This window comes from Oceanicaulis sp. MMSF_3324 (assembly GCF_030733545.1).
Classification (GTDB): Bacteria; Pseudomonadota; Alphaproteobacteria; order Caulobacterales; family Maricaulaceae; genus Oceanicaulis.
Genome location: NZ_JASHIU010000003.1, coordinates 169,933 through 225,416 on the forward strand (window position 1 = coordinate 169,933; position 55,484 = coordinate 225,416).

Here is a 55,484-nt window from a genome sequence, read left to right on the forward strand (position 1 = left end):
GGAAGATCAGCCCTATGACCCGTTCGTCAGCTGGGATTTCCTCGATGCGCTGGAAACCTCCGGCAGCGCCGTGGATGAGACAGGCTGGGGCCCGCGCCATCTGATCGCCGAAAATGAAGCCGGTCAGATCCTGGGCGTCATGCCGCTCTATGTGAAAGGGCATTCGTATGGCGAATACGTGTTTGACCATGCCTGGGCGGATGCGCTGGAGCGCGCCGGCGTCGCCTATTATCCCAAGCTTCTGACCGCCATTCCCTTCACGCCCGCCACCGGTCGGCGGGTGCTCAGCCCGGATCCGGATATTCGCCAAGCCTTGATCCAGGCCGGCCGGTACGCGGCGCGCGAGCTGGATCTGTCAAGCTGGCACATCCTTTTCCCAGATCCTGCGACGCAGACAGACCTGGTCGAGGCGGGCCTGCTGGCGCGCCAGGACATCCAGTTCATCTGGGACGATGCAGGCTATGGCGATTATGAGGGCTTTCTCGCCGCCCTCTCCTCTCGCAAGCGCAAGGCGCTGCGCAAGGAACGCAAGATCGCCCAGCAAGACGTCACGATCGAACAGCTCACGGGCGACGCGCTGACCGAACACCATTGGGATGTGTTCTTCGCCTGTTACCAGGATACGGGCGAACGCAAATGGGGCACGCCCTATCTCAATCGCGAATTCTTCACCCTCATCCATGAGCGCATGGCCGATAAAGTCCTTCTGGTCATGGCCAAGGATGGCGAGGACTATATCGCCAGCGCCCTGAACTTCATCGGATCGGACACGCTCTATGGTCGGTACTGGGGCGCGCTCCGCTTCGCCGACCAGCTCCATTTCGAGCTTTGCTACCACCAGGCCATCGACTACGCCCTCGCCCACGGCCTCAAACGGGTCGAAGCGGGCGCACAGGGCGCGCACAAGCTGGCGCGCGGCTATCGCCCGCAGCTGGTCTATTCCGCCCATGACGTCGTGCATGAAGGCCTGAGCGGCGCGGTGGAGCGGTTTTTGCGCTCCGAGCGCCATGCGGTGGAAACGGAACGTCTTTCCCTCTTGCGGGAGTCTCCTTACAAGACGCCTTCATGAGCTCTTGGCGTCCTCTCAGGCGATTGCTGACCCGGTCAGAAATGGACATTGAAGCCTCGCTCCTGGAGAGCGCTGGCATTCCCACATTTGCGCCTGATCGTCAGTGGTTCGGTTTCTACGCCAGTCTGGAGTTCGGCAGCGATCATGGCTACCGCCTCTATGTCAGGGAGAACGATTGGCAGGACGCCCGTCAAATACTGGACGAGAGACAACTCGAAATCGCTCCGATCTACCCCTGTCCGGCTTGCGGCGGAGCAACACGCCGGTTGCGTCGCGTCCTCGCAATCATAGCGCTTTGCATTCTGCGAAACACGTTCGCACCGTTTCCGTTTTATCGTCGCAAACGTATCTGCCTGACCTGCAAGACACGCCACATGCCAGAACGGCCTGAACGCTTCACAGCTGCAGAAACAGCACAGCTCTGACCGCCAGATTGTCGCGGAACAGCTTGGACTCACAGCCCATAGCCGTTATCGAAGTCAAAGCCTTTCCAAGCAGGAGACCCGCCATGAGCCTTCACGGGACCTATGACGACCAGAATATCTTCGCCAAGATCCTGCGCGGGGAAGCGCCCTGCGTGAAGGTGTATGAGGACGACCACGTCCTGTCCTTCCTGGACATCTTCCCGCAAAGCAAGGGGCACACGCTGGTCATCCCCAAGGAACCGGCGCGCAACCTTCTGGAAATTTCCGAAGATGGCGCCGCGGAAGCGATCAAGCGCGTCAAGAAGGTCGCCCAAGCGGTCGAGAGCGCGCTCAAACCCGATGGCGTGACCATTGCCCAGTTCAACGGCGCTCCGGCCGGCCAGACCGTCTATCACATCCATTTCCACATCATCCCCCGCTGGGACGGCCAGGACATTGCCGGCCATGGCAGCGCGGGACGGGCGGACATGGATGAGCTCAATGCCCTCAGCGAGACGATCAAGGCGGCGCTTTAAGATTCGCTATCCACACCACATGCCCGGCATCTCGTACGGGCCATGTGTGGTGTGCGCTTCGCCATCGGCATCGCGCTCGATGATCTCGAACTGCGCCGCATCCACCGGCAGGATGGCGTCCGCATCCTCGAGCGGGCCCTCCAGGGCGCCATGAGTGCGCGGCCCCAGCTCGCCGGACGGATCCGCCTCAGCGTGACCGCTGCTCCAGCGCGGATCAAACGGGTGGGTGCGGGCCATCTCATCGCCCTGGCAGTCATAGGCGATCCAGACCAGCCGCGCACGCGGATCGCCTCGATCCTCCTCGACATAAAAACGCCGCCCGCCGAAGGTTTCGACCAGAGCCGGCGTTTGGGTGAAATCCACGGCCACGACACGGCCGGTCACGGGCGTGTCGGGCGTGGGCGTCAATGAGGCTGCAATCGTCAAGGCCAGTATGGAAAGGGTCACGAAAGTCTCCTGTGCGCCGGGCTAGTCATCCTTTTATGACAGCCATGCACGGCGGACGCTTTTGTCTCAAGTCCAATCGACCTAGCGTGGCCACAATCACCAGCCCTTGAGTCTCCTCATGCCCGTCTCCGCCTTATCGCTCGCCGCCAACACCACCGCCGCCCTGTTTCCGCGCACCTACAAGGCGTCGGTCCAGCGTCAGTTCACCCGCCCGCGCGTGAAACAGCAGACAGACAAGGGCCGCGACTGGCTGGAAAGCCTTGAAAAGGCGACTTTCGACGGCCCCCAGGGGCAACAGCGCGTCTATCGGGGCGGCGATGGCCCGCTGGTGTTTTTCCAGCATGGCTGGGAGGCGGACAGCGCGGATTTGTCCACGCTGGGTCAAGCGGTGATGGAGGCGGGCTATTCCGTCGCCCTGATCGACGGTCCCGCCCATGGCCAGAGCGAGGGATACAAGGCCTATATCCTCTTGTTCGCCGAAGGTTTGGGCGCTGCGGCCGCGCAGCTGGGCCAGCCTGACGCCATCATCGCCCATTCCATGGGACTGCCGGCCAGCGTCCTCGCCATGGCGCGGCATGGTCTGACGCCAGGCCGGGTGATCGGGCTGGGCGCGCCGGACGCCCTGCCCCGCAATGTGGCCTTCCAGGGCGAGGCCATGGGTTTGTCAAAGCGCGCCATCGCCCTGATGCTCGAAGCGGTCAGCGAAAGCTTCGGCGAGCCCGCCGCCAATCTCGACATCACCCTGGACGCTCCGAACTTCACCGTCCCGGCGCTCATTCTGCATGGCGAGAATGACCAGATTGCGCCGCCTGTGTGCGCGGAGCGGATCGCCAGCGCCTGGCCGGACGCCCGTTCGGAAATCTTCGAGGGCGTTGGCCATCGCGGCATCCTGCGCGACCCCCGCGTGGTGGAGCGGGTGCTGGCGTTTCTGAGCTAGAGGTGCGGCCCCCACATGATCAAGGTAGCGCCCACCCCGCCCAGCGCGATGACCCCGGCGCCCGCCAGCGTGACCAGCGCGCTTGTCAGTTTCAGCCTGACTGACCGGCTCGCCTGAGCGATCAGATACAGCTCCAGCACCGCCAGCGGCAGCAGATAGGCGCCATAGCTGACCGCATAATCAAACCAGCCATCCATGCTGGCCGTCACGCCGGCCCCGCCCGTGCTCAGAAACCAGGCGCTATAGAAGATGCGGATGAACCAGACCGCGCTCGCGGCGATGAACAGGCGCATGGCCCAGGGGCGGTGACGGTTGATCTGGCGTTTGCGGGCGTAATGCAGCGCCATGCCCGCGAAGAAGACGATCAGCACCGCATCCAGCGTAGTCGCCAGACCGGTGATGTCATTGAGCCGGGCGTCCCGGGTCCAGATCATGATCGCGCCGCCCACGGCCAGATAGACCGCCAGAACCAGAAACACGCGCCCGGACAGCCGGTGCAGTCCGCGCGCCCGATTGCGGATCATCGGCGTCAATTGCATCAGCCCGGCCAGCGTCATCACCGCCGCCAGAAGAACATGGGTGATAAACATCAGATTGCCGATCCCGTCGCCGGGCACATGCCCCGTGATGAGACCGGTTTCGTTCCAGCGCTCGAACTGCCCGCCCCAGCTGCGCGGTATGTAGGCGGCCAGAATGTAATAGACGAACATCAGCTGCCCGGCGGCGGCGCACAGGAACCAGATCTTGCCGGACAGGCTTTGCGCACGGGCCGCGTGCTTCAACCAGGACGGGCTGGACGGCGTGTGTATGAGGGTTTGCGTCATCGAACCAACTCCAGAAAGGACGCCCGGTCTTGTCGCCGAGCCGAACCCCGTCAGTTCAGATGTTCAGCGCCCCATCGTCTGGCCGATTTGCATTTCGGCCAGAAAAAACGGCTAATCTGACGCACATGACGACACCTGATCAGCCTGATGGACCGCAGCCATGCTTGCTTTTGGCCTGAGCCTGAAACTTCTGTGCGCCCTGGCGGCGCTGGCCTGGGCCGTTTGGGTCCTTGTGAAGGCGCCCCGCACCGCGCTCTATCTCAGCTGGGGCGTATTCACACTGAGCCTGAGCGCGCTCTTGCTGGCCGAAGGGCTGGGCGACGCTCTGGGGGATGTGCGGCCCTGGATCCTGATGCTCAGCGGCGGCACCTGTTCGGTGCTGTGGCTGTTCACCCGCGCCCTGTTTCGCAAGAACGCCGAAATAGGCCCGTTCGAGCTGGCGCTGGTGCTGGGCATCATTACGCCGTCCCTGATCAAGCCCATGCTGCTGTCAGTCGGGTTTGTCGCGCCCATTGATTCCCTGGTCCGCGCGCAATCCCTGCTCAGCTCGACCGCGCTGATCCTGTCGGTCTGGGAGGCGGCGCGATGCTGGCCGTCATCCGAACACAGGGGTGAAGTCGCGCTGCGCACCGCCTATCTCGGCGTCTTCGTCACGGGCGTCTTCCTGTGCTCGATCCTGATCGGTTCAGGCGTCAGCATTCCGCCCGCCCCCGCCACAGCGATCGAGGCAGTGTGCGCCGCCGCCATACTCGGCGTGTGCTCTATTGGGCTGCTCTATCGCATGCGGCATCCGGTTCCGAACCATCGCGCCGCGCCCGAGGCGACCGATACCGACGTCGAGCTTGGCCAGCGCCTGCTGCGCTTGATGGAGCGCGAGCAGCTGTATCTCGATCCCGAGCTCAATCTGAATGCCCTCGCCCGCTCGCTGGGTGAACCGCCCAACCGGGTCAGTCGCGCCATTACGGCCGGGCTCAAGGCGCCCAATGTGAACCAGCTGATCAATGCGCGCCGCATTGCCCATGCGCGGGCCATGCTGTCGAACCCCGATCATGACACGCTCAGCATTCTGCAGGTGGCGCTGGAGAGCGGCTTCAACTCCATCGGCCCGTTCAACCGGGCCTTCAAGTCCGCAACAGAGCAGACCCCGCGTGATTATCGCCGGGAGCAGAGAAAAGGGCCGGACGCCCTGCCCGCCGAATAGACGCAAAAAAGCCCGGAGCAAGCTCCGGGCTTTTTCATTGTCGCGGGTAACCGGCTTATTTGACGGCTTCCTTGGTCTTTTTCGACTTCCGCTTGGGCTTCGTATCGTTCAGGCGGTCGCCCGGAATGATCTCGAAGTCGAGGCGTTCGGGATCGGCGGCATCCACATCCACCTTGACCACGCCGCCCTTCTTGAGCTGACCGAACAGAATCTCTTCGGCCAGGGGCTTCTTGATATGGTCCTGGATGACCCGGCCCAGCGGACGGGCGCCGAACTTCTCGTCATAGCCGCGCTCACCCAGCCAGCGTGTCGCCGCCTCGGTCAGCTCGAAGGTCACGCCGCGATCGGCCAGTTGAGCCTCAAGCTGCAGAACGAATTTCTCGACCACCCGGCCGATGACTTCGATCTTCAGGCCCGAGAACGGGATGATCGCATCCAGACGGTTGCGGAATTCCGGCGTGAACAGACGCTCGATCGCCGCCTGGTCCTCGCCGTCGCGCTTGCCGCGGCCAAAGCCAATGGCTTCCTTGGCGGCGTCCGCCGCACCCGCATTGGAGGTCATGATCAGGATGACATTGCGGCAGTCCACGGACTTGCCGTTGGCGTCGGTCAGCTGACCATTGTCCATCACCTGGAGCAGAATGTTGAAGATGTCCGGGTGCGCCTTCTCGATCTCGTCGAGCAGCAGGACCGAGTGCGGATGCTGATCAACCGCATCGGTCAGCTGGCCGCCCTGGTCATAGCCCACATAGCCCGGAGGCGCGCCCAGAAGGCGGCTCACCGTATGGCGTTCCATGTATTCGGACATGTCAAAGCGCAACAGCTCGACACCCAGCGTATCAGCCAGCTGGCGCGCCACCTCGGTCTTGCCCACCCCGGTCGGACCGGAGAACAGGTAGGAGCCGATGGGCTTGTTGGGTTCGCGCAGCCCTGCCCGCGCCAGCTTGATGGCGCTCGCGAGCTTCTCGATGGCGTCGTCCTGGCCGAACACCACGCGCTTGAGCGAGGTTTCGAGATCGCGCAGCACGGATTCGTCGGATTTCGAGACCGATTTCGGAGGAATGCGGGCGATCTTGGCGACCACCGCCTCGATCTCCTTCACGCCGATAGTCTTCTTGCGCTTGGATTGAGGCACCAGACGCATGGAGGCGCCGGCCTCATCGATCACGTCGATGGCCTTGTCCGGCAGTTTGCGGTCGCCGATATAGCGATCGGACAGCTCCACCGCCGATTTCAGCGCGTCCGCCGTGAAGCGAATGTCGTGGAAGTCCTCGAAATACGGCTTCAGGCCATTGAGGATCTTGATGGCGTCGGGCACGGAGGGCTCGCGCACATCGATCTTCTGGAAGCGCCGCGCGAGCGCACGATCCTTCTCGAAATGCTGACGGTATTCCTTGTAGGTGGTCGAGCCCATGCAGCGCAGACCGCCCTGTTGCAGGGCCGGCTTGAGCAGGTTCGACGCATCCATGGCGCCGCCGGACGTGGCGCCGGCGCCGATCACGGTGTGGATCTCGTCAATGAACAGGACCGCATTCGGACGCGCTTCAAGCGCTTTGACGACCTGTTTGACGCGCTCTTCAAAGTCGCCGCGATAGCGGGTGCCCGCCAGCAGCGCGCCCATATCGAGCGAATAGATCGTGGCTTCCGCCAGAACTTCCGGCACTTCGTTTTCCACGATCTTGCGCGCCAGACCTTCAGCGATGGCGGTTTTGCCCACGCCCGGATCACCCACCAGAAGCGGGTTGTTCTTGCGGCGGCGGCACAGCACTTGGATGCAGCGCTCCACTTCGTGCTCGCGCCCGATCAGGGGATCTACGCCACCTTCACGCGCCTTCTCGTTGAGATCGACGCAATAGGCCGACAGTGCGTCGTCCTTGTCCTCGGCACCCTCGCCCGGCTCGATCGCTTCCTCTTCGGCGCCGCGCGGCGGACGGGAATCGGATTCGCCCGGCTTCTTGGAAATGCCGTGGGAGATGTAATTGACCGCGTCATAGCGGGTCATGTCCCGCTCGGCGAGAAAATAGGCGGCATGGCTTTCACGCTCGGCAAAGAGCGCGACGAGCACATTGGCGCCGGTCACTTCATCGCGGCCGGAATTCTGCACATGGATCACGGCGCGCTGGATGACGCGCTGGAAGCCGGCGGTGGGCTTGGCGTCCTCGCCATCGTCGACCATCAGGCTCGCCAGCTCTTCGTCGACATACTCGTTGAGCGTGTCGCGAAGCTCGTCCACATCCACATCGCAGGCGCGCATGACGGCGGACGCATCGATGTCTTCGCACAGCGAGAGCAGAAGGTGCTCGAGCGTGGCGTACTCATGCTTGCGTTCAGTCGCGGCCGTCAGGGCGCGATGCAGAGAGCGTTCGAGAGTGGGTGAGAAAGAGGGCAAGGCCTAATCCTTTTCCATCGTGCACTGTAACGGGTGCTGGGCGCGACGCGCAGCGTCCATGACCTGGGCCACCTTGGTCTCCGCGACCTCGTAGGTGAACACGCCACACACCCCGACTCCATGCTGGTGCACATGAAGCATGATGCGAGTCGCGTCTTCCTGCCCCTTGTGAAATATACGCACCAGAACCTCGATGACGAACTCCATCGGCGTGTAGTCGTCATTGAGCAGTAAAACCTTGTACATGGACGGACGCTTGGTCCGCGCACGCGGTTTCACTGTAACGCCGGTCTCCTGATCGGGCAGGTCTGGCTTTTTCGGCTCACTCATGGGCAGTCAGGCGTTCCATATAACCTTGCCCCAGCTTGATCATGTTTTTCAGCTGCGGCAATCGATCATAGAATTAAATAAGCGCGACAAGGTTACTGAGAACCCCCTCAGCTGATCACAACGCAGCTTTCTCGTGGAAAGCCGTCCCATCCGAACAAAAAAATGGTCCGACGCCGAGCGCCGGACCAGTCAGGGAGGAAAGCGGGCCAGACGGCGCGTCGAGGCGCCGCCCAGCGATCCGGTGCGCCTAGCGCTGGGACTGCATCAGTTCCAGAGCGGCGGAAAAGCGATCATTGATCGGCTTGAAGGTGTCCTTGACCAGATTGGACATCAGGTCGGAATTCTTGTTCATCTCGGACATCAGCGCATCCATTGAGGATTTGGCGTAGTCAGACTGAATTTCGAGAACTTCCTGGACCGACTTGGCGCCAGCCATGGATTTGGCGGCGGCCACGCTGTCTTCCATGGACTTCTTGGCGAAGGCCAGGTTGGCGGCGCTGAAGTCTTCCAAGGATTTGGCGGCCGTGGTGCTCGAAGCGATCACGGCGTCCACAGTGTCCTTGTGAAAGGCGCTGAAGTCATTCACGGCCTTCATGGACTTTTCGAAACCGTCTTTCAGCGCGTCGTTGGACGCGGTGGTCATGGTTTCAATGGTGTCCTTGGCGGTGCTTTTGGCGGCGGTCATCGACGTGTCTCCAGAATATTTGCGAGGGGGCGAGGGTTTTCGGGTTTTGCTTTGGCCCGGCGTCTTTTTGGCGGGTCGCTTGGCCGGCGCTTTCGCGCTGGTTTTGGCGACTTGAGCCGGTTGCTTCGCCGGCTCCACAGCAGCCCTGGTGTTCGCTTCCGATTGATCCGCCTGCTCCGGCTTCGCCGTTTCAGCGGCAGCCGTTTCGGGCGTCTCAGACGCAGTTTCCTTCGGAGTCGCGTTCGCCATGTTGGGCTCCATGCGCTACCTGTGTCGTTCGCAGGTGCAGCATATATGCGCCCGAATCCCCGCCCCGTCAAGCCATTTTTGTGCGCTGCACAATTTGTCGCGCCCTGTCTGGGCAGAAAATTTCGGCACGGTTAACGCTCAGGCAAGAGCTTGTAGCCCATCTTGCCCGCATGTCTCGTTTCATTCTTGTCCTGCTTAGCGTTCTGAGCGTCTTCGCCCTCACCGCCCGCGCCGAGGCGAGAGAGCGCTACGCCGCTTTCGTCGCGGATATGGAAACCGGCGAAGTCCTGCACGCGCGCCGGGCGGACGCCGAGCGCTATCCCGCCTCGCTGACCAAGATGATGACCCTCTACATGCTGTTCGAGGCGCTGGAATCCGGCCAGGTCGCGCTGGATGACACCATCACGGCCTCGGCCGAAGCGGCTAGCCGCCCCGCCTCCAAACTCGGCCTGCGCGCCGGGCAGACCTTGCGGGTCGAAGACGCCATCCGCGCGCTCATCATCCAGAGCGCCAATGACGTCGCTGTGGCCGTGGCCGAGCACCTGCATGAAGACGAAGCGCGGTTCGCCGCCGTCATGACCCTGCGCGCCCGCGAGCTGGGCATGACCAATACGGTGTTCCGCAATGCGTCCGGCCTGCCCGACGCGGCCCAGCACACCACGGCGCGGGATGTCGCCCGCCTCGCCTACGCCCTGCACCAGGACTTTCCCCAGTATTATGGCTATTTCAGCGAAACCCGGTTCCGCTGGAACGGCGTGACGCACCGCAATCACAACTCCCTGGTCGGCCGTCAGCAAGGCGTGGACGGGCTGAAAACCGGCTATATCCGCGCGTCGGGGTTCAATCTCGCCGCCAGCGCCGAGCGGGACGGGCATCGCATTGTCGCCGTGGTGATGGGCGGGGTCTCCGCTTCCGTGCGTGACGCTCATGCCCGCGAACTCATTGAAGCGGCGTTCTCCGCGCTCAACGCCCGGTCCGAAGGCCGGATGCTGGCGGCCATGAACATGCCGCGCCTCAATCCGGTGCGTGAACAGGAAATCCTCACCGCCGAGCTCACCACCCTGCCCGCCCAGACCGCCCAGGGCTCCGCCCCCGGCGCACCGGCGGCCCAGGTCGAGCTGACTGATCTGGATGCTGCGCCGCGTCCACGCCCTTTCACGCCGGCTGCAACACCGGAAGGCTGGTCGGTTCAGGTCGGCGCCTTCACCTCCCAGGCCGCCGCTTCGGCGCGCCTTGAGAGCGTGGCCATGATGGGATTGCGCTCACTGCTAGGTGAGGCCCAGGCGCGCGTTGAACCGCTCGAACGCAATGGCCGCCAGCTCTGGCGCGCCCGCTATGCGGGGCTCAATGGCGACAATGCCCGGTCGATCTGCCAGCGTCTCGAGGCGAGCGGGGAATCCTGCTTCGCCGTGCCGCCCGCGGCCTAATCCTTCAACAGAACGTCGCGCGCTTCCTGCACTTTGGCGGCCAGCGCATCCGATCCGCCCTGATCGGGATGAACCCGCTTCATCATGGTGCGATGCGCCTGACGGATGGTCGCTTCATCCGCATCCGGCCCCACGCCGAGAATGGCGCGCGCCTCCTCCTTGCTCATGCCGGATCGAGAGGATGGGCTCGAAGCCGATTGCTCGCTCCGGCCGCGTGCGGGTTTGCGCCCCATGGCGACGCCCAGAAACCCCAGCGCCGCGCCAATCAGGGGAATGCCGGCCACGGCAAGGCCGCGGATCGTCAACAAGCCGCCCACCAGCAAGCCGCCCAGGCCCAGCACCCAGCGCAACAGGTTCGCCGCCTGTTTCGACGGCAGGCGCGCCATGAGAATGGTGACCACGACAGCCGCCAGGATCAGAGTGACGAGAATGTATAAGATCATGGCCGGCCCGGAACTCGCTTCAGAACGGGAAAGGTTGTCCGCTCAGCCCGGGTAGTTTGAGCACGATCATCAATTCGCGCAATTCCTGTCGTGCGGCCACATGGCTCATCGTGAAGGTCATCGACGAGCCCGCCTCGGTCAGGTCCAGCAGCGTCAGCCCCGCCGGGAACAGCTCGCGGTAGATGACGCGTTCTGAAAAGCCGGGCGCCAGACGAAACCCGACGCGCTCGGACAGCGCCTTCAGGCCACGACCGACGCGGCGCTTGTTGCGAGAATCCAGATTGGAGATCCGGTTGCGCATGACCAGCCAGTCAATGGATTTGCGGTCGCGCATGGCCTTGCGCTTGCGGCATTCCCAGACCATTTCGGAATACACGCTGGGCCGGCCCACTTCGAACGTATCGCCATCGATCTCCGCCAGCAGCGCAAAATCGATAAAGCTGTCATTGATGGGCGTGATCAGCGTATCGGCGCTGGCATGGGCCATTCGGGCGTAATGGGTGTCGCCGCCCGGAGAATCCACGATGATGAAGTCGCAACCGCGGCTCAATTGGCCCAGCGTCTCTTCCCAGGCCGCCTTCTCTTCCGCTTCAACATCGTCGAGCGAACGCGACTGGGAAACGGGCAAGCGCCCCTGCACCGGCATGGGCAGGGAGACGCCCCGGGCATCCGCCCAGCGGCGGCGATTGTCGAGATAGCGACTCAGACTCGCCTGGCGCAAATCCAGATCGACCACGCCCACAGTCTTGCCCATCCGCATCAGCGCCACCGCCAGATGGATGGCGACGGTGGACTTGCCCGCCCCGCCTTTCTCATTTCCGACCACGATGACGTGCGCGCCCTCTGCGGCGCGCTCCGATGACCCAACAGCGTCAGCAGACACGTTGACGACTCCCCAATACCCTGACGCTGCGGCGCTAGCATGCTCCGCACTCAATGGCAAAGTGCTGTTATGGACCTAACCGGGCAGCGCTTCACCGGTAAAATGCGTCGGCTGGCACCACAGCCTGGCCGCCTGGGCCTGCGCGCACAGCGCTTGCGCCTCGCTGCGGGTGTCGAACGGCCCCGCCTTGAGCCGCAGGAACACGCCCTGATCCAGCTGCACGCGTTCGGTCCGCGGCTCGGTCGTGCTCAAGGCCGGCAATTGCACGCCCAACTGTCGCCAACCGATCACGACATTGTTCATCTGACGATAGGACGCCAGATGCGCGGCGTATAACAGGCTTTGCGCGTTCTCCAGATCCGGCGCCGGCGCCAGGGCGCTCATCTGCGTCTCACCGGCGGGTGCGGCCTCCATCGGGGCCTGAGGCCGCTCCAGCAAGGCGGCGCGCAATGCGCCCATCTCGGCGCTGGAGGCTTCGATCCGGTCCGGATGATGCTGGGCGGTCTCTTCAAGCAAACGCGCCAGTTCCAATGCGGGCTGCGCGCGCCCCTCGATGGAAGGCGCTCCCGTACTGACGCAGGCCGTCAGCCCGAGTGTCGCCATCATGACGAAGACCAATCGCATGCCTATCCCCTAAACCGAGTCGCGTGCTTGCGAGTCTGCCACGGCTAAGGCTAGCGTGCAGCCTGTATTTTCGCCCAGGAGGCCGCCGTGTCCAACGGTCCCGAACTTGCCCTGCCCGCCGTGTACAATCTGGCTGATCTGCGCGCGCAGGTCCGGCAATGGCGTGCGGACGGATTGCGCATTGGCTTTGTGCCGACCATGGGCGCGCTCCATGACGGTCATCTGGCCCTGGTCAAACAAGCGCTGGACACCGCAGACCGGGTCATTGTCAGCATTTTCGTGAACCCGACCCAGTTTGCGCCGGGCGAGGATTTTGAGTCCTATCCGCGCACGCTGGAGAGCGACGCCCAAAAGCTCGCCGAGATCGGCGCGCATCTCGTCTATTCTCCCGATGCTGGGGAAATGTACCCTGAGGGGTATGTCACCACCGTCACGCTGACCGGTCCCACGCACGGCCTTGAGAGCATTTCGCGGCCACATTTCTTCAATGGCGTCGCGACCGTGGTCTGCAAGCTGCTCAACCAGGTCCAGCCCGATCTCGCGGTCTTCGGCGAGAAGGACTACCAGCAGCTCATGGTGATCCGGCGCATGGTGCGCGATCTGAACCTGCCGGTCGAAATTGCGGGCGGCGAAACGGTGCGCGAACCGGATGGCCTCGCCCTCTCCTCGCGCAATGTCTATCTCAATGCCAATGAGCGCGAGCGCGCGGCGCGCCTGAATGTCATCCTGCATGACTTCGCCGAGGCCTTGTCCCGCGGCGACAATGTCGCCGACGCCCAGCACCAGGCCCAGCTGAAGGCCCAGACCGCCTTTGATGGCGTCGACTACGTGGTGGCGCGCGATGCCGAAAACCTGGAAGCCCTGCCCGCCGGCCCCATCGAGCGTGATGCGCGGGTTCTGGCGGCGGTGCGGGTCGGCAAGACGCGTCTGATCGACAATCGCGCTGCGCCCAAGACCTAGGTCACCAGGCGCCCAGCTCGATCAGCTTGCGTCGCAATTCATCGGGCAGATCCTCGCCGCCCGAATGCTCGGTCAGATCCGCCGGCGCATCCTCTGCCTTCAGATAACGCCAGCCCTGAAACGGGCGTCGCGGCGACGGCGCGGTGCGCACCAGTTTGTTCTCAAGCCAGATATTGCAGCGCTTGATCCCTTCGGAATCGTTGAACTCCTCAAGGTCGAGAACCGGCTGACGCACCTGAATCACGCGCTTGATCACCCAGTACAGGGATCCGCCGGCCAGGATCTCGTCCTTGCGTTTGGGCGTCATGCGTGTGGTGTGACGGGTCGGCTGACCGTCATGCCGATCCAGCCAGCCTTGCAGCTGCTCGATCGAATCCACACCCACGCACAATTTGACCAGATTTAGCGCCATGGCGCCGAATTAGTGCGACTCCGCCGCGTCAACAACCGCGCCGCCTGCACTCGGCGTCATCCACTCCACGTCGAGGATGTCGATCACCATGCTCTCATTGAAGGACTGGAAAGCGGCCGAACCGGCGATGCTGAAGCGCAGGCTTTCGAGACGCGGGCCATTCACCACCTCATCGAAGACGTAATTCTGAACAAAGCTGAAATCCTCGATGCGGGCGGCGAAATTGGGCTTCACGCTTTCTTGCAGCTGAAGCTGGAAACGCTCCACATGACCGGTCTGCGCATTCACGCTCACTTCGCCCAGCATGGCCTCAAGCATGCGTCGCTCCGCGCCATCGGGTTCGCCCTCTTCATCGGGAAAGGCCTGGGGTGAGAAGCCGTAGATCAGGCGACCGTCCTGCTCACGCAGCAAGGCAGCCTCCGGACCGATGATGCGGCGCAGATCCTCGGGGTTGAAATCCTCACCGCCGAACCCGTCATCCTCATCGTCCCCGGACTCGTCGTCATCGGAGAACATGTCTTCCCAGAGTTCGCGCTCAGCCTCTGTCAGCCCTGCTTCAGAGGGCGAGAGCAGCATGTACTCGCTCTCCCCGTCCGCGGTTTCAAGAATGCGCACCGTGATCTGGCTCTCGGCATCGCCCACCATCACATCCACGCGCTGAGCGACAGGATCGTTCAGGGTGACCGACAGCGCCCGCTCCAGCGGATCGGGCAATTGCGCAAAGGCGGCGGAGGAGCACAGCGTGGCGCAAGCGCCCAGCATCAGGGTGCGAAACATGAGACAAGCCTCTTCGTCATCAGGAAGCGTCAGTGTCACCTTCCTAATGCGGCGAGACTAGGGCCGACAGCAGACAAAAGGCCTCAGCTCAGGCCGTAGCGCGATCTGTCAGACCGTCCTTGTCGGTGAGATCCACGTCAAACGTGGTTTCGCTTTTCGGCGCGGGCGCAACCTGGCCGCCAAAGGCGCTCTGATAAGCCTTGAAGGCCTTGGACAGGCCCAGCTTGGCATAGGCCTGAACGCCGCGGCTCGATGTGGTGCGCGGGGTCCATCCGGCCTGACGTATGACGCCATTAGCGTGATAGACGCCGTTCTGGAGCGTGGATTGGGGCGTGACTATCTCGACCGTGATCGACACGTTCAGCCCTTCCAGGTTTTCCACCCGGTGCGGCGCATGCAGGGGCCAGGACACGAAAGACCCCGGATCGAGGTCAATCTGGGCGGCGTGTTCATCCCAGGCCGGATCAAAGGGCACATCCTCGGTCTGGGTCTTGTGAAGAATCGCTTCCATGGACTGTTCATCCACGAAAGGCGCGCGCGGCGGATAGATACGGAAGCGCTTCTTGCCCTTGACGTGCAGCAACAGTGTTTCCGAGACATCCGAATGGAAAAAGACCTGCGCCCGCGGGCTGGAAATCAGGATGCCGCCATAGGCGCGCAACGGGCTGAATCCCGGATTGAGACGCTTGAGCTGGGCGATGAGTGATTCAAAGATCGGCTTGTAGACCGGATCGGTATCCATCGCCTGGCGTAGATTGATCCACAGCTTGCCGTCACGGACGGCATTGATCAGCTGGCGCCCTTTCAGGTCCTCGCCCTCGCCCGCGCGCCAGCTTTCGCGATCGGTGGGATCATCGCCCATGGTGCAGATATCCGTCAGCCCCTTGGGGTGACGGTTCAGCAAGGCGGCCAACGCCAGTTCGCTGAACGCCGGATCCATGTGCAAACGGTGCCGGGCGGTTACGACGCCCTCACGGAAATCCTTCCGCTTGTCATCATTCCAGTCGATCAGCACAGGGTCGGTCATCACAGGCGCTCCGTCGCAAACTGGGACGCTCTCGCATCCCCGATCGCCGACGGTGCATCAGACGGGCCAAGCCTTTGATCGGGGGCGGACTACTCGTCCGCCAGCGTCACCAGAACGGCGCCGTCGCCCACCTGGTCGCCCTCTGCAGCCGACACGCTGTCCACCACACCATCGCGCGGCGCGGACAGGGCATGCTCCATTTTCATGGCTTCCAGCACCGCCAGGGTCTGGCCTTTCTTGACGCTGTCGCCCGCCTTCACCGGCACCGAGAGGACCTTGCCCGGCATGGGCGCCTTCACCGCGCCGCCCGCTTCCAGCGCGTCCGCCATCGCCGCCGGGTTATAAAGCCCGATCAGATGGGTCTCGCCCTGACAGGCTACCAGCATGCCGCGCTTGCGCGCTTCAAGCCGGGCCGAGACTTCCCGCCCTTCAAGCCGCGCTTTGACCGATGCAGGGCCGAGTGCGACCTCGCTCAATGTGTATGAGGCTTCGCCAATCCGGGCCTCGATGGCCTCGCCCTGGCGCTCCAGCGACACCGACAGCCGGGCCTCATCAGCCTGGAAGCCCATTTCGATCACGGCCTCTGCATTGGCGCGGAAGCCGTCGGCGACCGACCAGGGGTCTGCGTCACCGGCAAACAGACCTGCGCCTTCGGTCAGGCCCAGTGCCGCAGCCACATAACTGAAAGCCGGCGGAGATTTCGGCGCCAGGTCTTCAAGCCGGGCGTCAATGAAACGCGTATCCACATTGCCGGCACGGAAATCGGCATGGGTCAGCGCCCGGCGCAGGAAGCCGGCATTGGTCTTGACGGGGAACACCCGCACATCATGGTCCAGCACCGCCACGAGGCGGTCAATGGCGTCTTCACGCGTATCGCCAAAGGTGATCAGCTTGGCGATCATCGGGTCATAGTGCAGCGACACCTCGCCGCCCTGGCGCACGCCGGAATCCGTACGCACGCCCTGCGCCAGATCCGTTTCCGGCAGGTCCAGGAAATCGAGCTGGCCGATGGAGGGCAGGAAGCCGGTGGCCGGATCTTCGGCGTAGAGCCGGGCTTCCATGGCCCAGCCCTTGAGATGGATATGGTCCTGCTCGGGCACCGAACCGCCAGACGCCACACGCAGCTGAAGCTCGACAAGGTCCATGCCGGTGACCTGTTCGGTGACCGGGTGCTCCACCTGCAGGCGGGTATTCATCTCCATAAAGTAGAAGCCGTCCTCGCGCAGCGGGCCGGAACCGTCCACGATGAACTCAATGGTGCCTGCACCCACATAATCCACGGCCTGAGCGGCGCGAACGGCGGCCGAGCACATGGCGGCGCGCACATTCGGCGTCATGCCCGGCGCGGGCGCTTCCTCGATGACCTTCTGGTGGCGGCGCTGAAGCGAACAGTCGCGCTCGAAGAAATGCACCACCCGGCCCCGGCTGTCGCCAAAGACCTGGACCTCGATATGGCGTGGGCTGGCGATGAATTTCTCGATCAGCACACGCTCATCGCCAAAGCTCGACGCGGCTTCGCGCTTGCAGCTTTCCAGCGCTTCCAGGAAGGCGTCGGACGCCTCGACCTTGCGCATGCCTTTGCCGCCGCCGCCAGCGACCGCTTTGATCAGCACCGGATATCCGATCTCGTCGGCCCGGGCCTTGAGATAGTCCGGCTCCTGATTCTCGCCGTGATAGCCCGGCGTGACGGGCACGCCCGCCTCTTCCATCAGCTTCTTGGCGCGGTCCTTCAGGCCCATCGCCTCGATCGCTTCGGCTGACGGCCCCACAAAGGTCACCCCCGCCTTGGCGCAGGCGCGGGCGAAGTCCGCATTCTCGGACAGGAAGCCATAGCCGGGATGGATCGCATCCGCGCCCGTCTCCTTCGCCGCCTTCAGGATGAGGTCCGCTTTGAGATAGCTTTCACGCGCCGGCGGCGGGCCCAGCAGCACAGCTTCATCGGCCATGCGCACATGGGGCGCGTTCGCATCCGCTTCGGAATAGACCGCAACGGTCGCAATGCCCAGACGGTGAGCCGAGCGCATGACGCGGCAGGCGATTTCACCCCGGTTGGCGATCAGAAGCTTTTTCATCATGGGCTGGCATCCATTGCGTTGAAAGCTGATGGCGCCGGTTTTGGGCCAAGCCGGGCCCGTGTGCAAGCTTAGCTCTGTTTATCAGGACGTTCGGCGCCTCGGGTCAGCACCACGAGCACGAAACTGATCTGCATCAGGAGAAACCAGCTGCCCAGCTTAGCGAGTGACACCATGCGCCATTGATGCTCCTGGCCGGGATAGCTCCAGGCGCGGGCGAACGTGCCGATATTCTCGGCGAACCAGATAAACAGCGCGACCAGAACGAGCCCCAGAAGCAAGGGCATGAAGCGATGGGCGCGGTCGGGCCTGAACCAGATCACGCAAGGGCCGTAGATCAGGGCGCTGGCGGCGAACAGCGCCCAGCGGATATCGGTCACATAATGATGGCTGAAAAAGTTGATATAGACGGCGACCGCCAGAAGCGCTTGCGCCCAGATGGGCGGAAAGCGGTCAAAGCGGAAATCGAAGATGCGCCAGACCCGCGCCATATAGCTGCCGACGCTGGCGTACATGAACCCCGAAAACAAAGGTACGCCCCAGATCGCGAACAGCGCTGCGTCCGCGTCGGGATAGACCCAGGAGCCCGCCTGGACCTTGAATATCTCCATGGCCGTGCCGACCACGTGGAAGACGGCGATCACCCGCACTTCGGCCCAGCTTTCCAGCCGGAAGGCGATCATGCCCAGCTGGATCGCAATCGCGCCCAGAGTGATGACATCAAACCGGTGAAGCGGCGCATCAACGGGATAGACCAGATACACGCCCAGAATGAGCGCCAGCATCAGCCCGCCGAACAGGCAGGCCCAGCCCTGCTTGATCCCGAAAGCGAGAAACTCGAAGGCGGCGAGCGAAACCGGCCCCCTCACCCAGCGGGCGCGCAGGGCCTCCCGCTCGCGATGGAACCAGGCTTCAAGATCGCGCAGGCCCAAACGGTCTAGTCCGCCCAATAGGGTTTGCGTTTTTCCAGGAAGGCGGCGAGGCCTTCGCGGCCCTCATCGCTGACCCGGCGATCGGCGATCTGGTGAGCGGTCTTGCGCAAGAGGTCGTCATTGATCTCACGACCGGCGACCATATCCACCAGCGCCTTGGCGTCGCGCACCGCGCCCGGCGCGGTCTGGAAGGCGAGCTTGCCCAGATATTCCATCATGTCATCAAGCTCATCCGCGCTCTCGACCACATATTGCGCCAGGCCGATCTTGTGGGCGAACTCGCCGTCAAAGCCCTCGCCCGTGGCGAACAGGGCGCGGGCATAGCGCGGGCCGATGGCGCGCACCACAAAGGGCGAGATAGTGGCCGGGGTCAGGCCCAGGCGCACTTCGGAAAAGCGGATCTTCGCGTCCTTGACCGCAACCGCCACATCACACGCCGCCATCAGGCCGGCGCCGCCGCCCATGGCCGCGCCCTGCACCAGGGCGATGGTGGTCTGGGGCAGATCGTGCAGACGCTTGAGCATGCGCGCGAGATTGAGCGCATCGACCTGGTTGTCGTCATGGGTCCAGTCGGCTGCCGCCTTCATCCATTCCAGATCCGCGCCGGCGGAAAAGCTGCGGCCCGCGCCGCGCAGGAATACCACCCGCGCCTCGTCGGCATTCGCGCGCAGCGTCTCGAAGATGTCGGACAGGCGCGCAATGATGTCGGCGTTGAAGGCGTTGTGCTTGTCAGGCCGGTTGAGCGTGACGATGGCGGCGCCGCCAGGAGTTACATCGAGCAGGACTTCGTTTTCAGCAGCCATCAGACATCGCCTTTTCGCTAGCAGTCAGTATCCCCTCCTGATTACGGCGCCACGCGCGTGCGGCCAAGCCGTGACGGTGCGTCCAAATGACGAAGGCCCGCCGCCCTTAACGGACGGCGGGCCTGTCTGACCCCGAAAGACGGCGTCCTAGCGCGGCAGCACGATCGCCTTGATGATGTACAGCACGGTCAGGCCGACCAGATAGGCCACGCCCAGAAACGCGATGTACTGCCAGTAGAGCATGTCGGTCACCGGCGGAATCGCGAAGCTTGCGCCGTCGCGCACCATGGGCAGCACCACATCCACGATCACGTGCACGATGGCCGCCAGAACGGTGAAGATCAGAATGGCGGCGTATTCCTGCATCAGCAGCGCCATCACAAGGCCGATCACGCCCATCTGCACGCCCAGGAAGATCCAGTTGATGGAGCCGCCATCGCCATGCATGGAGTATTGAAGTCCGGCCATGAGCCAGGACCAGACGGGCTCGATATAAGCCCAGATTTGATCGATATATTCCATAGTCATCCCCTCGCCAGCCAGCCTGTCAGAAGGCCGCCACTGCCCGGAGCGTGCCAAGAAGTTAACAAAAATCAAGCAAAACTCTTGTTGCACCGCCAAAAAAACGACAATGAAGACAAGGCTCGATCCGCCTTTCGCAGGCGTGTTTCAGGCTTGATGTTAACGCTTGAAGAGCAAGCGCTTGATGATCGCAAAGATCGAGATCACCACCAGATAGCCGACCAGCACCACGGCGGCGTAACGCCAGTAATCGCCTTCCAGAATCGGTGGCAGACGCAAGGCAGCGCCATTGGCGATCACCGGGATCAGGATGTCGACCGCCAGATGTATGACCGTTGCGGCCAGCACGATCACCGGCAGGCGCTTGAGATCGGGCAGCACAATCGCCGCGACCAGCGCGATCAGCAGCCCCTGCACGGCGTTGATCTCGTTAAAGCCCGCCCGCATGAAGTCGAGCACGTCGTTGAGCACTTCCATGATGTCCCCCATTAACCGTATGGGGGTGTTCTACCCTTATCGCGCCGCCTGTCCTAGGGCCTGCGTTCTCTCCAGCATGCGCGCGCGGGCTTTCTCGCTGACCTGGACACCGCCGAACACGGTATGACGCACCGGCTTGAAGCCGGAGATTTTCAACAGCCCCGCTACCAGCGCCTTCACCGAGTGCGCCCCGAACAACAGCCTGTAGGCGAAACCGGGCATGCCCATGGTCAGGATCAGGCGCGCAGACTTGCCCTTCATGCGCTGCGCCGGCCAGCCGGCGCCATTCGCGCTTGTGGCCAGGAAGAATTCCCCACTGGCCGCATGCTCGAAGAACGCCTTGGTCTTGGCCGGAATTTCGCCCAGCCAGAGCGGGTAGATCAGTACCAGATGATCGGCTTCCGCCATGGCGGTGCGCACGGGTTCGAACGCTGCCGGCGGCGGCGTCTCGAAGTCCTGAGGCGATGAGAGAAACCCGAACTCGATCGCGCCCACATCAAACCGGTCCACGATATGCCCCGCCTCCTGCGCGCCGGTCTGATAGGCGTCAGTCAGCGCATGACAGAACCGCTCCGGCGAGGGATCGGGATGGCCGTTGATCAGGCAGATACGCTTGGGCATGGGCTGTGCTCCGATAGCCCTTCACCCTACCACACCCTATGCTAGGCAGAATGTGACGCAGTGTAATACCGAGCCCGCTAAGGCGCCGGACCCTTCCAGTCCTCACGAACATGACGAACCCTAAGGATGAAAACCTGCTCATCCTCTTCGACCAGATAAATGATGATGTGACGACCGTGTGGATGACACCGGACAGGAGGTGATATCTCAAGCCGTTCCCGTGCCGAGAACGGGTGGTCCGCGAGAAACTCAAGGGCCCCTGTAAGAGTCTGAAAGTAGCGCTCCGCTTGCTCATCACCGAACAGGCTCAAGCCTCGCGCATAGATATCGATCAGATCGTTTTCCGCAGCCTGGCTCAGTCTATATCCCACGCCGCCTACTCGGCAGAGGCAAGCCGGGCGCGTGCGGCCTCGCGGATGTCGGTCAGGGAGAGTGTTCCTGTCCCGCTCTCCAGCGCTTCTGTGACCAGTCCTTGCATGTGGGCGATCTTCGCCTGACGGTCCTGATCTCGACGGATCAGGTCCCGAACATAATCGCTGGCATTGCTATACCGGCCATTGCCGGACTGGTCTTCGACCCAAGCCTTCATCGCATCGGGGAGTGAGACATTCATTGTCGCCATGGCGTGCTCCTTGAAACACCACCATGGCACAAATTGGCAAATTTTGCCATCCTACATCCGGAAGACGCCGAACTTGGTGTCCTCGATCGGGGCGTTCAGTGCGGCTGACAGGGCCAGGCTTACCGCGCGGCGGGTGTCTTCGGGCGCGATCACACCGTCATCCCAGATACGGGCGGTGGAGTAATAGGGCGAGCCCTCTTCCTCGTATTTCTCACGGATCGGCTGCTTGAAGCTTTCCTCGGCCTCCGCGCTCCAGTCTTCGCCACGCGCTTCCATGCCGTCGCGCTTGACGGTGGCGAGCACGCTGGCGGCCTGTTCACCGCCCATCACCGAGATGCGGGCGTTCGGCCACATGAACAGGAAGCGCGGACCAAAGGCGCGGCCGCACATGCCGTAATTGCCGGCGCCGTAGGAGCCGCCGATCACGACAGTGATCTTGGGCACCTTGGCGGTGGACACCGCGGTCACGAGCTTGGCGCCGTCCTTGGCAATGCCACCAGACTCGTATTTCGAACCCACCATGAATCCGGTGATATTCTGCAGGAACAGAAGCGGGATCTTGCGCTGGCAGCACAGCTCGATGAAATGCGCGCCTTTCAGGGCGCTTTCCGAGAACAGCACGCCATTATTGGCGATGATGCCCACGGGCATGCCATGCAGACGGGCAAAGCCGGTCACCAGCGTTTCGCCATAGAGCTTCTTGAACTCGTCAAATTCAGAGCCATCCACCAGACGCGCGATAACCTCGCGCACATCAAAGGGCTGACGCGTATCGACGGGGATCACGCCGCCCAGCTCCTTGGGGTCGAGACGCGGTTCGCGCGGCTCTTCCAGGAAAACCTGCTTGGGTTTGACGGTGTTGAGCCCGGCCACAATGCGGCGGGCGATCTGCAGCGCGTGATCATCATCAGCGGCGTAATGGTCCACCACGCCGGATTCGCGGGCGTGAACGTCCGCGCCGCCCAGATCCTCGGCCGAGATCACTTCGCCCGTCGCCGCCTTCACCAGCGGCGGCCCGCCCAGAAAGATCGTGCCCTGCTTGCGCACGATCACGGTTTCATCGGACATGGCCGGCACATAGGCGCCGCCCGCGGTGCAGCTGCCCATCACGACCGCAATCTGGGGGATGCCTTCAGAGGACAGATTGGCCTGATTGAAGAAGATGCGCCCGAAATGCTCCTTGTCGGGAAACACTTCTGCCTGGTGGGGCAGGTTCGCACCGCCGGAGTCCACGAGATAGATGCAAGGCAGGCAATTCTCGCGCGCCACTTCCTGGGCACGCAGATGCTTCTTCACCGTCATCGGATAATAGGTGCCGCCCTTCACCGTGGCGTCATTGCAGACGATGACGCATTCGCGGCCCGACACCCGTCCAATGCCGGTGATCATGCCGGCGCCATGCACATCGCCGTCATACATCTCGTTCGCGGCGAGCGCGCTCAACTCCAGAAACGGCGAGCCCGGATCAAGCAGGCGCTGCACCCGGTCGCGCGACAGAAGCTTGCCGCGCTTGAGATGCTTTTCCCGCGCCCGCTCATTGCCGCCCTTGGCGGCTTCAGCAGTCTTCTCCCGCAACTCGGCGACCAGCTTGGCCATCGCCTCGGCATTGGCCTTGAAGCTGTCCGAGGACGCATCGAGTTGGGTATGAAGTTCGGTCATGGCGCGAAATATCCGTCTGGTGAACAAGACTGATGCGCTGCTTAGCGCGCCGAGCCCCCATCGCGCAACGCTTTGCATCCGATCTGCTCTCAGCGCGCATCATCCGGACATAACACTCAAAACACGTCTGGGAGGTCACCTTGCTTACTGCACTCACACTCGCCACAGCACTCCTCACCACGCCGGTTCAGACCGAATGGATCGAGACCGACGCCACACCCATCGAGGTGATGGTGCTGGGCAGCTACCATTTCACCGGCGGCGGTCAGGATCTGCACAATGCGGAAGTGGACGACCACCTGTCGCCGGAACGGCAAGCCGAGATTGCTGACGTTCTTGACGCGCTTGCGGATTTTGCGCCCTCGAAAGTCATGGTCGAGCTGACGCCAGAGCATGAAGCCGAATTCAATGCCGCCTATCAGGCCTATCTGGCTGGCGAGCGCGCCCTCACCGTTAATGAACGCCAGCAATTGGGCATGCGTCTGGCAGCCCGTCTGGGCCATGAACGGCTTTATGCCATCGATCAGGCCTCTGACATGGACTTTGAAGGCATGATGACGGCGGCGGCCGAGGCTGGGCAAAACCGTCTTCAGGGCGAATTCGCCAATTTCAACGCCGCGGTCCCGACTTTGATGGCCGACATGGAAAGCGGCACGGTGATGGAGCGCCTCCGCGCTTCCAATTCCCAATTCGCCCATGACGCCCATGGCCTGTATCTGACGCTGGCGCAGATGGGCACTATCGAGGAGCCCATCGGCGTTTCAGAGATGGGCGAATGGTGGACCCGCAACCTGGCGATCTTCGCCAATGCCGCCCGCCATGCTGAACCGGGCGACCGTCTGCTTTTGATCTATGGCGCCGGCCACAAACATCTTCTGGAGCAATTCTTTGAAGATGCGCCCGGTTTCCGGATCGTCGATCCGCTCGACACGCTCGAGGAATAATCACAAACACGCAGCCAGACTGCTTGTTCACGCCTTAAGGGCTCGGCATGGTGTCTCCCACGGAGGAGACACCATGACGGAATACACCAGCTTCAAGGTCAGCCAGGACGGCCCCATCGCCCGGATCACCCTGAACCGGCCCGACAAGCGCAACACCATGACCCCGGCCTTCTGGGCGGAGCTGCCGCAAGCGGTGAACGCCCTGTCCGACGCCGGCGAAACCCGCGTTCTGATTCTCGATGCGGAAGGCCCGGTCTACACCGCCGGCATGGACATTTCGGTCTTTACGGACGCCAATGCGCTGAAGACCGACACCGCCTCCCTGCGCGAAGCCTTCATGACGGCGGCGACGGCGTTGCAAGACAGCTTCACCGCGTTTGAAAAGGCCCGCTTCCCGGTCATCGCCGCGATCCAGGGGCCGTGCGTGGGCGGCGGCGTCGACATGATCTGCGCCGCGGACATGCGCTACGGGACCGATGACGCCTGGCTCAGGATCGAGGAAACCAATATCGGCATGTTCGCCGATGTGGGCACGCTGCAGCGCCTGCCCGGCCTGATCCCCGAAGGCGTGGCCCGTGAGCTGGCCTATACCGGCGAAACCCTGAGCGCGGATCGCGCCGAACGGCTGGGTCTCTACAACGCCGTACTGCCTGATGGTGAAGCGCTCAAAGCGCATGTGGATCGGATCGCCCACTCCATCGCCCAAAAGGCGCCCTTGACGATCTCGGGCATCAAGCGCTCCTTCCTCTATGCACGCGACCACACGGTGTCCGACAGTCTGGAGCACGCCATGACGCTTCAGGCCTCCTTGTGGAGCCCCGAAGACATCATGGAGGCCATGACGGCGCGCGGCGAAAAGCGCGAGGGTGAGTTCAAGGCGTTGACCCCGGTCAAGCGCATGGGACAATCCTAGAAGAGAGGTGCTGCATCCAAAGGACAGGTCATGAACCTGGGACTGAGCATTCTGCCGTTTTTCAATCGGGTCGAAAAAGCCGCGCTCCGTGCTGTGGAGGCGGAAGTGGAATGGTTCTGTCTGCCTGCGGGCCAGACCCTGTTCGAAGAGGGCGAGGTCGCCGATTCCTTCTATCTCGTCCGCTCGGGCGCCCTGGCCGCGTTCCGGCGCGGGGCCGATGCGCGCCCCGAACTGGTCGGCCATATCCGTGCGGGCGAACCCATCGGTGAAATGGCGCTGGTCGAGGACCGGCCCCATTCCGCCAGCGTTTACGCCCTGCGTGATTCAGAGCTTGTCAGACTGCCCAAGGCGGCGTTCGACAAGCTGACCAACAAGCATGCCTCGCTGATGCGCGAGCTGAGCAAGATGATGCTGTCGCGGATCCGGGCGGGGGAATCCTATCGCCGGTCCGAACCGCGGGTCTTCGCGCTCATCTCCACCTCCCCGACCATTGATCTGGAATACCGCAGCGGCAAGCTCAGAAGCGCGCTCAAGGAGATGGGAGTCTCCTCGATCGCCTGCGGGGAGGAATGCTCGGACTGGCCGGGCCCGCGCCTGGACAAGCTCGAGGCCGAGCATGACATCGTCATCCTGCAGGCCCGGCTGGGCGATTCCAACTGGGCGCGGCGCGCCATGGCCCGCGCGGACCGCATCTGGATGATGGCCCGCGCTGATGCGCGCCCCTCCATTCCGCTCATGCCCGAAGACCCTTCGCCCGCCGCCCGGCTGAAGCTGATCGACATGGTGATGGTTCACAATGAAGGCGTCCGCCAGGCGGCAAACCCGTCTGAATGGATCGCCGCGGCCGATGCGGCGCGCTGTTTTCACTGGCGTCAGCACAATGCCAGCGATGTGCGCCACATGGCGCGGACCATGTCCGGCAAATCGGTCGGGCTGGTGCTGTCCGGCGGCGGCTCGCGCGCCTATGCGCATGTGGGTGCGATCCGCGCTTTCCGGGAAGCCGGTGTGGAATTTGATTTCTATGGCGGCGCGTCCATGGGCGGCATCATCGCCGCAGGCGCGGCCATGGGCTGGGACATGGACGAGCTTGAGGACCGCATGCGCCGGGCGTTTGTGGCGTCCAACCCGTTGAGCGACTGGGTGATGCCGGTGGTCAGCCTGACCAAGGGCAAGCGCGTGGACCGGCGGCTGAACGAGCATTTCGGCGAGGTGGACATTTCCGAGCTGCCCCGCCCCTTCTTCTGCGTCTCCTCCAACCTGTCCACGGGCGCGACCCGCATTCACCGCACGGGACAGCTGTCACGGGCCTTGCGCGCCTCGATCTCCATTCCCGGGCTGTTGCCGCCCATTGTGGACGGGGATGACGTGCTGGTGGATGGCGCCGTGTTCAACAATTTCCCGATCCAGGAACTCAAGGCCTATCACCGCGGGGTGAATGTGGGCTGTGACGTGACGCGCAATAATGCGATCAATCCGGACGATTTCCGCGATGTGCCCAGCTTCACCGGCTGGGTGGCGCGCCATGGCCTGTCCGACCCGCCGCCCATCGCCAGCCTGCTGATGCGAGCCGCGACGGTGGGCACGCTCGAACAGCATTCGATCACCCGCCGGGCGGCGGACATCCTGGTCCTGCCCGAGCTCGATCTCGACATGCGCGAATGGAAGCGCTTCGACGAAGCGGTGGAGGCCGGCTACACCAGCGCCAAGCGCCTGATGGAGGAGATGCCGAACGCCCTGGCGCGCCGGTTCGGCTAACCGTCTTGCGTGCTGCAGCGCAATGAAACCGGATCGCCCCTTGCCGCGTTCCAGTGTCAGGTTTCAAGCAAGCAACAGGAGCGCGCAATGACCGAGCGGACCCAAGCCAATGGCGCTGATATCCCGAAATTGGGCTTCGGCACCTGGAAACTCGAGGGTGAAGACGCAACGCGCGGCGTGACCACGGCGCTCAAGACCGGCTATCGCCATATCGATACGGCTCAGGCCTATGACAACGAGGCCGAAGTGGGCGACGGCCTGAAGCAATCAGGCCTCAAGCGCGACGAGATTTTCCTGACCACGAAGGTCTGGCGGGACAATTTCCGCGATGGAGACCTTCAGAAATCCGTCGCTGAAAGCCTCGACAAGCTTAAGACCGACTATGTCGACCTCTTGCTGCTGCACTGGCCGGTGCCGGAAGTGCCGATTCAGGAGACGATGAAAGCGCTCAACGAGCTCAAGGATGAGGGACGCGTCAAACATATCGGCGTTTCCAACTTCACTGTGGACCTGGTTGATGAGGCGCGCGCCCACTCCAACGCGCCACTGGCGGTCAACCAGGTCGAATACCATCCCTATCTCGATCAGAACGCCGTTCTGAGCGCCTGCCGAGCGGCCGGCATGGCCATGACGGCCTACTCGCCGATCGCCCAGGGCAAGGTGTTTGACGATGAGGTCATCACCGACATCGCCAAAAAGCACGATGTGTCCCCGGCCCAGGTCGTCCTGCGCTGGCTGGTTGATCAGGAGAGCGTGGTCGCCATTCCGCGCAGCTCCAGCGATGATCACATCAAATCCAATTTCGAGATCGCCGGAATCACGTTGAGCGAAGAGGATACCGGCCGCATCAACGCCCTCAGGAGTTCTGAAGGTCGTCTGATCGATCCCGACTGGGCGCCCGACTGGGACAAGTAGGCTCAGCCGAGCCGTATGCAAAAAACCCCGCGCCAATGGCGCGGGGTTTTTCTTAGAGCGAGGCGTTCATCAGCTGGTCTTCAAGCTGCAGCGCGCGCACCGCCGTGATCTGATTGATGCAATAGGCGTGGGAAATGCCGCTCATGGAGCCGCCCGCATAGGCCATCGCACGCTGGTCGCATTCCGCATCCCGAAACTGGATCCACACACGCTGAACCTGCTGGGTGGCGTCTCGCTGCTGTTGCAGGCCATTGGCTTGCATGGTTGCGCGCAAGTCGCCGTAAGCCGCATTCAATCGAGCGTCCCAGATGGCGGCTTCGCGCCGCGCGCAAGCGATCATGCCCTGGGTCGTGTACCCGTCCTCGCTTTCGTCTTCGCACATCCTGCTGATTTCATTGATGCAAGAAGCCGGCGTTTCCGTTGAATCGATGCAGTTCTGCAAGATCGCAACGTCGTTATTGACCGGCGCCGTCGGCTTGGCCGCCTGGCTGACAAGCGCGAGCGAGAACAGTTCGATGAGCATTTACACCCCCATTGCAATGGCCCTTTGTGCATGGGCTTTGCGCCAGCCTACGCACCGAAAACGCATTGAACCCCAAAAGGGTTAAAAGGTTCGCACAACTCACGGGCGAAGCGCCCCAACAGCGCCCGCGCTCGCTGCGTAATGTGAATCCCGCCACAGCGGTCTCGCCCGCTCCCAGGGCACGGAGCATGGCCGGAAAGGCATATCCCGATCAGGCGAATAGCGCTCCGGAGACTGTCAGCCTTCAGGCGACCAGAAAGGATGGCCCAGTGTCTGATTGCGCATGGTGTGATCATCCTGATTGCCATAGGCGGGAAACCCGCCCGCATCCTTGAGCAGGCGGGCCGCATGCATCAGGTTCCAGCTCAGAATGGTCGCGTTCTTCTGGGTGAAGGCGTTCTGCCGGCCCGCTTGCGTGCCGTCTTCCCCCGCATCGCCATAGCTCAATCCCGGACCGATCTCGCCGATCCAGCCGGCATCGGCCTGGGGCGGAATGGTGTAGCCGATATGGGAGAGCGCGTATTGCAGCGTCATGGCGGTATGCTTGACCCCATCCTCATTGCCGGTGATCACGCAGCCGCCCGTCTTGCCGTAATAGACAAACTGGCCGTTCTCCTGTCGCTGGCCGGATTGGGCGTAAAGCCGTTCGATCAGAACCCGTGCGACCGAGCTTTCCTCGCCCAGCCAGAGCGGCGTGCCGATCACCAGAATATCCGCCGCCTTCACCTGCCTCCAGATTTTCGGCCAGTCATCGCGGTCCCAGCCCTGTTCAGTCATATCCGGCTGGACGCCGAAGGCGATCTGGTGATCCACAAGACGAACCGTCTCAACGCTGACGCCCTGCCCTGTCATGATCGTACGACACACATCCATCAGATCATCGGTGTGTGACGCTTCGGGGGACCGTTTGAGCGTGCAGTTGATAAAGAGCGCCTTGAGATCGTCATACCGGGCGGGCGGGGAGCTTTGGGTGTCGGCCATCAGGTTTCTCTCATTGCAAAGAAAAAAGGCCCGCGCCGGAGCGCGGGCCTTTCAAGTCCGGGGGAACGTCGTTGCTTCGACACCCTAACAACGCATCGCCGACCGTTTCGTTGCATCATGGACTCAAAACGCCTCACAGCGTCTGGCAGGCTTCAACAGCCGCCCCTATGCCCCAAAACAGGAACGGCCCGCCTGAGGGATCAGACGGGCCGCTCTGACTAAAGTGCCGGGTCGCTTAGCGCGTCGCGTTGAACAGCTCGCGGCCAATCAGCATGCGGCGAACCTCGCTGGTGCCGGCGCCGATCTCGTAGAGCTTGGCGTCACGGAGCAGGCGGCCCGTCGGGTACTCATTGATATAGCCATTGCCGCCCAGGATCTGGATGGCGTCCAGCGCACACTGGGTAGCCGCCTCGGCGGCGAACAGGATCACGCCGGCTGCGTCCTGGCGCGTGGTCTTGCCCGCATCACAGGCTTGCGCCACGGCGTATACATAGGCGCGAGACGCGTTCATGCGGGTGTACATGTCGGCGATCTTGCCCTGGATCAGTTGGAACTCGCCGATCGGCTGGCCGAACTGCTTGCGCTCGTGCACGTACGGCATCACCACATCCATGGCGGCCTGCATGATGCCGACCGGACCGGACGCCAGCACGGCGCGCTCATAATCGAGCCCGCTCATCAGCACACGAACGCCGCCGCCGACCTGGCCGAGCACATTCTCTTCGGGCACTTCACAGTCTTCAAAGACCAGCTCGCCGGTTTCAGAACCGCGCATGCCCAGCTTGTCGAGCTTCTGGGCGATGGAGAAGCCCTTCATCCCCTTCTCGATCAGGAAGGCGGTGATGCCTTTGGAACCCGCTTCGGGATCGGTCTTGGCGTAGACCACCAGGGTGTCCGCGCTCGGACCATTGGTGATCCACATCTTGTTGCCGTTGAGGACGTAGTGATCGCCCTTTTTCACGGCTTTCAGACGCATGGACACGACATCGGAACCCGCGCCGGGTTCGGACATGGCCAGCGCGCCCACATGCTCGCCGGAGATCAGCTTGGGCAGGTATTTGCGCTTCTGCTCTTCGGTCCCGTTCAGACGGATCTGGTTGACGCACAGATTGGAGTGCGCGCCATAGCTCAGGCCTACCGAGGCGCTGGCGCGGGAGATCTCTTCCATGGCGATGCAGTGTTCCACATAGCCCAGCCCGGAACCGCCATACTCTTCCTCGACGGTCAGGCCCAGAAGGCCCAGTTCACCCATCTTGGTCCAGAGATCTGCAGGGAACTCGTCCTTCGCGTCGATCTCGGCGGCGCGCGGAGCGATATGATCGGACGCGAACGACTGCACGGTATCGCGCAGCATGTCCGCGGTGTCGCCGAGCGGGAACTCGAGCGAGGGATACTGGTTCGAAATCATAGACGGCCAGATACCACGCGCGTCGGGCGCGTCAAGTTCGCACAAATCTCGCCAAAAACAGTCCTGCCCGCTACTTCTCGTTGCGGCGACCAATGATGAACCAGGCCGAAGCCGCGCTCAGGAGCACGCCGGCGCCGAACACCGTGGGCCCAAGCGGCGAGTAGGCCAGCCCCAGCTCCATATAGGCGTCCATGTTCGCCGCGATATCCCAGCCGCCCAGGCCGACCATGACGCCGCCCAGAGCCAGCGAGGAAATGAACATGATATCCCCGCCCCGGCGTTGTGACGGCTCGGGATCGTCCAGACCCGCGGTTTCACCGCCCGTCACCACAGCCGGGTCGAGCACCTCGATATCCTCATGAATATCCGAATGCGGCTCGTCCACATCCTTGTCCGGATGATCCGGGCCCTCGATATCCCCGGACAGGCCCGGCGCGGACGCCGGCGCCAGCGCCGGATGCGGCGGCGCGGAGAACACCTGAAGGCCTGAAGGCTTGGCGTCTTCGGTGATGGCCGCGTCCGTACCCTCTTCGGCGTCCTCGGACACCTCGACGGAAAGCGCATTGTCCTTGTCAGCGAGCTCGGCCGGACGCCCGCTCACTTCGGTATCAGCCGAAGCGGCCTGCGGCAGAGATTCAGGCGCAATCGGCGTCACCTTGATGCTCGACACCTGAAGAGCGCTCTGCAGCGGGCTCAACGGCACTGACGGCGCGCTGAACAGGCTTGATGAAGCCGGGTTCGGACGAACTTGAGGTTCGGGCGCGTCGTCAACCGGATTGGAGGCGCGCGGCGATTCCAGGCCCACATGAGCGGTCGACAGGAAGCTGTAGCCCAGCTGGGTCGTCTCTTCAGCGGTCTCGACCGGCGCGGCGGCGATGCTGGCGGACACCTGCTTGGCCATGCGGGCCATGACTTCGGTAATCGCCGCGTCCTGGGCCGCCTTGACCGCTTCGGATTTGGTGTCGTCTTCCTCGTCCGTCGCAGCCAGGGCCGTCGGTTCTTCAGGCGTCACTTCGACCTGGGCCGACTCTGCACTCGGCTCTGCGGCGTCTTCGTCATCGGCTTCCGTCGCCGCTTCAACAGCGTCTTCAGGGCCCTCAGCAGCGTCGTCAGCCTCTGCAACAGTGTCGGCACCACCCTCTGCATCCGTGGAGATAGCGTCCGCGCTCGGCTCGGGCGCCTCAACCGGCTCGGCGGCAGGCTCGATTTCCTCCAGAGCCAGCCGCTCGACCGGAAGCGCAGCGTCGTCCTCGTCAGGCAGCTCGAAGGCGATATCAAGCTCGACCAGTGCGGGCGTATCAGCCTCCGGTTCCGAAGGGCCCTCGTCAGCCGCGACCGGCTCACCCTCGGCTTCGGCCTGGGGCTCCTCAACAACAGCCGTCTCGACCTCCGCCTCAACGGCGACAGGCGCAGGCTCGCTTGCCGTTTCAGGCTCAGTAACGGGTTCAGGCGCGGCCTTCACCGGTGTTGCCGGCGTATCAATGACGGCGGCGCTGTCTTCAAGCCCAATCAGATAGAGCGCTTTTTCAGCCGCCCGGCGCGACACCAGACGATCAGACACCACCAGGCGTCCGTCCTGTTCAGCGCGAACCCAGGTCTCGATGGCGGCGGCCGCTTCGCGGTGACGACCATCGCGCGCCAGACGCGCCACGTCAGACACCTTGAACGCTCGCAGGCCAACCGACAGGGCGAACGAGACCAGGGCGTCGCGCATGGGCGCGGCCATCTCGGCGCCGACGCTGGCGTCCAGCGTCTGCTCGGCCCGCATCACGTCGTAGATCAGCAGGAGTTCTGCGTCTTCGGGCTTGAGCGCCACGCCTTCCTTCGCAGCAGCGGTGTGGCCATAGCCCACCACCCAGCGTTTGCCACGCCGTTCGGCCGTTGCCAGGAAAGGCTCGTGAGCCTTGATCAGGTCGCGCGCGGCGCGGGTCGATTTCAAACGCGGTGTCATCGCTGTCCCGTTTCGAAACGGTTGGGTCTTAGGTTAAGAACCGCGATGCAAACTCAGGACCGTCCGGGCTATGACGGCGAGAAAATGTCCACCGCGTCCAAGGCCGTAAAGGGTGCGAAGAAGCCTGCGCCGGATCCGCCGCCAATTAACCAAATGCCGTCATCAAGCGTCACAACGCCTGATTCTGTGCGGGGCGCGGGCATGTCAGGCAGGCTGCGCCAGACCTCGGCGTCCGCATCCAGAACGACATGAGAGGCGAGCGTGCGCCGCATGTCCGCGCTCCGTCCGCCAAAGACATGGATGTGCCCGTCCAGCACCGCAGCGGCGTGACCCGCACGCGGCTCGGGCAGATCCGGCGCCCGGCGCCAGCTTTGGGACACTGTATGGTAAACATCGACCCGAGGGGTGGCCTGCCCGTTTTGGGCGCCGCCAATCAGCCAGAGCTCTTCTCCCACCGCCACCGCAGCCGCGCCACGGCGATTGATCTCGACGGGCGCTTCCAGAGCGCTCCAGCTTTGCGTATCGGGCGCGTAGACGAACAGGCCCGGCGCGCCGTCCTCCCCGCCCAGAGCGTAAAGCTGATCATTCAGCGCCACGAGCGAAAGGCTCGCCTTCGGCCCCGGCAGTGCGGTCTCGCCGCTCCAGGCATCGGTGAGCGGGTCATAGGACCAGACGCTGTCGATGGGCTCGGCGCCGCCATCCGATGAATAGCCGCCCGCCACCCAGATCCGGTCTTCCAGCACGGCCATGCCGAAGCGCTCCAGCCCGACCGGCAGCGGTTTGAGGACGCGCCAGACCCCCACTTCGGGGTCATAGACTTCCAGGGCGTCGCGCGGATTGGCGAGCCCGGCCCCGCCGGCCGCATAGACCCGGCCATCCAGGACGGTGGCGGACAGGCCCGCGCGCGCCTGATCCAGCCGCGGCCCCAGGCTCCACGGCCCGGACAGGCGCAGGCCGCTGTCAAAGATCGGGCTCTCTGACACGGGCTCTTGCGCGGCCAGAGGCGACAGCCCGGCCAGCGCGATGAGGATCGCCAAAGCGGTCTTTTTCATGTCAGGGCCTCCGTCAGGAACTCAATCGCCTTATACGTTGCGACAGATTAAAGCAGAACAAGGGCGCCCAGGCCCAAAAACACGACAAATCCCACCACATCGGTCACGGTGGTCACGAAAACGGACGAGGCGACAGCCGGGTCAGCGCCGAAATGCTTGAGCCCCAGAGGCACCAGCACCCCGGCCAAACCGGCGATAGCAAGATTGATCACCATGGCGATCGCGATGACGTAGCCCAGCTGCGGTTCCTGGAACCAGACTGCGGCGATCACCCCCATGACGACCGCAAAGATGAGTCCGTTCACGAGCCCCGCCGCGGCTTCACGCCAGACAAAGCGTAACGAGTTCGCGCCGGTCAGGTCGCGCGTGGCGAGCGCGCGCACGGCGACGGCCAGCGATTGGGTGCCGGCGTTACCGCCCATGGATGCGACGATCGGCATCAGCACCGCAAGCGCCACCAATTGGGCGATGGCCTGGTCAAACAGGGCGATGACGAGCGAGGCCAGAACCGCGGTGCCCAGATTGACCAGCAGCCAGGGCGCGCGCGATTTCACCGATTCCCAGACCGTGTCGGCAAGGCCCGCCTCGTTCACCCCGGCGAGCGCCAGCAGGTCTTCCTTGTTCTCTTCCTGGATGACGTCGACGATATCGTCGACGGTCAGCATGCCCTTCAGCCGCCCGGAATCGTCCACGACCGGCGCCGAGATCAGGTGGTATTTCTCAAACAGATAGGCGGCGTCTTCCTGATCATCCTCGGGCCGGATTGTGATCTTCGCCGACTCCATCAACTCCGACAGCGGGGTCTGACGCTGGGACCGCATCAGGCGGCTCACCGGCACGGCGCCAATAGGACGGAAGCCTTCATCCACGATGAAGACCTCGAAGAACAGATCCGGCAGCTCTTCGCCCGCCAGACGCATATGGTCGATCGTGTGCCCCACGGTCCAGAAGGACGGCGCAGCGACGAACTCGCGTTGCATCAGGCGGCCGGCGGTCTCCTCTTCAAAGGAGAGCGAGGCTTCGAGATGTTCGCGGTCTTCCGCGGACACCGCCGCCAGAACCGCTTCACGCACTTCAGGCTCAAGCTCCTCGACGACCATGGTCTTGTCGTCGGAATCCAGTTCCTCGAGCGCTTCGACGATCTGCTGGGGCTCGAGCAGCTCAAAAATCCCCGCTCGGGTGTCATAGCCGATCTCGGCCAGCACCTCGCCGGTGAACACCGACGAATCAAGCTCCGCCAGATGACGCTGCTGATCCCAGCTCAACTGCTCGATCAGGTCGGCGACATCGGCCGGGTGCAAGGGTTCAAGCAGCTGCCGGATGAGTACAGGGTCTTCATCGGCGATCGCGCCGATCAACTCCACAAGCACGCCCTCGGGCAGGTCCATGCCGGCGGTCACTTCATCACGGTGCAGCTCTTCAACCGGTTGCGTCATGGCGCCTCGCGTCTGTCTGAGGGGGAAACAGGGTGCAGACAATACGATAGGCGTGAGGCGCGACGAAATCGAGACAGCGAATGCGGTTGATGCGAAAAAACAAAAAAGCCTGACGCGTTGCGTCAGGCTTGTCTGTCATCGCCCTCGGGGAGCGAGAAATATGGTGCGGCCGAGAAGACTCGAACTTCCACGGGAGTTACCCCACAGCGACCTCAACGCTGCGCGTCTACCAATTCCGCCACGGCCGCGAATTGGGAAGCGGGCATGTACCAACCCCCGACCCGCTTGTGAAGCCCCCATGTGCTGGGCTTATGCAGCAAAATAGTCGTGAACGTCGGCTGCATCAGTGATCGAGACCGCCACGCGATCACCCTGAATGATGATCTCGCCACGCGCGATCGGGTGATTATTGGCCAGAATCCACACTTCATCATGCTCAGCGGCGTCCAGCGGAATCACCGCGCCCCGCCCCATGCGCAGGAACTGGTGAATAGGCAGCTTGGACCGGCCCAGAAGCACGGAAATTTCAACCTGAACGGCGCCGAGTTGGCTCATGGAGTGTGCATCACTGTTGCTGTAGGGCGCATGACCCTTGCCATGCGCGTATTGGCTCACGATGTTCCGCTACGGTTTCTCGACAGTTAAAGGCGTGCAAAACATGACGGACACGATCGGCTGGGCGGTCTCCGAGACCCGCATCCCCTACCCCGACGCCGTGGCGGCCATGGAAGCGCGCGCCGAAGCTATCGCCCGTGGCGAGGCTGGGGAGCTGATCTGGCTGCTCGAGCATGATCCGCTCTACACCGCCGGCACCAGCGCCAAGCCCGAAGACCTGCAGGATCCTGAACGATTCCCGGTTCATGCGACAGGCCGCGGGGGTGAGTACACCTATCACGGCCCCGGGCAACGCGTGGCCTATGTGATGTTGGACCTGCGCGAGCGCGGCCGGGATGCACGCAAATTCGTGCGCGATCTCGAGCAATGGATCATCGATACGCTCGACAGCTTCAATGTCACCGGCGAGCGCCGTTGCGGACGCGTGGGCGTCTGGGTCGATCGCACCCAACCCGGCGGACCCGAGCGCGAGGACAAGATCGCCGCCATCGGCATCCGCCTGCGCCGCTGGGTGTCGTTTCACGGCATTGCGCTGAATGTGGAGCCGGACCTGTCACACTTTGGCGGCATCACGCCCTGCGGCATCTCTGACCCGCGCTATGGCGTGACCAGCCTTGTGGACCTGGGACTGCCCGTGACGCTGGATGATGCCGACCTGGCGCTCAAGCAGGCGTTTGAAGGCGTGTTCGGCGCCACCCATCGCGAAGACCCGCCCGTCTAGCCGCGCCTAGCGACGGGCCGTCCAATAGCCCACTGCGGCCAGCACCAGCCAGAAGCCCCAAACGGAGGGCCAGGCGCCTGATTGCAGGATGGCCATGGCGAATTCAGGGTCCGAGCTGAGACGGTTCTGATAGGCCTGCTGGATGACGGGATCGCTCGCGGCTGCCTGGACCGCCGCCGGGTCATTCATATTCACGCCCTGATCTTCCAGAAACGCGACAAACTGCGGATAGGCGCGGATCGCCATCGCGAACAGCCCCGTGAGCATCTTCACCACCGTGGCCCCTGCCAGCACGCCCAGGGCCAGGAACGCGGGTTTGCCCAACGTTCGGTAGCGGTTGATGAACACCGTGCTGACAAAGAAGGCGATCACCAGCCAGGACAGCAAGCCCGCCGCCGGCGAAAAGCTGATCCGGACCGCATCCAGCGCCGCGATCACGCCCAGGCCGATCCAGAATTCGTCCTCGGTGGAGCGGAAAACCGGCATGAAGGCCGTCTTCAGATCAAAGCTGGGCTGGGTCACGCTGGTTCCTCATAGACAAACGCGCGCCCCGGTATGAAACGGAGCGCGCGTCCATGGCAAGCCCGCCCTGCGCTGCAGGGCGGATTCAATCACTGCTGATCGGGATCTTCCGGCGTCTCGACCGGGGATTCGGCGGGCATGGCCTCCGGCGCGCCCTCGGCGCCCGGAACCGGACCATAGCGGTTCTCTTCCGGGTCCTGCTTGAGCACGGCGTTGGCGCCGAAAATCATGCCGATGGACACAAGCGCGCTCAGAATCGCGCTGGGCAGCGCCGTGGCTTGAGACGAGGCTTCGCTGGCTTGCATGATGGCGTCGGGATTACCCGTCTCCATGGCGGCGGCCATCATCCGGGCGGATTCGCCGCCGAACATCACCGTGACGATCTGGTTGACGATCATCAGCAGGACGAACCAGACCACCAGCGCCACAAGAAAAAGCCAGCCGGACTTACCGGCATCGTGCAGGCGTTTGGACCAGATGCAGACCCATGGATAGATCAACGCCAGGCTGACGATCAGGGACAGGGCCCCTGCGGCAACGACCGGTAGGAACAGCGGCGTCAGTCCGATGACAAAAGCGATCGCAACCAGCACAAGGCCGGCTTTCTGGAAGTCCGCCGGCGCCATCCGGCCGTTTGCAGACATCATGGAGGCTACAAGGCTCATGGGGTCCCCTCAGTATCAGAATGAGTCTGGTGCGTTTCATTATTCCCGCCGGGGCGGGTAACCGATCACCATCCTCTCTTGATCCGCGATCAAGGGCAATGGCGAACCGGGCGAAAACGCCTAGCCTTCCGCAGGGGGCGCGCCTGCGGACCGTGTCGCCGCCTGCGTGTAACGGGCCGATTTCGGCGCCGGGCCATAAGCGTTGTCATCCGGGTCCGCCGACAGAACGCCCACCCAGATCGTATAGACCAGCCAGGTCAGCGCCGAGAGCGACCAGAAGAGCAACAGGCCGCCAGCCGCGATGACGCCGCCGCTCACCAGCTGCGCCGTGGCCTGGGGCGACAGATCTCCCGATTCCAGCGCTTCCCAACCGCCCGGCTTGCCGACGACATCCAGGAAGGGCGCGATGGCGGCCCCACCGGCGGCGACCACGCCAAAGCCGAGCAAGGACAGTGAAATCGCCCAGGGAATCAGATGGATCCAGCCGGTCTTTCCGGCATCGTGCAGACGCTTGGCCGGCACCACCGCCCCCACATACAACAGGCCGAGAAAGACGAGCCCGCCAATGAAGGGCACCGGGGTCAGGAACAGATTGGCCAGCACCACAATAAGCATGCCCAACCAGTATTCGTTCTGGCCGATGCGTCCATGGGGACTGAAGAGGATGTGACCGAGATTCATTCAAGGCTCCCAGAATTGATCTTACAGCCTGCCCTTTTGTGCGGCAGTGCGTCAAATGAAGTCTAGGTAAGCTCAGGCGCAGCTCGATCGTTTAGGTGTTAACTCGCGCTTCATGGCGTCAGGGCGATACCTTGCTTTCACGTCCCAAGCGGGCTTTGCTGGGGACAAGGTTTTTTGATTCCAGTCACGCGCTCAAATGCTTGCAGCGCAGCACACTATGAAGGGGCAGGCCATGAAAGGCGCCATTCTCGAATACAATCCCGCCTCCGGCTCCGGCCTGATCAGCGGCAATGACGGGACCCGCTATACCTTCAAGGGCACCGAATTCCGCGGAGATGTGACGAAAATCAAGATCGGCGTCGAAGTCGATTTCGAAGTCAGCGAAGCGGGCGGCGAAGCGATCAACATCTTCCCGCTCAGCGTTCCCGCTGCGGGCAACAAGAACAAGATCGTCGCCGGCCTTCTGGCGATTTTCCTCGGCGGCCTCGGCATCCACAAGTTCTATCTGGGCTTCGCCGGTCCGGGCATCATCATGCTGCTGGTCTGGCTGTTCGGCTGGATCCTGTTCGGCATCCCGACCCTGATCATCGGCCTCATCGCCCTGATCGAAGGCATCATCTACCTGACCAAGGATGACGACGCCTTCACCGAGACCTATGAGGTCCAGAAAAAGGGCTGGTTCTAGACCCTGCCGCACCGGCCAAAGAAAAAGGCTGCGCTCAGACGAGCGCAGCCTTTTTTGTGTCTGTTGAGCTGTCCGACTATTCGAACTCGATGAGAAGCTCGTCTGCGGCGACCGACGCGCCCGCTTCGCAATTGACGGACTTGATGACGCCATCGAGCTCGGCCCGCAGCACGTTTTCCATCTTCATGGCTTCAACCACCATCAGCGCCTCACCGGCCTTGACCTCCTGGCCGGCCTCGACGGCGATGGAGACCACAAGGCCGGGCATCGGGCTGGTGATCAGCTTGGCGGTGTCCACTGGCTCTTTTTCCGGCAAGCGAGCATGCAGCTCGGCGATGCGCGGGGTGCAAACCAGCGCATCCGCCTGATAACCGCGATGGCGCAGCTTGTAGCCTTCGGTGCGATCCGCCACGAAGAGTGAGAAATCCTGCCCGTCGAGCGTGCCTTCAAACATGTGCTCGCCTGGCTTCCAGCTGGTCGTCAGAACCACAGGCTCGGCGATCAGGCCCGGCGCCCACAGCTCTGCGCCGGCCTCATCCAGATCCATGGCGCCTTCGGGGATGCGCAGCTCCACCGGGAAGCTCTGATTGTCAAAGATCACCACCCATTCATGCGCCTCGCCCTCTTCGGGCAACGGGGCAATGCGACCGGACACGCGCGCGGCGCGCTCGACGAACACCGTGTGCATGAAGGCGGCGGCGGCGGCCATCACCTTGAGCTGGAACTCGGTCGGCGCGGTGCCATGGAAGCCTTCGGGGAAATGCTCGTCGATATAGCCGGTATGGATGCGGCCCGCCTTGAAATCGGGTTCGTCCAGCACCGCCGACAGGAAGGGGGCGTTGGACTGCAGCCCGTCCACATGCAGCCGGTCCAGGGTTTCAGCCAGGGCGTCGATCGCCGCTTCGCGGTTGTCGCCATACCCGATCACCTTGGCGATCATCGGGTCATAGAACATGGAAATCTCGTCGCCTTCGCGCACGCCGGAATCAATGCGCAACGCGCCATTGCCGATCGGGCCTTCCAGCGGCTCGGAATAATGCTTCAGACGGCCAATCGAGGGCAGGAAGCCGCGATACGGGTCTTCGGCATAAAGGCGCGCTTCCACGGCCCAGCCCTTGATGGTCATGTCGGATTGCTTGAAGCCCAGCTCCTGGCCGGACGCCACACGGATCATCTGCTCCACAAGGTCGATATCGTGGGTCAGCTCGGTGACCGGGTGCTCCACCTGCAGGCGGGTATTCATTTCCAGGAAGTAGAAATTGCGATCCGGGTCGACGATGAATTCGACCGTGCCGGCGCTGTCATAATCCACCGCCTTGGCCAGCGCGACGGCCTGCTCGCCCATCTTCTGGCGGGTCGCCTCGTCCAGGAACGGGGACGGCGCCTCTTCCAGCACCTTCTGGTTCCGGCGCTGAACCGAGCATTCGCGCTCGTTGAGATGGACCACATGGCCGTGCTTGTCGCCCAGCACCTGGATTTCGATATGGCGCGGCTTCTCGACGAATTTCTCGATCAGGATGCGATCATCGCCAAAGGAGGATTTGGCTTCGTTGCGCGCCGCCTTGAAGCCCTCGCGGACTTCTTCATCAGAGCGCGCAATGCGCATGCCCTTGCCGCCGCCGCCCGCGGAGGCCTTGATCATCACCGGATACCCGATGTCATTGGCGACCTCGACCGCCTGCTGGTCATCCTCGATCTCGCCCTTGAAGCCCGGAACGGTGCTGACGCCGGCTTCAGCCGCCAGCTTCTTGGATTCCAGCTTGTCGCCCATGGCCGAGATGGCGTGCGGGTTGGGCCCGATCCAGGCGATGTTCTTTTCCGCCAGCGCCTTGGGGAAGGCGGCGTTTTCAGACAGGAAGCCGAAACCGGGGTGAACCGCATCCGCGCCCGTATCCACACAGGCCTGGATGATCTTGTCCATCTGCAGATAGGATTCGCCCGGCGCAGGCGGGCCGATGAACACCGCCTCATCGGCCATTTCCACCGCCAGCGTGTCTGCATCCGCTTCGGAATAGACCGCCACGGTGGGAATGCCCAACCGCTTGCAGGTCTTGATGACGCGCACAGCAATTTCGCCGCGGTTGGCGATGAGGATCTTGTTGAACATGTCCGGTCCTGTGGAACTTCTGATTTATGTGCCGCCGGTTTAGCGCGCCCCGGATGCAGTCGGCAAGTCGGCGTGGATGTTCGTCTAATCCTGATCCGGTTTGCGTCTGGACGTCTGGCGGCTTTCAAACAGCTCCGCCTCATCCTGCCGGCGCTCCAGCCATTGAAACTCGACAGAACGCATCCGGCTGACCACCTGCAGCAGGAAGGCTGTGGACCAGCCCAGCAGCAAGAAGCCGTTCGCGCTTTCGATCGCCGCCAGAACCCGCCAGCCCGGCTCCAGCACGATGTCGCCATAGCCCACCGTGGTGAAGGTCGAGGTGGAGAAATACAGCGCCGCTTCAAACGTATCGATGACGCCGCCGAGCCGATACAGCACGGCATAGACCCAGATCTCGAGCGTGTGCAGGAAGAACAGGGTCAGGACCACGGCCAGGATCAGCCCCATCTGCCACCAGGCGGCGCCGGTATGGCTCGACCGCCCTTCCCGCTTGCGCATGACGACGATCAGGGCGGACAGACCCGCCACATGGATGGCGGTGGTCAGAACCACCATGAGAGTGGACAGGAACAGATACGGGGCAAGGGTCAAACCGGTCTCTCCCCGGGCCCGAGAGTGGGCCCACTCAGCTTCAGATGTCCGCCTCGGCCTTCAGCTCCATGACCGCGCAGAACTGCTCGAAGCGGCGCAGGGCGCGCTCCACGATCAGATCCCCCGAATCCGGGGATGGCGTAATGACCAGGGCGTCATCGGTTCGCGTCAATGAAAACGCCTTGAGCAATTGCCCGGTGCGGCCGGACAGGGCCGCGCCAAAGCGCATGCCCAGCCCCAGGCGCAGCGCCGCCGTGCGCTGGGCTTCATCCAGGAGCTGGGAAGACACGCAATCCTCCGCCCGGCTTGTCTTGCCTTCATAGCGATGATGCAGCGCCAGGGCGAGAAAGGCCCGTTCGGCATGGCTCAAACCGCCAATCGGCGCATAGAGCACCTGGGTGAAAGCCAGATCGCCGCGATGGTCAGGATGCAGGCGCGCGCCAATATCGCTCAAACGGCCCGCCGCGGCGCGCAAGCGCCGGTCCTGCTGCTCACCGAAGACCGGCGCTTCCGCCGCGAAGGCCGGCTCCAGCCAGTCCGCCAGCGCCGGGCCGAACTTCGGCTCGGGCGATGTGGCCAGCGCCATGATCTCCGCGCCGCTCAGTAACGGATCGCCTTCCACGACCACAGAGGGGTCACTGACGCACACCACGCCTTCGCGCAGACCATAGGCGGAGAAGACCACGCGCTTGAACCCGCCCGCCTTCATAACCCGTTCCAACAACAAGGCGGCATAGGGCAGCGTCGCGGCGCGTTTGGACGACACGCCAGGCACGGAGGCCAGCGAGGCTTCGCTCTGGTTCTTGGCGAAATCCGCGGTCTTGCGCACCTGTTCGAGATTGAGCTCGTACTCGTGCAACAGGCGCAAGGGATAATTGCGCATGCTCATGGACAGGTTGGCGAAGGACCGCCAGGCGCCGCCGACGGCATAGAAGGTATCGCCTTCCTGGCTCAACACGGAGGCGGCGCGCTCCAGTTCGGCATCCACGCGCGCCTGCAAGGCATCGGCCTTGGAACCTGCCGCGTTCACCGCCAGCGGGCCAAGCGGCAGCGTGACCGCTTTCTTGATAGCGCGCCCTTTGAGACGGGTCAGCTCCAGGCTGGAGCCGCCCAGATCGCCCGCAACGCCGTACGCATCGCCCACGCCCGCCAGAACCCCGAGCGAGGAATACCGCCCCTCTTCCTCTCCGCTCAGCACATCGATCACGAGGCCCGTCTCGCGCCGGACGCGCTCGACGAAGTCCGGGCCGTCCTCGCATTCGCGTACGGCGGCGGTGGCCACCACGCCGCGCGTGGTTACGCCCTTGGCGTCCAGAAGCCGGGTGAAGCGGATCAGCGTGCGCAGCGCTGCTTCGACGCCTTCGGGATTGAGCCGGCCTGTGTCCGACGCGCCCTTGCCCAGCCCCGCCATGGTCTTCTCGTTGAAGACCGGCCAGAGCACCCGGCCTTCGACCCGGAACTGGACCAGACGGATCGAGTTTGAGCCCACATCGATGACGGCCACATCCCGGCCCTTGAGCTGTGGCTCGGCATCGCCGAACCCGAAGATGTCACGCACCCCCATCAGTCGCGCGGACCCACATGGGGAAAGGCGGGCGGCTGGTCCTGCTTGAGCGCTTCGCCGCGCCCGGACAGGGAGGGATTGGTCATGAAATAGGCGTGAGCGGAGAACGGATCGTCCACCCCGTCCGCATCAAAGCGGGTATAGGTGCCGTCCGGGTTCATGTACCAGGTCTGGGTCTCGTCATTGAGGTTGGCGACCATGATCTGATCGAGCACCTGTCGATGTACGGTCGGGTTCTCGATCGGGCACAGCGTCTCGATCCGGCGATCAAGATTGCGCGGCATCCAGTCCGCCGACGAGATGTAGACTTCCGCCTGCGGGCTGGGCATGGGCGCGCCATTGGCGAAACAGGCAATGCGCGAATGCTCCAGGAAGCGCCCGACGATCGATTTGACGCGGATATTCTCCGACAGGCCCGGCACACCCGGCTTGAGACAGCAGATGCCGCGCATGATCAGCTCGACGCGCACGCCCGCCTGGCTGGCTTCATAGAGCTTGTCGATGACGCGCGGATGCACCAGCGAGTTCATCTTCGCCCAGACTCCCGCCGGCTTGCCGGCCCTGGCGTTCTCGATCTCACGATCGATTTTCTCGCAGATGAATTCGAGCATGTTGATCGGGCTGATCACCAGCTTTTCCAGCTCCTGCGGACGCGCATAACCGGTGACGTAGTTGAAGATGCGCCCCGCGTCGCGGCCAAAGGTCGGGTCGGCGGTGAACAGCGACAGGTCGGTGTAGATGCGCGCGGTGATCGGGTGGTAATTGCCCGTCCCGAAATGGGCGTAGGTGCGCAATTCGCTGCCTTCGCGACGCACCACCAGCGAGATCTTGGCGTGGGTCTTGTACTCGATGAAGCCATAAACGACCTGCACGCCCGCCCGCTCGAGATCGCGCGCCCAGCGCAGATTGGCCTCTTCGTCAAAGCGCGCCTTCAATTCCACGAGCGCGGTGACGTTCTTGCCTGCCTCCGCCGCCTCGATCAACGCTGCGATGATCGGGGAATCCTTGGATGTGCGGTACAGCGTCTGCTTGATGGTGATGACGTCCGGATCTCGCGCTGCCTGGCGCAGGAACTCCACCACCACGTCAAAGCTCTCATAGGGGTGGTGAACGATCAGGTCCTTGGCGCGCACCGCCGCGAAGACATCTCCGCCATGATCCTTGATGCGCTCGGGAAAGCGCGGCTCATAGGGGTCGAATTTCAGCTCGGGGCGCTCATCGGGGATCATCTGGCCCAGCTGAGCCATGCCCAGCAGCCCGTCCACCAGCTGAACATCCTGTTTCTCGGCATGCAGCTGCTGGGTGATGAAGCGACGCAATTCTTCCGGCATGCCCGCTTCGATTTTCAGCCGCACCAGCACGCCGCGGCGGCGTTGCTTGAGAAGCGCCTCGAACTCGCGCACCAGGTCCTCGGCCTCTTCCTCGATCTCGATATCGCTGTCGCGAATGATGCGGAAGGCGCCCTTGCCGACCAGATCAAAGCCGGGAAAGAGCGCATCCATGAACAGGATCAGGATGGTCTCAAGCGCGATGAAGCGTTTGACCGGGCGGCCCTGCTCATCCACGCGATCGGTGGGGATCTCGATGAACCGCTTCACCCCGGCCGGCATGGGCAACAGCGCATTCATGATCCGCCCGTCGCGCTGACGCTTGAGCTTGAGCATCAGGGCGAAACCCAGATTGGGGATGAAGGGGAACGGGTGCGCGGGGTCGATCGCCAGCGGCGTGATCACCGGCAGGGTGTGCGCCAGGAAATCGTCGCGCAGCCATTCGCGCTCCTTGGCGGTCAGGGTGTCCTGATCCACCAGCTCCACGCCTTCATTCGCCAACAGGTCCTGCAACTCGCGCCAGGTCTCCTGTTGCGCCGCCATCAGATGCGTGGCGGCGGCGTTGATCTGCTCAAGCTGCTGGGCCGGCGTACAGCCATCCATGCCCGGCCGGTCCATGCCGTTGCGCACCTGCGCCCGCAGGCCCGCCACGCGAACCATGTAGAATTCGTCCAGATTGCTGGCCGAGATCGACAGGAAGCGCAGCCGTTCGAGCACCGGATGGCGCGGATTGCGCGCCTCCTCGATGACCCGCCAGTTGAATTGCAGCCAGGACAGCTCGCGATTGATGAACCGGTCCGGAGACGCCATCAAAGCCTCCACATCGGTCGAGGATCCGGAGGATGAAGGCGCGGCGTCGGTCATCACGGGGCTCCAAACAGGCGAAGGGCGCGTCGGGTCAACTGGATAGGGCTGACAGAGCTTCGCGCGCAAGGGGGCGTGTGACCGGTCCTTTTCGCGCCAAAGCCTCGCGATCGAGCCAGGCTGTCAGCCGCCTTGCGTAATCAACCGATCGCTCCATGCGATCAAGCAGATATTCAAGAACTCCTGGTGACAACGGCGTGCGCTTGTCCCGGAACAGCTTTTCCATCACCTGCCGCAACAGCGCGTCATCAGGCTCGTGCAATACGGCGGTTTCCGTGGCGATCAGGCGCGAGGCCAGGTCCGGCAGACTGACCGGCCATTCGGCCGGCGATTTCCCCGCCGTCATCAGTACGGTCACCCCTGCATCCCCGGCGGCGCGGTTGAGCAGATGAAACAGCGCGTCTTCATCCACGCCCTTGTCGCAGTCTTCCACGAGTACCGCCACACCGCGCCCGACAGTCTTCAGCCCCTGGGACAGCGATGCGGCGTCCAGCGCCGTGGCGCGGGTGCGCGCCGTCCACATATGTGACAGATGGGTCTTGCCACTGCCCGGCGGGCCCACCAGCAGAAGATGGCCCTGCCGCCAGCGCGGCCAGCGATTGACCAGCGCCAGCGCGGCGGCGTTCGCCTCGCTCACGGCAAAGGCTTCTGCCCGATAATCGGGCTCCAGCACCAGATCGAGTGCGAGTTGTCCTGGCTTCATTAGCGGCTGCGCACCGTCCACCCGAGCGTTTCATCCTCGGCCAGAACCGCGCCACGCGCGCGCAGTTCGGCCATGACCTGTTCGCGCGCGCCGCGATGGGTGATCGTCATCGCAGCGCCATTGCGCGACACGGCGTCCAGGCGCGCATTCTGAATCAGCGACGCGCCCGTCACCGCCTGTTGCAGCTCACGCCATTCGGCGAGATTGTCAAAAAGAATGCTCACGTCCAGTTCGGCCACACTGGTGTCCCGCACCACGCTGGCGCGCTTCCAGGCGTCCTCGAGCGGCGCGATGATGGCGCGAGCGGCGGCTGTGTAATCGCCCTCGACAGTCACGCGCTCAACCGTTTCGCGCTGCACGGCGCCAGTTTCGTCAAAGCTGACGATCACGCCGGCGGCGCGCGTCGCGTTCGCATCCTGACGCGCGACCAGCACCATCACCTTGCCCAGTCCGGTCATGTCGAGCACCGCCTGGAGCGCCGCCGGATCAAGCGCGGCGATCTCATCCAGAACGACCGCATCCTCCGCCACCAGCTCGACCGGGGTCAGGGCGTGCTCGAAGCCGCCCTCATTCCAGGCCTCGTACCAGTCTCCGCCCAGGACGCGCTCGCCGGTTTCAAGCTCGGTGATCGGGATCAACGCCATGGCTTCGGCCTGGGATTCCACAAAGGGCACGCCCAGACCGGTGAGATAGCGCCGTACGGCGCGCGGATCGAAATCGAGGCTGAGCACCCCGCGATACCGGGTCGCCGAGCGTTGCTCATCAGAAATCTGGAGGCCGGCGATCAGACTCGCCGCATCATCGGCGGACAGAACCAGAAGGTCTGATTCCATCCGGTCTTCAGGCAGGGTCAGGCGTTCGAGAAGCTCGATCGCGCCTTCGGTCTGACCTTGTTGAAGCGCGGTCCGCTGGGCTTCGGTCGCCGTGTCCGCACGCGCGTCGATTTCAACCCCGTCCACCGTGAACGGGCTGTCGGCGAACGCCGAAACGCTCAACGCCCCGGCCGCCAATCCCGCCAAAGCCCATTGCGCAGCCTGCCTGATCGCTTGCATGGTCATCCCCTAATGCGCCAGTTCGAGGGCGACTATACGCGCTTGCGCGCTGCGGTGAACCCTGTTGCGGCGCCCCGCCCCCTCGCACTTTTCACGATTGCGCGCTATGCACGCGCTTTCCGACGACTTGGCCAAGGGAGCCGCCCGTGTCCCAATCCGACGCGACCAACACATCCGGACTGACCTATGCCGACGCCGGCGTGAGCATTGATGCAGGCGATGCGCTGGTCCAGGCGATCAAGCCGCTGGCGAAATCCACCGCGCGTCCGGGCGCCGACACTGGCCTGGGCGGCTTTGGCGGCGCCTTTGATCTCAAGGCCGCAGGCTTCAACGATCCGGTTCTGGTCTCGGGCACCGATGGCGTCGGCACCAAGCTCAAGCTCGCCATCAGCTCCGGCCTGGTGAACACGGTCGGCATCGATCTGGTGGCCATGTGCGTGAACGACATTCTCGCCCAGGGCGCCGAGCCGCTCTTCTTCCTGGACTATTTCGCGACCGGAAAGCTCGATCCGGCCCGCGGGGCCGCCGTGGTCGAGGGCATCGCCGAAGGCTGTCGCCAGTCCGGCTGCGCCCTCATTGGTGGCGAGACCGCCGAAATGCCCGGCATGTATACGGGCGAGGATTTCGATCTGGCGGGCTTTGTCGTCGGCGCCGCCGAGCGGGGCGCATTGCTGCCGCGCCATGACCTGATGAAGGAAGGCGACGCACTGATCGGCCTCGCCTCCTCGGGCCCGCACTCGAACGGCTATTCCCTGATCCGCCGGATCATCGATCATGCCGGTCTCGATTTTGACAGCGACGCACCTTTCGCGCCGGGCCGCAAGCTGGCCGAAGCCCTGCTCGAACCCACCCGCATCTATGTCAAAGCGCTGATGCCCCTGATCCGCGAAGGCCGCATCAAGGGCCTGGCGCATATCACCGGCGGCGGCATTACCGAGAACACCCCGCGCATGCTGCCGAACCACCTCACCTTTGATGTGGATTATGACAGCTTTGAGCGCCCCGCCGTCTTTAAATGGCTGGCCGAGGCAGGCAGTGTGGCCGAAAGCGAGATGCGCCGGACATTCAATTGCGGCGTCGGCATGATCCTCGCGGTCGAGGCGTCCGAGGCGCACTCGATTTGCGACACGTTAAACGCTGCGGGTGAAACCGCGAGCGTGATTGGCGTTTTGAAGGCGAGCTAGGCATGGCGAAAACCAAAGTTGGCGTTTTGATCTCCGGTCGGGGATCAAACCTTCAGGCCTTGCTTGATGCGGCGCAGGCCGAGGACTTCCCCGCCGAGATCGTCCTCGTCCTGTCCAACAAGGCGGGCGCACAGGGCCTGGAGCGGGCGCGCAAGGTGGGCGTGGCCACCGGCTTCATCGATCACACCCTTTATGAAGAGCGCGAGGCGTTCGAGAAGGATCTCGACGCCAAGCTGCGCGAAGCGGGCGTGCAGATCGTCTGCCTGGCCGGTTTCATGCGCATTCTCACGCCCTGGTTCGTCGAGAAATGGCGCGACCGGCTGTTGAATATCCATCCTTCGTTGCTGCCCGCCTTCAAGGGCGTGCACACGCATGAACGCGCGCTCGAACAGGGCGTGCGGGTTCATGGCTGCAGCGTGCATTTCGTACGCCCGGAAATGGATGATGGCCCGATCATCGGCCAGGCCGTGGTGCCTGTCATTTCAGGTGATACGCCCGACACCCTGTCCGCGCGCGTTCTGGAAGCCGAGCACAAGCTCTATCCGGCCTGCCTGAAACTGGTCGCAGAGGGCAAGGCCCGGGTTTCCGCCGAACGGGTCCGCATCGCCGACGGCAGTGAACCGGATAGCGGGACTGTCCTGATCAATCCCTCGGTCTAGTTCCATCTCACGGTTTCACGTGCGAGGACACAAGCCATGAGCGAGACGCCGGCCGACACGGTTTCACAGACCGTCTATTCCGCGCTGTACGATGATGACGAAGCGCGGGTGTGCAAGGACGTGCCTGAAAGCGCCTGTCAGCACCAGCCGCGCAACTGGGTGTTTTCCACCCTGTCGCTCAGCCTGACCAAGACCGGCGACGCGTTGGTCGACCCCAAGCTGACCCTCACCTGGCTGCTGGGCGCGTTGGGCGCGCCCGCTTTCCTGGTCGGCCTGCTGGCGCCTGTCCGGGAAGCTGGCGCCCTTCTGCCCCAGCTCTTCATCGCCGCCGGCATTCGCCAGCGCGAAAAACGCAAACATGTCTGGGCGGCAGGCTCGCTGGGTCAGGCCCTGGCGCTGGTGATCATGGGCGTGATCGCCCTGACGCTGGACGGTGCGCTCGCCGGTTGGCTGCTCATTGCGCTCGTGGCGGCCTTCGCCGTTTCGCGCAGCCTGTGCTCGGTCAGTCACAAGGATGTGCTGGGCAAGACGGTCTCCAAAACGCGACGCGGCGCGGTCAGCGGCTACGCCACGACCGTCTCCGGGCTTGTGGCGCTGGCTTTTGGACTGGTTCTGGTCATCAGCCCGGACACCGGCGCGCCGGTTATTGCCGGCCTGCTGTTTCTCGGCGCCTTGCTGTGGGTGATCGCCGCCCTGGTCTATCTGCAACTGGCCGAAGCGCCCGGCTCGACCGAAGGCGGCGCCAATGCCTTTCCCGAAGCGATCAAACAAGTGCGTCTTTTGTGGACCGACGTCGATTTCGGCAAGTTCGTCGCCGCCCGCACCCTGATGATCGCCACCTCCATCGCGCCGCCTTTCCTGGTCTCCGCCGCTCAGGACCGCACGGGCGCGGAGCTCGCCGGACTGGGCGGTTTCCTGATGGCCTCCGCCGGCGCCGGATTCGTCAGCGGCTGGGCCTGGGGACGGCTGGCGGACAGGTCGAGTCGGTGGGTTCTGGCGGCCGGGGGACTGGCAGGCGCCCTCGCCTGCCTGTTGAGCGGAAGCAGCCTTCTGATGGATGCGCCCTGGGCTGAACTGATGGTGTTTCACGCGGTCATCCTGTTCATCCTCGCCTTCGGCCATCAGGGCGTCCGGCTGGGGCGCTCCACCTATCTTGTGGACCTCGCCGACGAAGACACCCGCGCCAGCTACACCGCCGTCTCCAACACGGTTATCGGCGTGCTTTTGCTCGTTTATGGGCTGGTGATGGGCGGGCTCTATCAACTGGCCGGGCCCTGGGTCATGATCGGTCTTGCCGCGAGCGCCCTGCTCGGCGCCGGACTCGCCGTTTCTCTCAAACCCGTTTCGGGCTGACATGCGCATTACCGACGAGCTGATCATTGATGAAAGCCTGATCACCGAGCGCTTCGTGCGGTCCTCCGGTCCGGGCGGTCAGCATGTGAACAAGACCGAAAGCGCGGTGCAGCTGCGCTTTGACGTCAACGCCAGCGCGCTGCCCGACGCCCTGAAGCAACGCCTCAAGCGCATTGCCGGCAATCGCATGACCCAGGAGGGCGTGCTGGTCCTGCATGTGGAGGATCATCGCTCCCAGGAGCGTAATCGCGCCGAAGCGCGCACCCGGCTCAAGCGCCTGATCGAACAGGCCAGCCGCAAGCCCAAGCCGCGCCTGAAATCCCGTCCCTCGCTCAATTCGATCAAGCGTCAGAAGGACAAGAAGGCGAAGAAGAGCCAGACCAAGAGCCTGCGCCAGAAACCGCGTCTGGATTAGCGCGCGCAGCGCCCCCCGCCGGCCGCTTCGAGCTCCCGGCACAGGGCCTCCGCCCCCGGCTCGTCACCACCTGCCCGCAACAGCCTCGCCAGCCCGCTCACAGCCTCGGCGTTCAGCGGATCAAGCGCCAGAACACGGCGATACCATAGCTCGGCCTGCTGAGGCGCCCCCGCCTCGGCGCGCAAACGCGCCACCGCCAGCCCCACTTCAGAATGCCAGGGCCGGATCGCGACTGGATTAACGGCGTAATCGCGCGACATGGCTTCAAAGCTGCGCGCCAGAAGATCCGCCTGTCGGTCAGGATGGCCGGTCAGCTCCTCGAGCTCTGACAGATTGATCATCGCGCCCCAGTTTTCCGGGTCGATCACCAGCGCCCGGTCATATGCGCGACGCGCCGCGTCAAAGTCCGATTGCGCGGCCTTGATCAGTCCCAGCGCCCGCCAGGCGCGGGCATGGCCGGGATCAAGCCGGGTCGCCTCTTGCGCCAGGGCTTCGGCGCGCTCAAGCGCAGCCAGGGCGCGCGGCGTGTCCAGAGCGCCCGATTGCAAGGCCTCGGTCAGGGTGGAGCGGTTCGACGCGCCATCCAGATCCCAACGGATCACACGCTGGGTCAGCGCATTGGCCTGCCCGGCAAGCGCCGCCGCGTTTTCCGGGTCTTCGCTCAGCACACGCTCGTAAAGCCGCAAGGCCGCTTCATTGTCCGAACGGGTATATTGGGCGTAGAAGCCGTCGGCGCGATCAAGCAGCGCCAATGTCTCGCCTCGTGTTTGCGAGCCTTGATCCGGCGCTGAGGCCTGCGGGCTTCGCAACAGCACGCTGGCGCCGACCAGAATGACCACCAAAGCCAGGGCAGAAACCATCAGGACCGGTGCGCTCACCGTGCCGCCCGGCGCTTTCACCGCCTCATCCACAGGTTCGACGGGCGCGATCAGGCGATAGCCGCGACGCGATACAGTCTGCACATAGCGCGGGGATTTCGCGTCATCCCCCAGCGCCTGACGCAGTTTCCAGACCGTGCGCGACAGCGCATCCTCATTGACGCTGGCGTCCGGCCAGAGCGCGGCGGCGATCTCGTCCTTCGAACGCACCTCGCCCTGAGCCCCGGCCAGATAGACCAGAAGGTCCATGACCTGTGGCTCAAGCTCGACCGGACCGGCCTCGCTCTCGATCCGGTTGATCGCCGGTTCGACCCGGATCGGGCCCATCACAAACGGGGTGTCAGCGCTCATCAGTGCTCAAATCCGTAAAAGAAGGCAGGGTCAGACAATCAGGAAGTCTCGGTCATGGTCTTTTTGAGCCATCCGGTGTGCCTGAACCCGGCGTCCGCAAGGGGCGCAAGACCCATCAGAAGAGACTTATCCATGATCATGCGATCCCTTTTCGCCGGACTGTTCGCCAGCCTCCTGATCCCCGCCTGTCAGGCCCAGGACCTGATCGCGCGCGAGGACGCCCTCGCTGACGCCCATATCCTTTATAATGGGCTTCAGCAGGCTCATTATGACCTGTTCGCGACCACGCCCAAGCCGGTTTACGACCAGTATTATCGCGAATTGCAAAACGAGCTCGCCACGCAAGCGATGACTGTGCCGCAGCTGCATCGCGCTTTCCAGCGCTTCGCCGCCCACGCCCATATCGCCCATACCCGGATCGAAGGGCTCAATCCGGGCTTCTTCGATTATCTCGATGATGACAGCGCCCTGCTCTTCCCGCTGAGCTTTGAGGTGCGTGAGGGCGAGGTGATCATCACCCAGGCGCCTGCAGACTTTCCGGCGGCCCCCGGCGACCGGATCGTCTCGCTGGATGGCGCGACGAATTCAGACTGGCTGGCGCGCCTGACCCGCAATGTCTCGGCGGAAACATCGTCTCTGGCCTATGCCCAGATGGAGGGCAGCGAAGCCTATTATGTGTGGTTGGAATACGGGCCGCGCGATGCGTTCACGGTGGGGATTGAAACCGCGAACGGCCAGTCGCGCACGCTGGAGCTGCCCGCCATCACCTATGAGGCGCTGATGAACCGTGACGGGCTGGCGCGTGTGGATCTGAGCGGTCGCGACGCGCGCCTGCTGACCGAAGACATCGCCTATCTGCGCCCCGGCCCCTTTTACGACATCGAGGCGCAATCGGCCGAAACCGCCTATCTGCCCGAAGCCGTCTCCGCGTTTTCCGATTTCGTGGATGAAAGCTTTGAAAACTTCATTCAAGCTGGCGCGGAGGCTGTGATCCTGGACCTGCGCAACAATCCCGGCGGCAGCAACGCCTTTTCCGATCTGCTGCTGAGCTGGATTGCCGACCGTCCCTTCCGTTTCGCGTCGGACTTCCGCATCCGGATCAGCGAGCAAAGCATCGCCTCCAACCAGGCGCGCATCGACGCCGGGGACACCGGGCTCTCGCTGACCCTGGCGGAGTTGTATGACGGCGTCCCGCTGGGCGAGACCGTCAGTTTCGAGATCGACTATGTCCATCCGCGTGACGGCCAGCGTTTTGAAGGCCGGGTCTATGCCCTTGTGAACCGGCAGAGCTATTCCAACGCCGTGTCCGTCGGCGCCATCATCCAGGATTACGGTTTTGGCGACGTGATCGGTGAAGCCACCACCGACATGACCACCACTTATGGCGCCATGGAGCAGTTCACCCTGCCCCGCACCGGGCTTGTGGTCGGCTATCCCAAGGCGCTGATCATTCGCCCCAATGGCGATGAAACCGCAGCGCCGCTGATCCCGGATACGCGTCTGGCCACGCCGGACATTGGCGACACTGGCGATCGCGTATTGGCCGACGCCATCGCCCATGTGGAGCGGGCATTGCGGTGACACAGGCAAGGCTGTGACATAGGCTGAGCCGAAGGAGCAACGGGGGGCCAGAATGCATCCATACAAACGCGACCGGGTTCGCGCCTTCATCGCGCATCGATCACTCTGGACCCTCAGCGCCTGCTTCATCCTCTCCTATCCGGCCGCAGCCCTGATTGCGAGCGCGCCCTCGACCCTTTTGCGCCTGCATGATGGCCATCAAAGCGCGCTCGGTCATCTCTGGGCCCTGTCACGGGACACCCTGTCCTTCCTGTTTTCTCACGACGCCACGGCGCTCGTGAGCGACACCTATCCGGTCATCGTGATGTTTGTGTTGCATGGCTTCGCCATGCTCGCGCCGGGCTTCTTCTTCGGCGTGGTGGTGTTCAAATACTTCGTTCCGCGCAAGAAGCTGATCATCTGGAGCAAGCGGCTCGATCTCTTTGAACAGGGGAGCGGCCATGTGCTCTCGCCCATGTTCTACATTGCGTCGCGACTGGATATCGCCAGCCTCAATTTCACCGTCGTGCTGCGCGTTTACGAGAGCCGTTATGAATCGGGTGAGAATGGCCGCTATCCGCTCAAATCCACGCGCATTCACGCCAGCTGGAGCGAGATGTTCCTGCCCTATCCGTTCGTGCCGTCCACATTCGGCATTCCGATCGTCCTGTTCGATCCGGCCTCACCGCCGCAAACGCTGAAGCCCGAAACCGTCTATCTGGCGCTGGATGACAACCAGACTCTCAGCCGCCTGCTCTATGAGGATGTGGACGTCGACATCGCTCAGGGCGACTGGGCCGAGCTTCATATCCTGGCCCAGGGGCCAGTCCCGGAGCTGGATTCAAATCTGTGCGAAGCGACGACCTATGACCTGACCACGGCCTTGCGCACCACTCCGGGCCCACGCCCCCAGACGCCCTATAATCGGGATAAACGCGCCTTTGACGTTTCGCGTGAGGAATGGCGCAAATTCAGGAACTGACGGACGGTCCCGCCCAATCACGCACCAGTGCCGCCAGTTCATCCAGAGGACGGGGCGACGCATCCACACGAAGATCCACGCCGTAATGGGCCGCATTGCGTATGGATGTGACCCGCAGCCCCGCCGCCAGGCGTCCCCGCTTGTCCCCGCCCGCCGCATCGGCGGCGCGCGCTGCGCCCATGAGCGCATCGGTCAGGCTCTGGCCGTCCTTGATCAGGGCGCGGAATGCCCGGTCCAGCTCCTGAGCGGCGCCGGCCACAACTGTATTGGCGATCACCAGATGCGTCTCGCCTTGGATATGCACTTCGTCAGAGCCGGAGACAGAAGTCGGGCTGTGCGCCATCGCGCCGTGGCGATCAATGCAGCCCGCCTGAATGCGATCGGGCCGAACTGCCTGCGCCTTGAGCCGCTCCAGCACTTCACGTGCGGGCAGCCCCTCCATGAGATCAGCCACGGCCTGGGCGAGCAGAACCGGTTCGGACTCATACTGGGTCGCGAGAACGCCGGCTCCGGGCTGGGCACGCAGCACCACGCCGGCGACGCCCGGATACATGGAAAAGGTGACGCCTCCCATCTGGTCGTGTTCAGCGTCAAAGGCCAGCAAGGTCAAAGTCATGTTCGTCCAGCGCCCAATCCGTGCTGCGAAATCGGATTACCAGCCTAGCCAATGACGGCCCACAAAAAACCCCGGCGGATGGCTCCGCCGGGGTTCGTTTTCAGCTCTGCAGAGGCAGATTAGCCGACGATCTCGTCTTCAGAGAAGAAGAACGGGATTTCCTGAGCGGCGGTTTCCG

General features: G+C 63.4%; 58 protein-coding genes and 1 tRNA gene (2 of these 59 only partly in view). 19 read left to right on the top strand and 40 right to left on the bottom strand.

The features are described 5' to 3' along the window. From RBA95_RS05235 to RBA95_RS05245, 3 genes are all read left to right on the top strand, one after another. A protein-coding gene (locus RBA95_RS05235; RefSeq protein ID WP_306015763.1) for a GNAT family N-acetyltransferase crosses the window boundary here: on the top strand, positions 1-1,069 show its 3' portion. Its footprint begins 77 nt before the window's first position; 1,069 of the gene's 1,146 nt are visible here — the last part of the coding sequence; the start codon falls outside the window, past its left edge; the stop codon is at positions 1,067-1,069. After that, positions 1,066-1,494, top strand: coding sequence for a putative signal transducing protein (locus RBA95_RS05240; RefSeq protein WP_306015764.1), 429 nt, complete (start codon positions 1,066-1,068; stop codon positions 1,492-1,494). The genes RBA95_RS05235 and RBA95_RS05240 overlap by 4 nt, the downstream gene beginning before the upstream one ends. A gap of 83 nt (positions 1,495-1,577) precedes the next feature. Then, entirely contained in the window at positions 1,578-2,009 is a 432-nt protein-coding gene (locus RBA95_RS05245; protein WP_306015765.1) for an HIT family protein, read from the top strand. Between the two features lie 6 nt (positions 2,010-2,015). On the opposite strand, the gene RBA95_RS05250 is transcribed toward RBA95_RS05245, so the two are convergent. After that, positions 2,016-2,456, bottom strand: coding sequence for a hypothetical protein (locus RBA95_RS05250; protein ID WP_306015766.1), 441 nt, complete (start codon positions 2,454-2,456; stop codon positions 2,016-2,018). Positions 2,457-2,574: 118 nt separating this feature from the next. On the opposite strand from RBA95_RS05250, the gene RBA95_RS05255 reads away from it, so the two are divergent. After that, on the top strand, positions 2,575-3,393 hold the full coding sequence (locus RBA95_RS05255; protein WP_306015767.1) for an alpha/beta fold hydrolase: 819 nt from the start codon (positions 2,575-2,577) through the stop codon (positions 3,391-3,393). Here RBA95_RS05255 and RBA95_RS05260 read toward each other — a convergent pair. Next, positions 3,390-4,217 carry a DUF2306 domain-containing protein gene (locus tag RBA95_RS05260; RefSeq protein ID WP_306015768.1) on the bottom strand — a complete coding sequence of 276 codons (828 nt, stop codon included), beginning with the start codon at positions 4,215-4,217 and terminating at the stop codon, positions 3,390-3,392. The two genes, RBA95_RS05255 and RBA95_RS05260, sit on opposite strands and share 4 nt — an antisense overlap. A 160-nt stretch (positions 4,218-4,377) precedes the next feature. Between RBA95_RS05260 and RBA95_RS05265 the strand changes: the two genes are divergently transcribed. Next, complete coding sequence (locus RBA95_RS05265) at positions 4,378-5,418, top strand: AraC family transcriptional regulator (RefSeq protein WP_306015769.1); 1,041 nt, start codon at positions 4,378-4,380, stop codon at positions 5,416-5,418. A gap of 55 nt (positions 5,419-5,473) precedes the next feature. Here the strand turns inward: RBA95_RS05265 and clpA are convergent, their stop codons facing one another. The 3 genes from clpA to RBA95_RS05280 all read right to left on the bottom strand — a co-directional run bounded on the left by clpA (position 5,474) and on the right by RBA95_RS05280 (position 8,822). Beyond that, complete coding sequence (gene clpA, locus RBA95_RS05270) at positions 5,474-7,807, bottom strand: ATP-dependent Clp protease ATP-binding subunit ClpA (protein WP_306015770.1); 2,334 nt, start codon at positions 7,805-7,807, stop codon at positions 5,474-5,476. Positions 7,808-7,810: 3 nt separating this feature from the next. Further along, complete coding sequence (gene clpS / locus RBA95_RS05275; protein WP_009800658.1) at positions 7,811-8,137, bottom strand: ATP-dependent Clp protease adapter ClpS; 327 nt, start codon at positions 8,135-8,137, stop codon at positions 7,811-7,813. A gap of 247 nt (positions 8,138-8,384) precedes the next feature. Further along, the gene (locus RBA95_RS05280) at positions 8,385-8,822 is read right to left on the bottom strand and encodes a phasin family protein (RefSeq protein ID WP_306015771.1); all 438 of its coding nucleotides are present in this window, start codon (positions 8,820-8,822) and stop codon (positions 8,385-8,387) included. A gap of 419 nt (positions 8,823-9,241) precedes the next feature. On the opposite strand from RBA95_RS05280, the gene RBA95_RS05285 reads away from it, so the two are divergent. Further along, positions 9,242-10,498 (top strand): D-alanyl-D-alanine carboxypeptidase, encoded by a 1,257-nt coding sequence (locus RBA95_RS05285; RefSeq protein WP_306015772.1) that lies wholly within the window; start codon positions 9,242-9,244, stop codon positions 10,496-10,498. On the opposite strand, the gene RBA95_RS05290 is transcribed toward RBA95_RS05285, so the two are convergent. The 3 genes from RBA95_RS05290 to RBA95_RS05300 all read right to left on the bottom strand — a co-directional run bounded on the left by RBA95_RS05290 (position 10,495) and on the right by RBA95_RS05300 (position 12,448). Next, positions 10,495-10,941, bottom strand: a complete 447-nt coding sequence (locus RBA95_RS05290; RefSeq protein WP_306015774.1) for a DnaJ domain-containing protein — start codon at positions 10,939-10,941, stop codon at positions 10,495-10,497. The genes RBA95_RS05285 and RBA95_RS05290 overlap by 4 nt on opposite strands. Positions 10,942-10,960: 19 nt before the next feature. Further along, positions 10,961-11,824, bottom strand: a complete 864-nt coding sequence (locus tag RBA95_RS05295) for a division plane positioning ATPase MipZ (RefSeq protein WP_306015776.1) — start codon at positions 11,822-11,824, stop codon at positions 10,961-10,963. Between the two features lie 75 nt (positions 11,825-11,899). Then, positions 11,900-12,448, bottom strand: a complete 549-nt coding sequence (locus RBA95_RS05300) for a hypothetical protein (RefSeq protein WP_306015777.1) — start codon at positions 12,446-12,448, stop codon at positions 11,900-11,902. A gap of 87 nt (positions 12,449-12,535) precedes the next feature. Between RBA95_RS05300 and panC the strand changes: the two genes are divergently transcribed. Next, positions 12,536-13,408 (top strand): pantoate--beta-alanine ligase, encoded by an 873-nt coding sequence (gene panC / locus RBA95_RS05305; RefSeq protein WP_306015778.1) that lies wholly within the window; start codon positions 12,536-12,538, stop codon positions 13,406-13,408. A 1-nt stretch (position 13,409) separates the two neighbouring features. On the opposite strand, the gene RBA95_RS05310 is transcribed toward panC, so the two are convergent. The 12 genes from RBA95_RS05310 to RBA95_RS05360 all read right to left on the bottom strand — a co-directional run bounded on the left by RBA95_RS05310 (position 13,410) and on the right by RBA95_RS05360 (position 23,332). Next, the gene (locus RBA95_RS05310) at positions 13,410-13,820 is read right to left on the bottom strand and encodes a DUF1489 family protein (protein ID WP_306015779.1); all 411 of its coding nucleotides are present in this window, start codon (positions 13,818-13,820) and stop codon (positions 13,410-13,412) included. A gap of 9 nt (positions 13,821-13,829) precedes the next feature. Beyond that, a complete protein-coding gene (locus tag RBA95_RS05315; protein ID WP_306015781.1) occupies positions 13,830-14,597 on the bottom strand; it encodes a hypothetical protein in 768 nt (255 codons plus the stop codon). Between the two features lie 88 nt (positions 14,598-14,685). Continuing rightward, a complete protein-coding gene (locus RBA95_RS05320) occupies positions 14,686-15,624 on the bottom strand; it encodes a cupin-like domain-containing protein (RefSeq protein ID WP_306015782.1) in 939 nt (312 codons plus the stop codon). Between the two features lie 89 nt (positions 15,625-15,713). Further along, positions 15,714-17,699 (bottom strand): acetyl/propionyl/methylcrotonyl-CoA carboxylase subunit alpha, encoded by a 1,986-nt coding sequence (locus RBA95_RS05325; RefSeq protein WP_306015783.1) that lies wholly within the window; start codon positions 17,697-17,699, stop codon positions 15,714-15,716. Between the two features lie 68 nt (positions 17,700-17,767). Further along, a complete protein-coding gene (locus RBA95_RS05330) occupies positions 17,768-18,628 on the bottom strand; it encodes a DUF817 domain-containing protein (protein WP_306015784.1) in 861 nt (286 codons plus the stop codon). A gap of 5 nt (positions 18,629-18,633) precedes the next feature. Further along, complete coding sequence (locus RBA95_RS05335) at positions 18,634-19,431, bottom strand: enoyl-CoA hydratase-related protein (RefSeq protein WP_306015785.1); 798 nt, start codon at positions 19,429-19,431, stop codon at positions 18,634-18,636. Between the two features lie 147 nt (positions 19,432-19,578). Next, complete coding sequence (locus RBA95_RS05340; protein WP_306015786.1) at positions 19,579-19,953, bottom strand: hypothetical protein; 375 nt, start codon at positions 19,951-19,953, stop codon at positions 19,579-19,581. A gap of 159 nt (positions 19,954-20,112) precedes the next feature. After that, positions 20,113-20,430 carry a hypothetical protein gene (locus RBA95_RS05345; protein ID WP_306015787.1) on the bottom strand — a complete coding sequence of 106 codons (318 nt, stop codon included), beginning with the start codon at positions 20,428-20,430 and terminating at the stop codon, positions 20,113-20,115. Positions 20,431-20,466: 36 nt separating this feature from the next. Further along, on the bottom strand, positions 20,467-21,051 hold the full coding sequence (locus RBA95_RS05350) for an NAD(P)H-dependent oxidoreductase (RefSeq protein WP_306015788.1): 585 nt from the start codon (positions 21,049-21,051) through the stop codon (positions 20,467-20,469). A 77-nt stretch (positions 21,052-21,128) separates the two neighbouring features. Then, on the bottom strand, positions 21,129-21,422 hold the full coding sequence (locus RBA95_RS14525) for a type II toxin-antitoxin system RelE/ParE family toxin (RefSeq protein ID WP_371933588.1): 294 nt from the start codon (positions 21,420-21,422) through the stop codon (positions 21,129-21,131). A 5-nt stretch (positions 21,423-21,427) separates the two neighbouring features. Continuing rightward, a complete protein-coding gene (locus RBA95_RS05355) occupies positions 21,428-21,673 on the bottom strand; it encodes a type II toxin-antitoxin system ParD family antitoxin (RefSeq protein WP_306015789.1) in 246 nt (81 codons plus the stop codon). 51 nt (positions 21,674-21,724) lie between these two features. Then, positions 21,725-23,332, bottom strand: a complete 1,608-nt coding sequence (locus tag RBA95_RS05360; RefSeq protein WP_306015790.1) for a carboxyl transferase domain-containing protein — start codon at positions 23,330-23,332, stop codon at positions 21,725-21,727. A gap of 140 nt (positions 23,333-23,472) precedes the next feature. Here RBA95_RS05360 and RBA95_RS05365 point away from each other — a divergent pair, with 140 nt between their 5' ends. The 4 genes from RBA95_RS05365 to RBA95_RS05380 all read left to right on the top strand — a co-directional run bounded on the left by RBA95_RS05365 (position 23,473) and on the right by RBA95_RS05380 (position 27,859). After that, a complete protein-coding gene (locus RBA95_RS05365) occupies positions 23,473-24,276 on the top strand; it encodes a DUF5694 domain-containing protein (RefSeq protein WP_306015791.1) in 804 nt (267 codons plus the stop codon). A 73-nt stretch (positions 24,277-24,349) separates the two neighbouring features. Next, positions 24,350-25,189, top strand: a complete 840-nt coding sequence (locus RBA95_RS05370) for an enoyl-CoA hydratase-related protein (protein WP_306015792.1) — start codon at positions 24,350-24,352, stop codon at positions 25,187-25,189. 30 nt (positions 25,190-25,219) lie between these two features. Then, a complete protein-coding gene (locus tag RBA95_RS05375; RefSeq protein WP_306015793.1) occupies positions 25,220-26,944 on the top strand; it encodes a patatin-like phospholipase family protein in 1,725 nt (574 codons plus the stop codon). Between the two features lie 87 nt (positions 26,945-27,031). Beyond that, positions 27,032-27,859, top strand: a complete 828-nt coding sequence (locus tag RBA95_RS05380; protein ID WP_306015794.1) for an aldo/keto reductase — start codon at positions 27,032-27,034, stop codon at positions 27,857-27,859. A 52-nt stretch (positions 27,860-27,911) separates the two neighbouring features. On the opposite strand, the gene RBA95_RS05385 is transcribed toward RBA95_RS05380, so the two are convergent. The 8 genes from RBA95_RS05385 to RBA95_RS05420 form a co-directional block, all read right to left on the bottom strand. Continuing rightward, on the bottom strand, positions 27,912-28,382 hold the full coding sequence (locus RBA95_RS05385) for a lysozyme inhibitor LprI family protein (RefSeq protein WP_306015795.1): 471 nt from the start codon (positions 28,380-28,382) through the stop codon (positions 27,912-27,914). A gap of 237 nt (positions 28,383-28,619) precedes the next feature. Continuing rightward, complete coding sequence (locus RBA95_RS05390) at positions 28,620-29,363, bottom strand: flavodoxin family protein (protein ID WP_306015796.1); 744 nt, start codon at positions 29,361-29,363, stop codon at positions 28,620-28,622. Positions 29,364-29,598: 235 nt separating this feature from the next. Next, the gene (locus tag RBA95_RS05395; protein ID WP_306015797.1) at positions 29,599-30,771 is read right to left on the bottom strand and encodes an isovaleryl-CoA dehydrogenase; all 1,173 of its coding nucleotides are present in this window, start codon (positions 30,769-30,771) and stop codon (positions 29,599-29,601) included. Between the two features lie 70 nt (positions 30,772-30,841). Further along, complete coding sequence (locus RBA95_RS05400; protein WP_306015798.1) at positions 30,842-32,722, bottom strand: glycoside hydrolase family protein; 1,881 nt, start codon at positions 32,720-32,722, stop codon at positions 30,842-30,844. Positions 32,723-32,790: 68 nt separating this feature from the next. Further along, positions 32,791-33,774 carry a kelch repeat-containing protein gene (locus RBA95_RS05405; protein ID WP_306015799.1) on the bottom strand — a complete coding sequence of 328 codons (984 nt, stop codon included), beginning with the start codon at positions 33,772-33,774 and terminating at the stop codon, positions 32,791-32,793. Between the two features lie 47 nt (positions 33,775-33,821). Next, positions 33,822-35,210, bottom strand: coding sequence for a magnesium transporter (gene mgtE, locus RBA95_RS05410; RefSeq protein WP_306015800.1), 1,389 nt, complete (start codon positions 35,208-35,210; stop codon positions 33,822-33,824). 161 nt (positions 35,211-35,371) lie between these two features. After that, positions 35,372-35,458 (bottom strand) — tRNA-Leu (locus RBA95_RS05415). Between the two features lie 61 nt (positions 35,459-35,519). Continuing rightward, the gene (locus tag RBA95_RS05420) at positions 35,520-35,765 is read right to left on the bottom strand and encodes a FliM/FliN family flagellar motor switch protein (RefSeq protein ID WP_028284815.1); all 246 of its coding nucleotides are present in this window, start codon (positions 35,763-35,765) and stop codon (positions 35,520-35,522) included. 103 nt (positions 35,766-35,868) lie between these two features. Here RBA95_RS05420 and lipB point away from each other — a divergent pair, with 103 nt between their 5' ends. Next, positions 35,869-36,546 carry a lipoyl(octanoyl) transferase LipB gene (gene lipB / locus RBA95_RS05425; protein ID WP_306015802.1) on the top strand — a complete coding sequence of 226 codons (678 nt, stop codon included), beginning with the start codon at positions 35,869-35,871 and terminating at the stop codon, positions 36,544-36,546. 6 nt (positions 36,547-36,552) lie between these two features. Here lipB and RBA95_RS05430 read toward each other — a convergent pair whose 3' ends face one another. The 3 genes from RBA95_RS05430 to RBA95_RS05440 form a co-directional block, all read right to left on the bottom strand. After that, complete coding sequence (locus RBA95_RS05430) at positions 36,553-37,068, bottom strand: hypothetical protein (RefSeq protein WP_306015803.1); 516 nt, start codon at positions 37,066-37,068, stop codon at positions 36,553-36,555. A gap of 89 nt (positions 37,069-37,157) precedes the next feature. Further along, positions 37,158-37,733: a DUF805 domain-containing protein gene (locus RBA95_RS05435; RefSeq protein ID WP_306015804.1), complete on the bottom strand. Its 576-nt coding sequence runs from the start codon at positions 37,731-37,733 to the stop codon at positions 37,158-37,160. A gap of 120 nt (positions 37,734-37,853) precedes the next feature. Beyond that, the gene (locus RBA95_RS05440; protein ID WP_306015805.1) at positions 37,854-38,414 is read right to left on the bottom strand and encodes a DUF805 domain-containing protein; all 561 of its coding nucleotides are present in this window, start codon (positions 38,412-38,414) and stop codon (positions 37,854-37,856) included. 232 nt (positions 38,415-38,646) lie between these two features. On the opposite strand from RBA95_RS05440, the gene RBA95_RS05445 reads away from it, so the two are divergent. Then, the gene (locus RBA95_RS05445) at positions 38,647-39,099 is read left to right on the top strand and encodes a TM2 domain-containing protein (RefSeq protein WP_306015806.1); all 453 of its coding nucleotides are present in this window, start codon (positions 38,647-38,649) and stop codon (positions 39,097-39,099) included. Positions 39,100-39,175: 76 nt separating this feature from the next. On the opposite strand, the gene RBA95_RS05450 is transcribed toward RBA95_RS05445, so the two are convergent. From RBA95_RS05450 to RBA95_RS05475, 6 genes are all read right to left on the bottom strand, one after another. Beyond that, on the bottom strand, positions 39,176-41,206 hold the full coding sequence (locus tag RBA95_RS05450; protein WP_306015807.1) for an acetyl/propionyl/methylcrotonyl-CoA carboxylase subunit alpha: 2,031 nt from the start codon (positions 41,204-41,206) through the stop codon (positions 39,176-39,178). 84 nt (positions 41,207-41,290) lie between these two features. Continuing rightward, positions 41,291-41,797 carry a potassium channel family protein gene (locus tag RBA95_RS05455; RefSeq protein WP_306015808.1) on the bottom strand — a complete coding sequence of 169 codons (507 nt, stop codon included), beginning with the start codon at positions 41,795-41,797 and terminating at the stop codon, positions 41,291-41,293. A gap of 40 nt (positions 41,798-41,837) precedes the next feature. Continuing rightward, complete coding sequence (locus RBA95_RS05460) at positions 41,838-43,361, bottom strand: Ppx/GppA phosphatase family protein (RefSeq protein ID WP_306015809.1); 1,524 nt, start codon at positions 43,359-43,361, stop codon at positions 41,838-41,840. Next, positions 43,361-45,553: an RNA degradosome polyphosphate kinase gene (locus RBA95_RS05465; RefSeq protein ID WP_306015810.1), complete on the bottom strand. Its 2,193-nt coding sequence runs from the start codon at positions 45,551-45,553 to the stop codon at positions 43,361-43,363. Before RBA95_RS05465 ends, RBA95_RS05460 begins: the two co-directional genes overlap by 1 nt. Positions 45,554-45,587: 34 nt before the next feature. Continuing rightward, positions 45,588-46,256, bottom strand: coding sequence for a hypothetical protein (locus tag RBA95_RS05470; protein ID WP_306015811.1), 669 nt, complete (start codon positions 46,254-46,256; stop codon positions 45,588-45,590). Continuing rightward, positions 46,256-47,308 (bottom strand): DUF2066 domain-containing protein, encoded by a 1,053-nt coding sequence (locus RBA95_RS05475; protein WP_306015812.1) that lies wholly within the window; start codon positions 47,306-47,308, stop codon positions 46,256-46,258. The genes RBA95_RS05470 and RBA95_RS05475 overlap by 1 nt, the downstream gene beginning before the upstream one ends. 146 nt (positions 47,309-47,454) lie before the next feature. Here RBA95_RS05475 and purM point away from each other — a divergent pair, with 146 nt between their 5' ends. Genes purM through arfB form a run of 4 tightly spaced genes read left to right on the top strand, consistent with a single transcriptional unit; the run spans position 47,455 to position 50,919 of the window. Continuing rightward, positions 47,455-48,492: a phosphoribosylformylglycinamidine cyclo-ligase gene (purM, locus tag RBA95_RS05480; protein ID WP_306015813.1), complete on the top strand. Its 1,038-nt coding sequence runs from the start codon at positions 47,455-47,457 to the stop codon at positions 48,490-48,492. Positions 48,493-48,494: 2 nt separating this feature from the next. Continuing rightward, the gene (purN, locus tag RBA95_RS05485; protein ID WP_306015815.1) at positions 48,495-49,151 is read left to right on the top strand and encodes a phosphoribosylglycinamide formyltransferase; all 657 of its coding nucleotides are present in this window, start codon (positions 48,495-48,497) and stop codon (positions 49,149-49,151) included. A 36-nt stretch (positions 49,152-49,187) separates the two neighbouring features. Next, positions 49,188-50,504 (top strand): MFS transporter, encoded by a 1,317-nt coding sequence (locus RBA95_RS05490; protein ID WP_306015816.1) that lies wholly within the window; start codon positions 49,188-49,190, stop codon positions 50,502-50,504. Between the two features lies 1 nt (position 50,505). Next, positions 50,506-50,919: an alternative ribosome rescue aminoacyl-tRNA hydrolase ArfB gene (arfB, locus tag RBA95_RS05495; protein ID WP_306015817.1), complete on the top strand. Its 414-nt coding sequence runs from the start codon at positions 50,506-50,508 to the stop codon at positions 50,917-50,919. Here the strand turns inward: arfB and RBA95_RS05500 are convergent. Next, entirely contained in the window at positions 50,916-52,148 is a 1,233-nt protein-coding gene (locus RBA95_RS05500; RefSeq protein WP_306015818.1) for a winged helix-turn-helix domain-containing protein, read from the bottom strand. The two genes, arfB and RBA95_RS05500, sit on opposite strands and share 4 nt — an antisense overlap. Before the next feature lie 132 nt (positions 52,149-52,280). On the opposite strand from RBA95_RS05500, the gene RBA95_RS05505 reads away from it, so the two are divergent. After that, positions 52,281-53,729: a S41 family peptidase gene (locus RBA95_RS05505; protein WP_306015819.1), complete on the top strand. Its 1,449-nt coding sequence runs from the start codon at positions 52,281-52,283 to the stop codon at positions 53,727-53,729. 52 nt (positions 53,730-53,781) lie between these two features. Beyond that, entirely contained in the window at positions 53,782-54,690 is a 909-nt protein-coding gene (locus RBA95_RS05510; protein ID WP_306015820.1) for a hypothetical protein, read from the top strand. Here RBA95_RS05510 and RBA95_RS05515 read toward each other — a convergent pair. Further along, a complete protein-coding gene (locus RBA95_RS05515) occupies positions 54,680-55,306 on the bottom strand; it encodes a DUF1028 domain-containing protein (RefSeq protein WP_306015821.1) in 627 nt (208 codons plus the stop codon). The genes RBA95_RS05510 and RBA95_RS05515 overlap by 11 nt on opposite strands. Before the next feature lie 119 nt (positions 55,307-55,425). Beyond that, positions 55,426-55,484 carry the final stretch of a nucleoside-diphosphate kinase gene (gene ndk / locus RBA95_RS05520; protein ID WP_306015823.1) on the bottom strand. The gene runs 364 nt beyond the window's last position, so 59 of the gene's 423 nt are visible here — the last part of the coding sequence; its start codon lies beyond the right edge, outside the window; its stop codon occupies positions 55,426-55,428.

Excerpts from the sequence above, each read along its gene's own strand:
- RBA95_RS05310 (WP_306015779.1), bottom strand. The coding sequence starts at position 13,820 with ATGGCGCTAAATCTGGTCAAATTGTGCGTGGGTGTGGATTCGATCGAG.
- RBA95_RS05360 (WP_306015790.1), bottom strand. The coding sequence starts at position 23,332 with ATGACCGAACTTCATACCCAACTCGATGCGTCCTCGGACAGCTTCAAG.
- RBA95_RS05405 (WP_306015799.1), bottom strand. The coding sequence starts at position 33,774 with ATGAAAAAGACCGCTTTGGCGATCCTCATCGCGCTGGCCGGGCTGTCG.
- mgtE (WP_306015800.1), bottom strand. The coding sequence starts at position 35,210 with ATGACGCAACCGGTTGAAGAGCTGCACCGTGATGAAGTGACCGCCGGC.
- RBA95_RS05515 (WP_306015821.1), bottom strand. The coding sequence starts at position 55,306 with ATGACTTTGACCTTGCTGGCCTTTGACGCTGAACACGACCAGATGGGA.
- RBA95_RS05320 (WP_306015782.1), bottom strand. The coding sequence starts at position 15,624 with ATGACCGACCCTGTGCTGATCGACTGGAATGATGACAAGCGGAAGGAT.
- RBA95_RS05440 (WP_306015805.1), bottom strand. The coding sequence starts at position 38,414 with ATGAATCTCGGTCACATCCTCTTCAGTCCCCATGGACGCATCGGCCAG.
- RBA95_RS05240 (WP_306015764.1), top strand. The coding sequence starts at position 1,066 with ATGAGCTCTTGGCGTCCTCTCAGGCGATTGCTGACCCGGTCAGAAATG.
- RBA95_RS05340 (WP_306015786.1), bottom strand. The coding sequence starts at position 19,953 with ATGGAATATATCGATCAAATCTGGGCTTATATCGAGCCCGTCTGGTCC.
- RBA95_RS05390 (WP_306015796.1), bottom strand. The coding sequence starts at position 29,363 with ATGGCCGACACCCAAAGCTCCCCGCCCGCCCGGTATGACGATCTCAAG.
- RBA95_RS05345 (WP_306015787.1), bottom strand. The coding sequence starts at position 20,430 with ATGGAAGTGCTCAACGACGTGCTCGACTTCATGCGGGCGGGCTTTAAC.
- arfB (WP_306015817.1), top strand. The coding sequence starts at position 50,506 with ATGCGCATTACCGACGAGCTGATCATTGATGAAAGCCTGATCACCGAG.
- RBA95_RS05265 (WP_306015769.1), top strand. The coding sequence starts at position 4,378 with ATGCTTGCTTTTGGCCTGAGCCTGAAACTTCTGTGCGCCCTGGCGGCG.
- RBA95_RS05465 (WP_306015810.1), bottom strand. The coding sequence starts at position 45,553 with ATGACCGACGCCGCGCCTTCATCCTCCGGATCCTCGACCGATGTGGAG.
- RBA95_RS05380 (WP_306015794.1), top strand. The coding sequence starts at position 27,032 with ATGACCGAGCGGACCCAAGCCAATGGCGCTGATATCCCGAAATTGGGC.
- RBA95_RS05370 (WP_306015792.1), top strand. The coding sequence starts at position 24,350 with ATGACGGAATACACCAGCTTCAAGGTCAGCCAGGACGGCCCCATCGCC.
- RBA95_RS05285 (WP_306015772.1), top strand. The coding sequence starts at position 9,242 with ATGTCTCGTTTCATTCTTGTCCTGCTTAGCGTTCTGAGCGTCTTCGCC.
- RBA95_RS05375 (WP_306015793.1), top strand. The coding sequence starts at position 25,220 with ATGAACCTGGGACTGAGCATTCTGCCGTTTTTCAATCGGGTCGAAAAA.
- RBA95_RS05470 (WP_306015811.1), bottom strand. The coding sequence starts at position 46,256 with ATGAAGCCAGGACAACTCGCACTCGATCTGGTGCTGGAGCCCGATTAT.
- RBA95_RS05395 (WP_306015797.1), bottom strand. The coding sequence starts at position 30,771 with ATGATTTCGAACCAGTATCCCTCGCTCGAGTTCCCGCTCGGCGACACC.
- RBA95_RS05300 (WP_306015777.1), bottom strand. The coding sequence starts at position 12,448 with ATGCGATTGGTCTTCGTCATGATGGCGACACTCGGGCTGACGGCCTGC.
- clpS (WP_009800658.1), bottom strand. The coding sequence starts at position 8,137 with ATGAGTGAGCCGAAAAAGCCAGACCTGCCCGATCAGGAGACCGGCGTT.
- RBA95_RS05315 (WP_306015781.1), bottom strand. The coding sequence starts at position 14,597 with ATGTTTCGCACCCTGATGCTGGGCGCTTGCGCCACGCTGTGCTCCTCC.
- RBA95_RS05460 (WP_306015809.1), bottom strand. The coding sequence starts at position 43,361 with ATGGGGGTGCGTGACATCTTCGGGTTCGGCGATGCCGAGCCACAGCTC.
- RBA95_RS05290 (WP_306015774.1), bottom strand. The coding sequence starts at position 10,941 with ATGATCTTATACATTCTCGTCACTCTGATCCTGGCGGCTGTCGTGGTC.
- RBA95_RS05400 (WP_306015798.1), bottom strand. The coding sequence starts at position 32,722 with ATGACACCGCGTTTGAAATCGACCCGCGCCGCGCGCGACCTGATCAAG.
- RBA95_RS05385 (WP_306015795.1), bottom strand. The coding sequence starts at position 28,382 with ATGCTCATCGAACTGTTCTCGCTCGCGCTTGTCAGCCAGGCGGCCAAG.
- RBA95_RS05420 (WP_028284815.1), bottom strand. The coding sequence starts at position 35,765 with ATGAGCCAACTCGGCGCCGTTCAGGTTGAAATTTCCGTGCTTCTGGGC.
- RBA95_RS05255 (WP_306015767.1), top strand. The coding sequence starts at position 2,575 with ATGCCCGTCTCCGCCTTATCGCTCGCCGCCAACACCACCGCCGCCCTG.
- RBA95_RS05450 (WP_306015807.1), bottom strand. The coding sequence starts at position 41,206 with ATGTTCAACAAGATCCTCATCGCCAACCGCGGCGAAATTGCTGTGCGC.
- RBA95_RS05500 (WP_306015818.1), bottom strand. The coding sequence starts at position 52,148 with ATGAGCGCTGACACCCCGTTTGTGATGGGCCCGATCCGGGTCGAACCG.
- RBA95_RS05350 (WP_306015788.1), bottom strand. The coding sequence starts at position 21,051 with ATGCCCAAGCGTATCTGCCTGATCAACGGCCATCCCGATCCCTCGCCG.
- RBA95_RS05510 (WP_306015820.1), top strand. The coding sequence starts at position 53,782 with ATGCATCCATACAAACGCGACCGGGTTCGCGCCTTCATCGCGCATCGA.
- RBA95_RS05325 (WP_306015783.1), bottom strand. The coding sequence starts at position 17,699 with ATGATGAAAAAGCTTCTGATCGCCAACCGGGGTGAAATCGCCTGCCGC.
- RBA95_RS05490 (WP_306015816.1), top strand. The coding sequence starts at position 49,188 with ATGAGCGAGACGCCGGCCGACACGGTTTCACAGACCGTCTATTCCGCG.
- RBA95_RS05435 (WP_306015804.1), bottom strand. The coding sequence starts at position 37,733 with ATGAGCCTTGTAGCCTCCATGATGTCTGCAAACGGCCGGATGGCGCCG.
- RBA95_RS05505 (WP_306015819.1), top strand. The coding sequence starts at position 52,281 with ATGATCATGCGATCCCTTTTCGCCGGACTGTTCGCCAGCCTCCTGATC.
- RBA95_RS05280 (WP_306015771.1), bottom strand. The coding sequence starts at position 8,822 with ATGACCGCCGCCAAAAGCACCGCCAAGGACACCATTGAAACCATGACC.
- RBA95_RS05355 (WP_306015789.1), bottom strand. The coding sequence starts at position 21,673 with ATGGCGACAATGAATGTCTCACTCCCCGATGCGATGAAGGCTTGGGTC.
- RBA95_RS05335 (WP_306015785.1), bottom strand. The coding sequence starts at position 19,431 with ATGGCTGCTGAAAACGAAGTCCTGCTCGATGTAACTCCTGGCGGCGCC.
- RBA95_RS05475 (WP_306015812.1), bottom strand. The coding sequence starts at position 47,308 with ATGCAAGCGATCAGGCAGGCTGCGCAATGGGCTTTGGCGGGATTGGCG.
- RBA95_RS05245 (WP_306015765.1), top strand. The coding sequence starts at position 1,578 with ATGAGCCTTCACGGGACCTATGACGACCAGAATATCTTCGCCAAGATC.
- purN (WP_306015815.1), top strand. The coding sequence starts at position 48,495 with ATGGCGAAAACCAAAGTTGGCGTTTTGATCTCCGGTCGGGGATCAAAC.
- lipB (WP_306015802.1), top strand. The coding sequence starts at position 35,869 with ATGACGGACACGATCGGCTGGGCGGTCTCCGAGACCCGCATCCCCTAC.
- RBA95_RS05445 (WP_306015806.1), top strand. The coding sequence starts at position 38,647 with ATGAAAGGCGCCATTCTCGAATACAATCCCGCCTCCGGCTCCGGCCTG.
- RBA95_RS05260 (WP_306015768.1), bottom strand. The coding sequence starts at position 4,217 with ATGACGCAAACCCTCATACACACGCCGTCCAGCCCGTCCTGGTTGAAG.